Annotated in this window: 51 protein-coding genes, 2 tRNA genes and 1 pseudogene (1 of these 54 running past the window's edge); 32 read left to right on the top strand and 22 right to left on the bottom strand. The window is 59.2% G+C overall.

What is annotated here, in order from left to right:
* The 6 genes from BUB69_RS23320 to BUB69_RS23295 form a co-directional block, all read left to right on the top strand.
* Window positions 1-2,208: the 3' portion of an ABC transporter permease gene (locus tag BUB69_RS23320; RefSeq protein ID WP_073171179.1), read on the top strand. 261 nt of this gene lie to the left of the window's left edge; the window shows 2,208 of its 2,469 coding nt (coding positions 262-2,469); its start codon lies off the left edge, out of view; it ends in the stop codon at window positions 2,206-2,208.
* Complete coding sequence (locus tag BUB69_RS23315; RefSeq protein WP_073171175.1) at window positions 2,198-3,274, top strand: lipocalin-like domain-containing protein; 1,077 nt, start codon at window positions 2,198-2,200, stop codon at window positions 3,272-3,274. Before BUB69_RS23320 ends, BUB69_RS23315 begins: the two co-directional genes overlap by 11 nt.
* Before the next feature lie 166 nt (window positions 3,275-3,440).
* A complete protein-coding gene (locus BUB69_RS23310; protein ID WP_073171172.1) occupies window positions 3,441-5,213 on the top strand; it encodes an N-acetylglutaminylglutamine amidotransferase in 1,773 nt (590 codons plus the stop codon).
* Window positions 5,214-5,217: 4 nt separating this feature from the next.
* Window positions 5,218-6,966 (top strand): N-acetylglutaminylglutamine synthetase, encoded by a 1,749-nt coding sequence (gene ngg, locus BUB69_RS23305; protein ID WP_073171169.1) that lies wholly within the window; start codon window positions 5,218-5,220, stop codon window positions 6,964-6,966.
* Window positions 6,967-7,049: 83 nt separating this feature from the next.
* Window positions 7,050-8,243 (top strand): osmoprotectant NAGGN system M42 family peptidase, encoded by a 1,194-nt coding sequence (locus BUB69_RS23300; RefSeq protein WP_073171165.1) that lies wholly within the window; start codon window positions 7,050-7,052, stop codon window positions 8,241-8,243.
* A 504-nt stretch (window positions 8,244-8,747) separates the two neighbouring features.
* A complete protein-coding gene (locus BUB69_RS23295; RefSeq protein WP_004879420.1) occupies window positions 8,748-8,975 on the top strand; it encodes a YheU family protein in 228 nt (75 codons plus the stop codon).
* A 3-nt stretch (window positions 8,976-8,978) separates the two neighbouring features.
* Here the strand turns inward: BUB69_RS23295 and csrA are convergent, their stop codons facing one another.
* The 3 genes from csrA to BUB69_RS23280 form a co-directional block, all read right to left on the bottom strand.
* Window positions 8,979-9,176, bottom strand: coding sequence for a carbon storage regulator CsrA (gene csrA / locus BUB69_RS23290; protein ID WP_073171161.1), 198 nt, complete (start codon window positions 9,174-9,176; stop codon window positions 8,979-8,981).
* A gap of 178 nt (window positions 9,177-9,354) precedes the next feature.
* A complete protein-coding gene (locus BUB69_RS23285) occupies window positions 9,355-10,167 on the bottom strand; it encodes an SDR family oxidoreductase (protein ID WP_073171157.1) in 813 nt (270 codons plus the stop codon).
* Between the two features lie 103 nt (window positions 10,168-10,270).
* On the bottom strand, window positions 10,271-10,648 hold the full coding sequence (locus BUB69_RS23280; protein WP_073171154.1) for a DUF2784 domain-containing protein: 378 nt from the start codon (window positions 10,646-10,648) through the stop codon (window positions 10,271-10,273).
* Window positions 10,649-10,935: 287 nt separating this feature from the next.
* Between BUB69_RS23280 and BUB69_RS23275 the strand changes: the two genes are divergently transcribed.
* The gene (locus BUB69_RS23275; RefSeq protein WP_073171148.1) at window positions 10,936-11,094 is read left to right on the top strand and encodes a DUF3309 family protein; all 159 of its coding nucleotides are present in this window, start codon (window positions 10,936-10,938) and stop codon (window positions 11,092-11,094) included.
* A gap of 92 nt (window positions 11,095-11,186) precedes the next feature.
* Here the strand turns inward: BUB69_RS23275 and BUB69_RS23270 are convergent, their stop codons facing one another.
* The 3 genes from BUB69_RS23270 to BUB69_RS23260 form a co-directional block, all read right to left on the bottom strand.
* On the bottom strand, window positions 11,187-12,845 hold the full coding sequence (locus tag BUB69_RS23270; protein WP_073171145.1) for a cation acetate symporter: 1,659 nt from the start codon (window positions 12,843-12,845) through the stop codon (window positions 11,187-11,189).
* Window positions 12,842-13,153, bottom strand: coding sequence for a DUF485 domain-containing protein (locus tag BUB69_RS23265; RefSeq protein ID WP_004879410.1), 312 nt, complete (start codon window positions 13,151-13,153; stop codon window positions 12,842-12,844). Before BUB69_RS23265 ends, BUB69_RS23270 begins: the two co-directional genes overlap by 4 nt.
* Before the next feature lie 236 nt (window positions 13,154-13,389).
* On the bottom strand, window positions 13,390-14,244 hold the full coding sequence (locus BUB69_RS23260) for a glycine betaine ABC transporter substrate-binding protein (protein WP_073171142.1): 855 nt from the start codon (window positions 14,242-14,244) through the stop codon (window positions 13,390-13,392).
* A gap of 1,174 nt (window positions 14,245-15,418) precedes the next feature.
* Here BUB69_RS23260 and BUB69_RS23250 point away from each other — a divergent pair.
* The 3 genes from BUB69_RS23250 (at window position 15,419) to BUB69_RS23240 (ending at window position 18,599) form a co-directional block, all read left to right on the top strand.
* A complete protein-coding gene (locus tag BUB69_RS23250) occupies window positions 15,419-16,717 on the top strand; it encodes a serine/threonine protein kinase (RefSeq protein ID WP_024685500.1) in 1,299 nt (432 codons plus the stop codon).
* Window positions 16,710-17,522 (top strand): MlaA family lipoprotein, encoded by an 813-nt coding sequence (locus tag BUB69_RS23245; protein ID WP_073171136.1) that lies wholly within the window; start codon window positions 16,710-16,712, stop codon window positions 17,520-17,522. The genes BUB69_RS23250 and BUB69_RS23245 overlap by 8 nt, the downstream gene beginning before the upstream one ends.
* A 222-nt stretch (window positions 17,523-17,744) precedes the next feature.
* Window positions 17,745-18,599: a pirin family protein gene (locus BUB69_RS23240; RefSeq protein WP_073171370.1), complete on the top strand. Its 855-nt coding sequence runs from the start codon at window positions 17,745-17,747 to the stop codon at window positions 18,597-18,599.
* Window positions 18,600-18,750: 151 nt separating this feature from the next.
* Here BUB69_RS23240 and BUB69_RS23235 read toward each other — a convergent pair whose 3' ends face one another.
* Window positions 18,751-19,935, bottom strand: coding sequence for a patatin-like phospholipase family protein (locus BUB69_RS23235; protein ID WP_073171132.1), 1,185 nt, complete (start codon window positions 19,933-19,935; stop codon window positions 18,751-18,753).
* Window positions 19,936-19,985: 50 nt separating this feature from the next.
* Entirely contained in the window at window positions 19,986-20,918 is a 933-nt protein-coding gene (locus tag BUB69_RS23230; protein ID WP_073171129.1) for a lipid A biosynthesis lauroyl acyltransferase, read from the bottom strand.
* Between the two features lie 120 nt (window positions 20,919-21,038).
* On the opposite strand from BUB69_RS23230, the gene minC reads away from it, so the two are divergent.
* The 5 genes from minC to BUB69_RS23205 all read left to right on the top strand — a co-directional run bounded on the left by minC (window position 21,039) and on the right by BUB69_RS23205 (window position 25,342).
* Complete coding sequence (minC, locus tag BUB69_RS23225) at window positions 21,039-21,779, top strand: septum site-determining protein MinC (RefSeq protein WP_073171367.1); 741 nt, start codon at window positions 21,039-21,041, stop codon at window positions 21,777-21,779.
* Window positions 21,780-22,010: 231 nt separating this feature from the next.
* Window positions 22,011-22,823, top strand: a complete 813-nt coding sequence (minD, locus tag BUB69_RS23220) for a septum site-determining protein MinD (RefSeq protein WP_073171126.1) — start codon at window positions 22,011-22,013, stop codon at window positions 22,821-22,823.
* A complete protein-coding gene (gene minE, locus BUB69_RS23215) occupies window positions 22,823-23,077 on the top strand; it encodes a cell division topological specificity factor MinE (protein WP_004879390.1) in 255 nt (84 codons plus the stop codon). Before minD ends, minE begins: the two co-directional genes overlap by 1 nt.
* 90 nt (window positions 23,078-23,167) lie before the next feature.
* Complete coding sequence (locus BUB69_RS23210) at window positions 23,168-23,803, top strand: RluA family pseudouridine synthase (protein ID WP_073171121.1); 636 nt, start codon at window positions 23,168-23,170, stop codon at window positions 23,801-23,803.
* A gap of 249 nt (window positions 23,804-24,052) precedes the next feature.
* Window positions 24,053-25,342, top strand: coding sequence for a M18 family aminopeptidase (locus BUB69_RS23205; protein ID WP_073171118.1), 1,290 nt, complete (start codon window positions 24,053-24,055; stop codon window positions 25,340-25,342).
* Between the two features lie 59 nt (window positions 25,343-25,401).
* Here BUB69_RS23205 and BUB69_RS23200 read toward each other — a convergent pair whose 3' ends face one another.
* The gene (locus tag BUB69_RS23200; RefSeq protein WP_073171114.1) at window positions 25,402-26,121 is read right to left on the bottom strand and encodes a UTRA domain-containing protein; all 720 of its coding nucleotides are present in this window, start codon (window positions 26,119-26,121) and stop codon (window positions 25,402-25,404) included.
* A 356-nt stretch (window positions 26,122-26,477) separates the two neighbouring features.
* On the opposite strand from BUB69_RS23200, the gene BUB69_RS23195 reads away from it, so the two are divergent.
* From BUB69_RS23195 to BUB69_RS23170, 6 genes are all read left to right on the top strand, one after another.
* The gene (locus tag BUB69_RS23195) at window positions 26,478-27,545 is read left to right on the top strand and encodes an ABC transporter substrate-binding protein (protein WP_073171111.1); all 1,068 of its coding nucleotides are present in this window, start codon (window positions 26,478-26,480) and stop codon (window positions 27,543-27,545) included.
* A gap of 98 nt (window positions 27,546-27,643) precedes the next feature.
* Window positions 27,644-28,450, top strand: a complete 807-nt coding sequence (locus BUB69_RS23190; protein ID WP_073171109.1) for an alkaline phosphatase family protein — start codon at window positions 27,644-27,646, stop codon at window positions 28,448-28,450.
* Window positions 28,447-29,289 carry an ABC transporter permease gene (locus tag BUB69_RS23185; RefSeq protein ID WP_073171106.1) on the top strand — a complete coding sequence of 281 codons (843 nt, stop codon included), beginning with the start codon at window positions 28,447-28,449 and terminating at the stop codon, window positions 29,287-29,289. Before BUB69_RS23190 ends, BUB69_RS23185 begins: the two co-directional genes overlap by 4 nt.
* Complete coding sequence (locus BUB69_RS23180; RefSeq protein WP_073171103.1) at window positions 29,276-30,073, top strand: ABC transporter permease; 798 nt, start codon at window positions 29,276-29,278, stop codon at window positions 30,071-30,073. The genes BUB69_RS23185 and BUB69_RS23180 overlap by 14 nt, the downstream gene beginning before the upstream one ends.
* Window position 30,074: 1 nt before the next feature.
* A complete protein-coding gene (locus BUB69_RS23175) occupies window positions 30,075-31,064 on the top strand; it encodes an ABC transporter ATP-binding protein (RefSeq protein WP_073171100.1) in 990 nt (329 codons plus the stop codon).
* A 27-nt stretch (window positions 31,065-31,091) separates the two neighbouring features.
* A complete protein-coding gene (locus BUB69_RS23170) occupies window positions 31,092-31,745 on the top strand; it encodes an HAD family hydrolase (RefSeq protein ID WP_073171097.1) in 654 nt (217 codons plus the stop codon).
* An 88-nt stretch (window positions 31,746-31,833) separates the two neighbouring features.
* On the opposite strand, the gene BUB69_RS23165 is transcribed toward BUB69_RS23170, so the two are convergent.
* Window positions 31,834-32,796: an NAD(P)H-quinone oxidoreductase gene (locus tag BUB69_RS23165; RefSeq protein WP_073171094.1), complete on the bottom strand. Its 963-nt coding sequence runs from the start codon at window positions 32,794-32,796 to the stop codon at window positions 31,834-31,836.
* A gap of 137 nt (window positions 32,797-32,933) precedes the next feature.
* On the opposite strand from BUB69_RS23165, the gene BUB69_RS23160 reads away from it, so the two are divergent.
* Complete coding sequence (locus BUB69_RS23160; RefSeq protein WP_175561837.1) at window positions 32,934-35,015, top strand: carboxy terminal-processing peptidase; 2,082 nt, start codon at window positions 32,934-32,936, stop codon at window positions 35,013-35,015.
* A gap of 121 nt (window positions 35,016-35,136) precedes the next feature.
* On the top strand, window positions 35,137-36,909 hold the full coding sequence (locus tag BUB69_RS23155) for a bifunctional diguanylate cyclase/phosphodiesterase (protein WP_073171365.1): 1,773 nt from the start codon (window positions 35,137-35,139) through the stop codon (window positions 36,907-36,909).
* A gap of 75 nt (window positions 36,910-36,984) precedes the next feature.
* Here the strand turns inward: BUB69_RS23155 and BUB69_RS23150 are convergent, their stop codons facing one another.
* From BUB69_RS23150 to bamJ, 4 genes are all read right to left on the bottom strand, one after another.
* The gene (locus BUB69_RS23150; RefSeq protein WP_163032184.1) at window positions 36,985-37,368 is read right to left on the bottom strand and encodes a hypothetical protein; all 384 of its coding nucleotides are present in this window, start codon (window positions 37,366-37,368) and stop codon (window positions 36,985-36,987) included.
* Window positions 37,365-37,700: a helix-turn-helix domain-containing protein gene (locus BUB69_RS23145; protein ID WP_073171088.1), complete on the bottom strand. Its 336-nt coding sequence runs from the start codon at window positions 37,698-37,700 to the stop codon at window positions 37,365-37,367. Before BUB69_RS23145 ends, BUB69_RS23150 begins: the two co-directional genes overlap by 4 nt.
* A 98-nt stretch (window positions 37,701-37,798) precedes the next feature.
* Window positions 37,799-38,251: a YkvA family protein gene (locus BUB69_RS23140; protein WP_073171085.1), complete on the bottom strand. Its 453-nt coding sequence runs from the start codon at window positions 38,249-38,251 to the stop codon at window positions 37,799-37,801.
* A gap of 363 nt (window positions 38,252-38,614) precedes the next feature.
* Window positions 38,615-39,379 (bottom strand): BamJ family beta-barrel-assembly machinery protein, encoded by a 765-nt coding sequence (gene bamJ / locus BUB69_RS23135; RefSeq protein ID WP_024686310.1) that lies wholly within the window; start codon window positions 39,377-39,379, stop codon window positions 38,615-38,617.
* 440 nt (window positions 39,380-39,819) lie between these two features.
* On the opposite strand from bamJ, the gene BUB69_RS23130 reads away from it, so the two are divergent.
* Window positions 39,820-40,359, top strand: coding sequence for a cupin domain-containing protein (locus tag BUB69_RS23130; RefSeq protein WP_073171082.1), 540 nt, complete (start codon window positions 39,820-39,822; stop codon window positions 40,357-40,359).
* A gap of 31 nt (window positions 40,360-40,390) precedes the next feature.
* Here BUB69_RS23130 and BUB69_RS28655 read toward each other — a convergent pair.
* From BUB69_RS28655 to BUB69_RS23110, 5 genes and pseudogenes are all read right to left on the bottom strand, one after another.
* Window positions 40,391-40,519: pseudogene (locus BUB69_RS28655) on the bottom strand (VOC family protein); the annotation flags it as partial.
* A gap of 18 nt (window positions 40,520-40,537) precedes the next feature.
* Window positions 40,538-41,728: a CaiB/BaiF CoA transferase family protein gene (locus tag BUB69_RS23125; RefSeq protein WP_073171079.1), complete on the bottom strand. Its 1,191-nt coding sequence runs from the start codon at window positions 41,726-41,728 to the stop codon at window positions 40,538-40,540.
* Between the two features lie 123 nt (window positions 41,729-41,851).
* Window positions 41,852-42,247, bottom strand: coding sequence for a hypothetical protein (locus tag BUB69_RS23120; RefSeq protein ID WP_073171076.1), 396 nt, complete (start codon window positions 42,245-42,247; stop codon window positions 41,852-41,854).
* Window positions 42,248-42,734: 487 nt separating this feature from the next.
* Window positions 42,735-42,811, bottom strand: a tRNA-Asp gene (locus tag BUB69_RS23115).
* Window positions 42,812-42,832: 21 nt separating this feature from the next.
* A tRNA-Val gene (locus BUB69_RS23110) sits at window positions 42,833-42,908 on the bottom strand.
* Between the two features lie 171 nt (window positions 42,909-43,079).
* On the opposite strand from BUB69_RS23110, the gene rdgC reads away from it, so the two are divergent.
* Window positions 43,080-44,000 (top strand): recombination-associated protein RdgC, encoded by a 921-nt coding sequence (gene rdgC, locus BUB69_RS23105; RefSeq protein WP_073171073.1) that lies wholly within the window; start codon window positions 43,080-43,082, stop codon window positions 43,998-44,000.
* A gap of 84 nt (window positions 44,001-44,084) precedes the next feature.
* Window positions 44,085-45,050, top strand: a complete 966-nt coding sequence (locus tag BUB69_RS23100) for a bile acid:sodium symporter family protein (protein ID WP_073171070.1) — start codon at window positions 44,085-44,087, stop codon at window positions 45,048-45,050.
* 94 nt (window positions 45,051-45,144) lie between these two features.
* Here the strand turns inward: BUB69_RS23100 and BUB69_RS23095 are convergent, their stop codons facing one another.
* Window positions 45,145-47,019 carry an MFS transporter gene (locus tag BUB69_RS23095; protein WP_073171067.1) on the bottom strand — a complete coding sequence of 625 codons (1,875 nt, stop codon included), beginning with the start codon at window positions 47,017-47,019 and terminating at the stop codon, window positions 45,145-45,147.
* A 222-nt stretch (window positions 47,020-47,241) separates the two neighbouring features.
* On the opposite strand from BUB69_RS23095, the gene BUB69_RS23090 reads away from it, so the two are divergent.
* The gene (locus tag BUB69_RS23090) at window positions 47,242-50,715 is read left to right on the top strand and encodes a hybrid sensor histidine kinase/response regulator (RefSeq protein ID WP_073171064.1); all 3,474 of its coding nucleotides are present in this window, start codon (window positions 47,242-47,244) and stop codon (window positions 50,713-50,715) included.
* A gap of 151 nt (window positions 50,716-50,866) precedes the next feature.
* Here BUB69_RS23090 and BUB69_RS23085 read toward each other — a convergent pair whose 3' ends face one another.
* A complete protein-coding gene (locus BUB69_RS23085) occupies window positions 50,867-51,805 on the bottom strand; it encodes an aspartyl/asparaginyl beta-hydroxylase domain-containing protein (protein WP_073171060.1) in 939 nt (312 codons plus the stop codon).
* A gap of 166 nt (window positions 51,806-51,971) precedes the next feature.
* The gene (cysK, locus tag BUB69_RS23080) at window positions 51,972-52,946 is read right to left on the bottom strand and encodes a cysteine synthase A (RefSeq protein ID WP_073171056.1); all 975 of its coding nucleotides are present in this window, start codon (window positions 52,944-52,946) and stop codon (window positions 51,972-51,974) included.
* A 123-nt stretch (window positions 52,947-53,069) separates the two neighbouring features.
* On the opposite strand from cysK, the gene BUB69_RS23075 reads away from it, so the two are divergent.
* The 5 genes from BUB69_RS23075 to BUB69_RS23055 all read left to right on the top strand — a co-directional run.
* Window positions 53,070-54,140, top strand: a complete 1,071-nt coding sequence (locus tag BUB69_RS23075; protein WP_073171052.1) for an AsmA family protein — start codon at window positions 53,070-53,072, stop codon at window positions 54,138-54,140.
* A gap of 161 nt (window positions 54,141-54,301) precedes the next feature.
* Complete coding sequence (locus BUB69_RS23070; RefSeq protein WP_024686296.1) at window positions 54,302-55,147, top strand: AAA family ATPase; 846 nt, start codon at window positions 54,302-54,304, stop codon at window positions 55,145-55,147.
* A 39-nt stretch (window positions 55,148-55,186) separates the two neighbouring features.
* The gene (locus BUB69_RS23065; protein ID WP_073171049.1) at window positions 55,187-56,365 is read left to right on the top strand and encodes a vWA domain-containing protein; all 1,179 of its coding nucleotides are present in this window, start codon (window positions 55,187-55,189) and stop codon (window positions 56,363-56,365) included.
* Window positions 56,366-56,560: 195 nt separating this feature from the next.
* Window positions 56,561-57,283 (top strand): WbqC family protein, encoded by a 723-nt coding sequence (locus tag BUB69_RS23060; protein WP_073171046.1) that lies wholly within the window; start codon window positions 56,561-56,563, stop codon window positions 57,281-57,283.
* A 106-nt stretch (window positions 57,284-57,389) separates the two neighbouring features.
* A partial coding sequence (locus BUB69_RS23055) for a transposase (protein ID WP_141121894.1) occupies window positions 57,390-57,671 on the top strand: 282 nt, incomplete at its 3' end.

The following is a 57,671-nucleotide window of genomic DNA, read 5'->3' as shown; positions in this document are numbered from 1 at the left end:
GTGTCACCCGTGGTGCAGGGTAGGATCACCCTTGAAGGGCTTGAAGGCCGAACGCTGCAACTGATGGGCATCGAGCCGGTGACATTGCCGAGAGGGACTGCACTGGCGGGCCAGACACTGAACTCGGAACAGGTCGAGGACTTTCTCAAGCCGCCGGGCGCGACCTGGATCGCGCCCCAGACTTTGCAAGAGTTGAACCTCAAGGAAGGCCAGCAGCCGAGGACAGAAAACGGCGTACCGCTGCCGCCCCTTCGCGCGACACCGGACATGGCGCCCGGTCTGCTGCTCACCGATATCGGCTTCGCCCAGCCGCTGCTGGGGGCGAACGCTCAATTGTCCCGCCTACTGCTACCCGAAGGGTTCACGGCGTCGATGCCGGCTTCGCTGGCCGACCAACTGGTGATCAGAAAGGCAGGCGAAGAAAACAACCTTGAGCGCCTGACCGAAAGTTTCCACCTGAACCTCAATGCACTGGGAGTGCTGTCGTTCATCGTCGGGCTGTTCATCGTGCACGCGGCCATTGGTCTGGCGCTTGAGCAACGCCGCAGCCTGCTGCGTAACCTGCGGGCCTCGGGCGTCACGGCCCGGCTGCTGATTACAACGCTGGGCGTGGAACTCGGTGTTCTGGCCCTGTTCGGCGGGATATTGGGGGTGATCAGCGGCTACCTGCTGGCCAGTCTGCTGCTGCCTGATGTGGTCGCCAGTCTGCGGGGGCTTTATGGCGCAGAGGTCGCCGGACAACTGAATTTGAGCCTGTGGTGGTGGGTCAGCGGCATCGGCCTCAGCCTGCTCGGGGCATTGCTGGCAGGGGCCAACAGTTTACTGCGCGCCGCGCGCCTGCCGTTGCTGGCGCTGGCCGATGCGCAGGCCTGGCAGCAGGCTCATGCTCGCTGGCTGCGGCGGCAAGGTTGGGTCGCGATAACCTGCGCAGTGATTGCTGCTGTGGCTTTGTGGCTGGGTGATTCGTTGCTTATGGGATTCGTCCTGATCAGCGCCATACTGCTCGGCGCTGCCCTCGGTCTGCCGGTATTACTGGACAAACTGCTAAGCGCTTTACTCACCCGCAGCCGCTCGGTCACAGGCCAGTGGTTCCTGGCTGATTGCAGACAGCAGTTGCCTGCGTTGAGCCTGGCATTGATGGCTTTGCTACTGGCGATGGCAGCCAATATCGGCGCAGGCAGCATGACATCGGGCTTTCGTGAAACCTTCAACAGCTGGCTGGAGCAACGCCTGACCGCCGAGCTGTACGTGAGCCCGCAAAACCCTGCGCAAGCCGCACCGTTGCAGGACTGGCTGAGCCAGCAACCGGAGATCAACGCGGTGCTGCCGAACTGGCAAGTGCCGGTGCAACTGCAAGGCTGGCCCGCCGACCTGTTTGGCGTGATTGATCACAGCACCTATCGCCAGCATTGGGAGTTGCTCGACGCGTCGTCGGACGCCTGGGGTCAGTTGGTCAATCAGGACACTGTCATGCTCAGCGAACAACTGGCTCGCCGACTGAATCTCAGGCTGGGTGACACGCTGAGCCTTCCCGTCCCTGCAGGACAATGGCCAGTGCGGATCGTGGGCATCTACGCCGATTACGGCAATCCCAAAGGCCATTTACTGGTCAACGCCAGGCACCTGCTTACCCACTGGCCGCACTTGACGCCCATCCGCTTCAATCTCCGAATCGCCCAACCGGCTATCGAACCGCTGGTCAACGCCCTGCGGGAGCGATTTGCGCTGGACGAGAATCACATCATCGATCAGAGCCAACTCAAGCGCTGGTCCAGTCAGGTATTTGAACGCACATTCGCAGCCACCGCGGCACTCAATAGCCTGACCCTGGGTATCGCGGGTGTCGCGCTGTTCATCAGCCTGCTGACCCAGAGCCAGAGCCGGTTGGGGCAACTCGCGCCGCTATGGGCGATGGGTGTGACACGGCGTAGATTGATGCTGCTCAATCTGGGACAGACCTGGATGCTCGCTGCGCTGACCGTGTTACTGGCGTTGCCATTGGGTCTGGCGATGGCCTGGTGCCTGAATGCGGTGATTAACGTGCAGGCGTTCGGCTGGCGATTACCCCTTCGGGTTTTCCCGCTGCAACTGTTGCACTTAATGCTTCTCGCCATGCTGGCGACCCTTTTGGCCTCCGCCTGGCCGTTGTTCAAGCTGCACAGAAGTCGTCCGAGCGACCTGCTGAGGACCTTTGCCCATGAACGTTAAATGGCTGCTTTTGAGCGCGGCACTGCTCTTGGGCGCCTGCGACGACAAGCCGCTGCCTGACGGCGATTTCGCAGGGCTGAGCAACAATGCGGACGCTTATAGCCAGGTCAGGCCGGGGCGCATATTTTCCTTCCCGCAGGACCACGGGCAGCACCCCGGTTTCCGGATCGAATGGTGGTACATCACCGCGACGCTCAAGGACGATAAGGGTCAATCGTTCGGCGTGCAGTGGACCCTGTTTCGCAATGCCATTCGGCCCGGAACCGGGATCGGCAGTGGCTGGAACGACGGCACGATCTGGCTGGGACACGCTGCTGCCACCTCGGCCACCGGGCATTACGTGGCAGAGCGTTACGCGCGTGGCGGCGTCGGTCAGGCCAACGTCACGGCCACGCCCTTCTCCGCCTGGATCGACGACTGGTCAATGAGCAGTGCCACAACGGCTGACGATCCTCTGGCCAATCTGAACCTGACCGCCAGCGGCAAGGATTTCCGCTATCGCCTGAACCTCACCACCACCCGCCCCGTGGTGCTGCAAGGCGATCAGGGCTACAGCCAGAAGTCCGATGCCGGACAGGCGTCGTACTACTACAGCCAACCGTTTTTCGATGCCAAGGGCAGCATTGAACTTGAGGGCAAAACCTATCAGGTCACGGGCGACGCCTGGCTGGACCGGGAATGGAGCAGCCAGCCACTGGCCGCCACTCAGACCGGCTGGGACTGGTTTTCCCTGCAACTTGCGGGTGGTGACCGGTTGATGCTTTATAGAATTCGCCACAAAAACGCTGCGCCCTATGTGACCGGTAACTGGATAGGCGCCGATGGCACTACCCGGTTATTGGGCGCTGATGAACTCAGCCTTGAACCGCTCAAGACCACAATCATCGGCGACCGTCAGGTGCCGACCAGCTGGTCAATCAAGATCCCCGGCAAGCAACTGAACATCACCACCGAAGCGCTCAATCCCAAGGCCTGGATGGGTACGAGCATTCCCTATTGGGAGGGTCCGGTGAGGTTCAGTGGTAGCCAGAACGGCGTAGGTTATCTGGAAATGACCGGGTATTGATCGCGCGCTCCACACTGTCAGCATGGGTTTCAAAATCCTGAACCGCGTCCAGCGAGAACTGTTATTTATAACTTTTTGATCTAAAACTACCGCGATTCGCTCGGGTCAGTTTCAGGGTGGCTGGACTTTCTCAGCCACCTCCCCAACGGAAACCCGGTAAGGACTTATGTGCGGACTAGCAGGTGAACTACGTTTCGACCATCAACCAGCGGATCTTGCCGCTGTTGAACGCATTACCCATGAGCTGGCGCCTCGCGGCCCGGATGCGTGGGGTTTTCATAGCCAGGGGCCGATTGCCCTTGGTCATCGCCGACTGAAAATCATGGACCTGTCTGATGGATCGGCGCAGCCGATGATCGACAGCACGCTGGGTCTGTCCATGGCCTTCAACGGCGCGATCTACAACTTTCCTGAGCTGCGCGCCGAGCTTGAAGCATTGGGCTATCAGTTCCATTCCGGTGGTGACACCGAAGTGCTGCTCAAGGGCTACCATGCCTGGGGCGCAGACATGCTGCCCAAGCTCAATGGCATGTTCGCATTCGCCATCTGGGAGCGGGACAGCAAGCGCCTGTTCATCGCCCGAGATCGCCTGGGTGTCAAGCCGCTGTACCTGTCGAAGACCGACAAGCGTCTGCGCTTCGCCTCGTCGCTGCCTGCGCTGCTTAAAGGCGGCGATATCAGCCCTATGCTCGACCCGGTTGCCCTGAATCACTACCTGAATTTCCACGCCGTGGTGCCTGCACCGCGCACATTGCTGGCGGGCGTTGAAAAACTGCCGCCGGCCAGCTGGATGCGTATCGACGCCAGTGGCCAGGTGGAACAGAAAGTCTGGTGGACGCTGCCGTACGGTCCGCATGAGGACGAGAAAAACCTCACCCTGGAAGACTGGCGCGACCGCGTACTCGACAGCACACGCGAAGCCGTGGCGATTCGTCAACGCGCTGCGGTAGACGTCGGTGTACTGCTGTCGGGTGGTGTCGACTCCAGCATGCTGGTCGGTCTGTTGCGTGAAGTGGGCGTTGAAGACCTGTCCACCTTCTCGATCGGTTTCCAGGATGCGGGCGGCGAGCGCGGCGACGAGTTCCAGTACTCGGATCTGATCGCCAAACACTACGGCACGCGCCATCACCAGTTGCGCATTCAGGAAAACGAAATCATCGAGCAACTGCCTGCCGCGTTCCGCGCGATGAGCGAGCCGATGGTCAGCCACGACTGCATCGCGTTCTATCTGCTGTCGCGTGAAGTGGCCAAGCATTGCAAGGTGGTTCAGAGCGGCCAGGGTGCAGACGAACTCTTTGCCGGTTATCACTGGTACCCGCAGGTGGATGGTGCAAGCGACCCGGTTGCAGCCTATCGCGACGCCTTTGTGGACCGCAGTTACGCCGAATACGCTGAAACGGTGCAACCCAAATGGCTGACCGCCAACGATGCAGCTAGTGATTTCGTTCGCGACCACTTTGCGCAGCCCGGCGCCAGCGCAGCCGTCGACAAGGCTCTGCGTCTGGACAGCACCGTGATGCTGGTGGACGACCCGGTCAAACGTGTCGATAACATGACCATGGCCTGGGGTCTGGAAGCGCGCACGCCGTTTCTGGACTACCGACTGGTAGAGCTGTCCGCCCGGATTCCCGGCAAGTTCAAGCTGCCGGATGGCGGCAAGCACGTGCTCAAAGAAGCTGCGCGCATGGTGATTCCATCCGAAGTGATCGACCGCAAAAAAGGTTACTTCCCGGTGCCGGGCCTCAAGCATTTGCAGGGCGATACCCTGAACTGGGTGCGTGAGCTGCTGACGGACTCTAGTCAGGACCGCGGCCTGTTCAACCCGGCCATGATCGACAAGCTACTGACCAATCCGGAAGGTCAACTCACCCCGCTGCGTGGCTCGAAGCTGTGGCAGTTGGCAGCGCTGAACCTGTGGCTCAGCGAACAAGGACTGTGATCCCATGAAACAGAATGCGACGACTTACAGCCAACGCCTGTTGCGCCGACAGTCGCCCTCGTACGAACGTCTGCAGGCGCGTTTCGCCGAAGACGGCAGCCCGCTGGAGGCCGAGCCTCTGGCGTTGCACTGTGGCTGGGGCCGACTGCTGATCGGCCACACCTATCCGGATCCGGCCGCGCTGGCTCAGGACCTGCTGCACGAGAAACCGGGCGAACGAGACATCGCGCTGTATGTGGCCGCGCCTCAACAGGTGCTGGCGCAGGCTCCGCAACAGCTGTTCCTGGATCCTTCGGACACTCTGCGCCTTTGGTTCAGCGACTATCGCCCTGCACAGCGGGTATTTCGCGGCTATCGCATTCGTCGCGCACAGAGCGACGCGGACTGGCAGGCGATCAATAACCTGTACCTGGCGCGTGGCATGCTGCCGATCGACCACTCCTTGCTGACGCCACGTCATCAGGGTGGTCCGGTTTACTGGATCGCCGAAGATGAGAGCACTAACACGGTCATAGGCAGTGTGATGGGGCTCAATCACCAGAAAGCCTTCAACGACCCGGAAAAAGGCAGCAGCCTGTGGTGCCTGGCGGTCGACCCGCAGTGCACCCGCCCAGGCGTCGGTGAAGTGCTGGTTCGGCATCTGGTCGAACATTTCATGAGCCGTGGTCTGAGTTACCTGGACCTGTCAGTGCTGCATGATAACGAGCAAGCCAAGGCGCTGTACGCCAAGCTGAATTTCCGCAATCTGCAGACCTTTGCCATCAAGCGCAAGAATGGCATCAACGAGTCGCTGTTCCTCGGTCCTGGCCCGCAAGCGGAGTTCAATCCTTATGCGCGGATCATCGTCGAAGAGGCTCACCGGCGCGGTATTGACGTGCAGGTGGACGACGCGGATGCAGGACTGTTTACCCTCAGCTATGGCGGACGGCGTATTCGCTGCCGCGAGTCGCTGAGCGATCTGACCAGCGCCGTGAGCATGACCCTGTGTCAGGACAAGAGCCTGACCCATCGGGCACTCAAGGCCGCAGGGCTACGCTTGCCTGCCCAGCAGCGGGCTGGCAGCGAGGACGACAATCGTGCGTTCCTCGAGGAACACCGGCAGGTGGTGGTCAAGCCGCTGGACGGTGAGCAAGGTCAGGGGGTTGCCGTAGATTTGCGCACGTTCGAGGATGTACAGAATGCCATCGAACGTGCGCGCCAGTTCGACACCCGCGTGATCCTCGAGAGCTTCCACGAAGGCCTCGACCTGCGCATCGTGGTGATCGGTTTCGAGGTGGTAGCCGCCGCGATCCGTCGTCCGGCGGAGATCAACGGCGATGGCCGCCATACCATCAAGCAATTGATCGAAGCCCAGAGCCGCCGCCGCGAAGCCGCCACCGATGGCGAAAGCCGCATCCCGATGGACGAAGAGACCGAGCGCACTGTGCGCGAAGCCGGCCATGACTACTCCACGGTGCTGCCGATGGATGAGCGGCTGGCCGTACGCCGCACGGCGAACCTGCACACCGGCGGGTGCCTAGAAGACGTCACAGCAATTCTGCACCCGGTGCTGGTCGATGCAGCAGTACGTGCCGCGCGTGCACTGGATATTCCGGTGGTCGGCCTGGACCTGATGGTCCCGGCCGCCGATCAACCCGAGTACGTGTTCATTGAAGCCAATGAACGTGTCGGGCTGGCCAATCACGAACCTCAACCCACTGCCGAACGCTTCGTCGATCTGCTGTTTCCGCACAGCCTGCCTGCGCATACCTAGACAGCTCCAAGCCTTGGGCTGAAGCGGCGATCCCATTGCCGCTTCAGCTCGTTGTTTGCCGCTTTACCCAAGAGGAGCCTTCCATGACCCCTGCAAATATCCCCGATCCGGATCTGAAGTACCTGCAGAAAGTTCTGTTGGAAATGCTCGCGATCCCAAGCCCGACCGGCTTTACCGACACCATCGTGCGTTACGTCGCCGAACGCCTGGAAGAAATAGGCATTCCCTTCGAACTGACACGCCGGGGCACCATTCGCGCGACGCTCAAGGGCAAACAAAACTCGCCCGACCGCGCCGTCTCCGCGCACCTGGATACCATTGGTGCCAGCGTGCGCGAGGTCAAGGACAACGGCCGCCTGGCGCTGGCCGCTGTCGGCTGCTGGTCGAGCCGGTTTGCCGAAGGCAGCCGGGTCAGCGTGTTCACCGATACCGGCATCATTCGCGGCAGCGTCTTGCCGCTGATGGCGTCCGGGCACGCCTTCAATACAGCGGTCGATGAGATGCCGATCAGCTGGGACCACGTCGAACTGCGCCTTGACGCCTACTGCACCACCCGCGCCGACTGCGAGTCGCTGGGTATCGGTATCGGCGACTTCGTGGCCTTCGACCCGCTGCCGGAGTTCACTGAAAGCGGTCACATCAGCGCCCGCCACCTGGACGACAAGGCTGGCGTCGCCGCCTTGCTGGCTGCGCTGAAATCGATTGTCGACAGCGGTGCCGAACCGTTGATCGACTGCCACCCGCTGTTCACCATTACCGAAGAAACCGGTACGGGTGCTGCGGGCGTATTGCCATGGGACGTGAGTGAGTTTGTCGGGATCGACATCGCACCCGTTGCACCTGGCCAGCATTCCAGCGAGCACGCGGTCAGCGTGGCGATGCAGGACTCGGGCGGGCCTTACGACTATCACCTGTCGCGCCATCTGCTGCGCCTGGGTGTGGAGAACGAGCTGCCGGTGCGCCGTGACCTGTTCCGCTACTACTACAGTGACGCGCACTCGGCGGTGACCTCGGGCCACGACATCCGCACTGCGCTGCTGGCGTTCGGCTGTGACGCGACGCATGGCTATGAGCGCACGCATATCGACAGCCTGGCGGCCCTGAGCAAATTGCTCGGTGCCTACATGCTCAGCCCGCCCGTGTTCGCCAGCGACGCCAAACCGGCTCAGGCTTCGCTTGATCAGTTCAGCCATCAGATCGAGCACGATGCGCAGATGGAATCGGACACTCGAGTACCGCCGGTGGACAGTCTGATCGGGCAGAATCGGGAAGAGTAAAGGCTTCCGATTGTCGATCGTGCTATGCGCTCGTGGTTACAGCCAAGTCATTTGGCTCACTGAATAAGCCAGCAGCACTGACGCGCTTTTTTAACGCGGTAGTGAGAACACCACCGATCGCGACGCGGGTGAAGGCTGAGTTCTGGCGCTGATTCGGGGGGCAATCGGCATGGATGCCGATTGAGCCGCATTGGGCCATGGATGGCCCGTTGCGGCGACCCCCGAATCAGTGTCAGGACGAAGGAACCCCGGCGAAGCCGGGGCCGGAACCGGAGCTAAGGGGTTTGCCTACTTTGCCCCGTCAAAGTAGGTCGCCGAGGGGCGAAAAGGTGACGTGAGTCGAGCGCTGGGCTCACTGAATCCACAGCCTGTGCCATGGCTGCATGCCAACGCGCGGCGATGGGTACGATCACGTTATGTGGGCATCCCCCACTGATGGCCTTATAAATTGCGACATCCGCCATCACCGCACTATCATCGCTGGCTATCGACACGAGAACCACCATGCTCATCCCCTACGACCAGCTGGAACCCGACACCCTCACCCGCCTGATCGAGGACTTCGTCACGCGCGAAGGCACCGACAATGGTGACGAGACCCCGCTACAGACCCGTGTGCTGCGCGTTCGCCATGCGTTGACCAAAGGCCAGGCCGTGATCTTTTTCGACCTGGAAAGTCAGCAGTGCCAGTTGATGCTCAAGCACGACGTGCCCAAGGAATTCTTCGACTGATTATCAGGCAGCAGGCGATCCGGGCTGCTGCTGTGCCAGCTTGTTGGCAATGCGTCGAAAGACCTCGGCGCGATGGATCTTGATGTCCTTGGGCGCATCGATCCCCAGCCGGACCTGATTGCCGTTCACACCCAGAATCTGCACGGTGATGTCGTCACCGATCGAAAAGGTCTCGCCAATTTCCCGCGTCAGTACCAGCATTTGTCGACTCTCTTGTTGTTACAAAAGAGTCAGGGTGCAGCGCAGGACGGGGGGCTTCAATACGGGAATGGCAAATCAGTAACGTCCTTCAAGTGCGCAGGAGCGCACTGACGGAAACGTCCTACCTGCTAGCCAAAAAGGTAGGAAATTTCACTCCGAACGCGCATGGCACGCGCCATCAATGCGCTTGTCGCGCCTTGGCACGCATCTTCGCGCACATGACGGTCATCTCGTCATACATGGCCTCGGGCTGCTTACGCTTCAAGTCCCATGCCATGCGCCCTTCTTCATGAGGCAGGATCATGAATTCGCCTTTGCCGACCTGCTGGAAAATGTGATCGGCGATGTCGCTCGCCGTGATCGGTGATTTTTCCAGCAACCGACCGATCTGTGCCTTCATCGCAGGCGTAGGCCCACGAAACGAGTCCAGCAGGTTGGTCTGGAAGAATGACGGGCAGACGACATGCACGCCCACTTCCTGGTCACGCAGTTCCACCAACAGGCTTTCAGACAAAGCGACCACACCGGCCTTGGCCACGTTGTAGTTACTCATGGCCGGAGCCTGCATCAGCGCGGCCATCGAGGCAATATTGATGATCTTGCCCTTGCTGGCCTGCAACATCGGCAGGAACGCCTTGCAGCCCTTGACCACGCCCATCAGGTTGATCGCGATCTGCCAGTCCCAGTCTTCCAGCGACAGCTCATTGAAGAATCCGCCCGAGGCGACGCCTGCGTTATTGACAATGATGTCGATGCCGCCGAAACGCTCTTCGCAGGCCTGAGCGAACGCGGTCAACTGGCTGTAATCACGCACGTCGCAACGCTGCACAAACCCGTCGCCACCGGCTTCGCGAACCAGGCCCAGGGTTTCCTGCAATCCGGCGTCGTTGACGTCCGACAGCGCCAGACGCCAGCCTTCGCGCGCCCAGCGCAGTGCAATTTCACGGCCCAACCCCGAACCGGCGCCAGTAATCATGATGCGGTTTTGCATAGCGGAATGCCTTGTGATGTACAGGAGTGATCCCAGTGTAATCACAGCCGGTGCCGGGCAACCCCAACATCAGAACGCTGAATACCCAGAGCTAACCCGCGTCTCATACGCGCCTGAGCCTGTGCGCGCCTCGTACCAACAACACGCCGTAGACCGATGCGTTAACCAACACAACGATGCCTCCCAGCCAGAGCTGGATCTGTGGCGTCAGCGCTGCGGGGTAAATCAGCGGGATGAGGTAGTGCTCGACGAAACCTCCGTCATAACCCTGCACGCCCGCCCTGCTGCGCAACGCGTTTTCCAGCGGCGTCAGCGGACAATACAGATGCAGGAACTCGACAGCCGCGCCCCATACCATCGCGGGAACGTGCAGCACTGCTGCCCAAGGCCAGCGCAGCACGAGTAAACCGCCGAACAGGACAAACAGAATAAATGCCAGATGAAAAAACACCACAGCATCGGCAGCAACGCGGTAGATCATCGAGACGTCCTTAATCGGTCAGCAGGCGGGAGCGGATGTTTAGAGGCGGCATTAGTTCAATCTTTTATCAGCGTTTCTTGATATATACGACACTGGGAAATCCTCAAAAATATCTGTAAGCCACTGATAGTAAAGAATTTTAAAAATTGTAAGTTTTTATTCTTCATCAGCCGAACCTTTCACGATTTGCCGGAGTCGGATGTTTCAAGCAGGTAAAATCCAAAGCCTTAGAGCTGAAAGATTTTAACTGCAGGAACTCTAACCGGAATTACAAGAAGGAACTCATCATGGGCATCGGCACTATTCTTATCATTGTTCTGATTCTGCTGCTGGTCGGCGGCCTGCCGGTCTTCCCGCACTCGCGCAGCTGGGGCTACGGTCCGTCGGGCGTGATCGGTACGATCCTGATCATTCTGCTGATTCTGGTATTGCTCGGCAGAATATAACGTTCTGCTCAAAGCCCCGCTCTTGCAAGCGGGGCTTTTTATTGGACAAAAAAAAGCAGCCCGCGGGCTGCTTTTTTCATGTCGCGTATCGCTTAGTGTGACACCGCACCGCTGGCACCCAGGCCAGTCTGCGAGCGCACGAACTGCGGGTAGAACAAGGCGCGCTCGCCCTCTGCCGCTTTCGACTTGTCGGTGATGGAGAAGAACCAGATACCCACGAAGGCAATGGCGATGGAGAACAGCGCCGGGTATTCGTAAGGGAAGATGGCTTTCGGGTTGTGCAGGATCTGCACCCAGATGGTAGGACCGAGCACCATCAGCACAACTGCGCTGATCAACCCCATCCAGCCGCCGATCATGGCGCCACGGGTCGTCAGGTTTTTCCAGTACATGGAAAGCAGCAGGATCGGGAAGTTGCAGCTCGCCGCTACCGAGAACGCCAGGCCAACCATGAACGCGATGTTCTGGCTTTCGAAGGCGATGCCCAGCAGGATGGCCACGACCGCCAGAGCGATGGTGGTGATCTTCGAGATGCGAATCTCATCCTTCTCGTTGGCCTTGCCTGCCTTGATCACGCTGGCGTACAGGTCGTGAGACACCGCCGATGCACCGGCGAGGGTCAGACCGGCTACAACGGCCAGAATGGTCGCGAACGCAACCGCCGAGATGAAGCCCAGGAACAGACTGCCACCCACTGCGTCTGCCAGGTGAACCGCCGCCATGTTGTTACCGCCCAACAGCGCACCGGCCGCGTCCTTGAACATCGGATTGGTGCTGACCAGCAGGATCGCGCCGAAACCGATGATGAAGGTCAGGATGTAGAAGTAACCGATGAAGCCGGTGGCATACAGCACAGACTTGCGGGCTTCCTTGGCATCGCTCACGGTGAAGAAGCGCATCAGGATGTGAGGCAGACCTGCAGTACCGAACATCAGGGCCAGGCCCAGCGAGAACGCCGAGATCGGGTCTTTCACCAGCCCGCCAGGGCTCATGATCGCTTCACCTTTAGGGTGAACCTTGATTGCCTCGGAAAACAGTACGTTGAAGTCGAAGTTGACGTGCTTCATCACCATCAGCGCCATGAACGAGGCACCGGACAGCAACATCACGGCCTTGATGATCTGTACCCAGGTGTTCGCCAGCATGCCGCCGAACAGCACGTACAGGCACATCAGGATACCAACCAGTACCACCGCGACGGTGTAATCCAGCCCGAACAACAGCTGGATCAGCTTGCCGGCACCGACCATCTGGGCAATCAGGTAGAACGCAACCACGACCAGCGAACCGCAGGCTGACAGGGTGCGAATCTCTTTTTGCTTGAGACGATAGGAGGCCACGTCGGCAAAGGTGTACTTGCCCAGGTTACGCAGGCGCTCGGCGATCAGGAACAGAATGATCGGCCAGCCCACCAGAAAGCCGATCGAGTAGATCAGGCCGTCGTAGCCGGAGGTGTACACCAGCGCGGAAATACCCAGGAAGGACGCCGCCGACATGTAGTCGCCCGCGATAGCCAGACCGTTCTGAAAACCCGTGATCTTGCCGCCTGCCGAATAATAGTCCGACGCTGTCTTGTTTTTCTTCGAGGCCCAGTAGGTGATGTAGAGCGTAAAGCCGACGAACGCCAGGAACATCACGATCGCCGAAACGTTCAGGGGTTGTTTTTGTACCGCCCCGGTCAGGGCATCTGCCGCCATGAGGGCCGGCGCACAGACAGAAAGGCCAATGGCCAGAGATAGACGACGGATCATTGCTGAGCCTCCTTGAGAATCGCATTGTTCAGGTCGTCGAACTCGCCATTGGCGCGGCGTACGTAAATGGCCGTCAGGACGAATGCCGAAACAATCAGGCCCACCCCGATCGGCATTCCCCAGGTAATAGAAGAGGTCGCGCTCAGTTTGGCACCCAGGATATGTGGCCCGTACGCAATCATCAGGATGAATGCAGCGTAAAGTCCAAGCATGATCGCCGAGAGAATCCAGGCGAAACGCTCTCTCTTGGAAACCAGCTCCTTGAAACGCGGGCTGTTTTGAATCGAGAGGTAAATGCTGTCGTTCATTGTTTTTGTCCTCGCAGCACAGATGAGATGTCACGTATTCCACTTTAGTCAGGTCCGGCGCGCACTCCAGACGACCTTAGTATTAGAACGACATTAGCCGTGGATTCGTGATGCTGCACAGGATCGTGAATCTTCCACCTCACTGGCGCTTGAAAACAGGGGCACCTGACACGCAAAAGGCCGTCGGGCAATGACGCCCGACGGCCTTGTAAGCATTGAAGCAGACGCTTGGGGCGTTATTTGGCGGTCCACTCCGCAACGCGGTCAGGGTGCTTGGCCACCCATTCCTTTGCAGCAGCTTCAGGCTTGGCGCCGTCCTGGATGGCCAGCATGACCTCGCCAATTTCGTCCTTCGACGCCCACTGGAACTTCTTCAGGAACGCCACAACGTCAGGCGCTTTCTTCTCAAGGCCCAGGCTTGCAACGTTGTCGACTGTTTCAGCCGCGCCATAGACACCCTTTGGATCTTCCAGGAAGCGCAGTTTCCACTTCGCGAACATCCAGTGCGGCACCCAGCCGGTCACGGCAATGGATTCGTTACGTTTTTCGGCCCGGGTCAGTTCGGCAATCATGCCAGCGCCAGAACTGGCCTGCAGCTTGTAGCCGTCCAGTCCGTAGTCCTTGATGGCCTGATCGGTCTTGATCATGACGCCTGAGCCTGCATCGATGCCGGTGATCTTCTTCTTGAAGGAATCATCGGTCTTGAGGTCTTCGATGGATTTGGCTTTCACGTATTCCGGCACGATGAGACCGATCTTGGCGTCCTTGAAGTTGGGTCCGTAGTTGACGACCTGATCCTTGTATTTGGCGTAGTACTCACCGTGAGTACCCGGCAGCCAGGCGGACAACATCATGTCCAGCTTGTCGGTGGCCACGGCCTGCCACATGATCCCGGCCGCCACGGATTGCAACTTGACGTCATAACCCAGCTTTTGTTTGAGCACTTCGGATGCCACGAAGGTGGTGGCCACGCTGTCGGACCAGCCTTCTACATAGCCAATGGTCAGCGTCTTGGTTTCAGCAAGGGCCAGCGTGGAGCTGACAGCAAGTACCAGAGCGGCACCCGCCCCCAGGATTTTTCGCATCTTCATCGTCACTTCCCCGGAAGTCCTGCACCGACGGTTGTCGGGCATGGTTAACGTTGTTTTTCAAGACCGCCTGCGTGCCCGGCTTTGGGGCACGCGGCGACCTTCACGCTTTGATCGGTCCTGCGCGCAATGTCACGCACCGCAACGCCACCTTGATGATCAACCTGCACAGGGTTGCGACATGCTCTGTCTGCGACACCTGAACAACGGGAAACGACATCACCAAGCCATCAGCGACATGGGTGGCAAAAAAAACCCGAAATTCCGTCTGGATCTTGCATGTCGGCAAAAAAACCAACGCTTGACCGGGGACGTCAACCAACGACGACGTGTCATGTTGAGCCGGGCTGAGCCGGAAACAGGATGTGTTACCGCGCCTTGCTGGAGCACGGCTGTTTCGGGTAACACGGAAACAATCTGACACGCGCCAAGCCCGCCTCGCACGTCGCATTTTTTATAAACCATTGATTTATATAGATTTATAAAAGTTGGCACAGCTTCTGCTATCTCTCCTGCACAACAAAAACAAGAAATGCGCAGCAAACCAATAAGAACAAGACGTAACGGCTCTGACATAACAAGAACAACACGGACAGAGACGCAGCTAACAGATTTTTTTGGAGTGGATCAGCTTTACAGGGACTTCTCCTACTGAGGCCCCGCGATCGGACAGAGAACAATAAAACTACCCCGAGGTAGTGCCAGAACCGGTTGGACCATGATGTTGTGCAGACAGGTGGTTAAAGTGAATCAGCGCTCAAAAAAATACGTTTGCTCTTGACCCCGGATGGGGGTCGCACAAAAACGCTGTAAAGGGTCAGGTACCAAAAACAACAACAGCCACCCTATAACAATAAAAAGAGCCTGCAAAACACACTAGAAGGAGAGCCCCGGCTCTCCTTTGTGCTGTCTGCCTGTCAGGCCTGCGCTCTGTCTCCAGTAACACCCTGCCCCTCTGACACTGCCTGCTCTGCGGATCGCGCCGCTGCCACCTCGCTTAGACGCTAAAAACCGGTCTGGCGTAAAAAAACGCACAGATGTGCATTGCAAAATCCACAGACCGTGTATTGTTCCGTCAGGTTTACAAAGGTTCTTCCGGCAATGCGGCACTTTGGCACTATCCCGGTGGTCATAGCCTGCGTACCTCATCAGCACTTCTTTCCCAAGGGATTTAGTCATGCTCCGTTTTCTGCGCTTCGCTACCGTTCTTGGTGGCCTGTGTTTAAGTGCGTCCGCTCTGGCGACCAATGTCGACCCCGCTACCTATGGCTACCCGCTGACTAACCCGTTTGAAGCAACCATTGCTACAACGCCGCCCGACTTGCGTCCCGACCTGCCTGATGATGAAGACATCGATCAGGATGTCTACACGCTTAACTTGCACCCTGAGCGTGAATTCACGCTGCCCGACAACTTCTGGGCCGTGAAGAAACTGCACTACCGCCTGGCCAAACAGGATCACGCCGCGCCGCTGATCTTCCTGATTGCAGGCACGGGCGCGCCTTACAACAGCACCATCAATGAATTCCTGAAAAAGCTGTATTACGGCGCGGGCTACCATGTTGTGCAGTTGTCGTCGCCCACCAGCTACGACTTCATGAGCTCGGCTTCACGCTTCGCCACGCCCGGCATTTCCAAGGATGACGCAGAAGACCTTTATCGGGTGATGCAGGCCATCCGTGCCCAGCAGGCCCAGTTGCCTGTTACCGACTATTACCTGACCGGTTACAGCCTTGGCGCACTCAATGCTGCATTCGTCAGCCAACTGGACGAAACCCGACGCAGCTTCAACTTCAAGAAAGTGCTGTTGCTCAACCCGCCAGTCAATCTGTACACCTCGATCAGCAACCTCGACAAACTGGTGCAGACCAACGTCAAGGGCATCAACAACACCACAACCTTCTACGAACTGGTGTTGGCCAAGCTGACGCGCTACTTCCGGCAAAAGGGTTACATCGACCTTAACGACGCCCTGCTGTTCGACTTTCAACAGTCCAAGCAGCACCTGACCAATGAACAGATGGCGATGCTGATCGGCACCTCGTTCCGCTTCTCGTCGGCCGACATCGCGTTCACCTCAGACCTGATCAACCGTCGTGGCCTGATTACGCCGCCCAAGTTTCCGATCACTGAAGGCACCAGCCTGACCCCCTTCCTCAAGCGCGCCCTACAGTGCGACTTCGACTGCTACCTGACCGAGCAAGTAATCCCGATGTGGCGTGCCCGCACCGACGGTGGCAGCCTGCTGCAACTGGTGGATCAGGTCAGCCTGTATGCACTCAAGGATTACCTGCACAGCAACACCAAAATTGCAGTCATGCACAACGCAGACGACGTGATTCTGGGCTCCGGTGACCTGGGCTTCCTGCGCAAGACTTTCGGCGATCGCCTGACCGTTTACCCTTACGGCGGCCATTGCGGCAACATCAATTACCGCGTCAACAGCGACGCCATGCTGGAGTTCTTCCGTGGCTAAACGTCTTTTACTCCTTGCCGCCCTGCTCAGCGCCGGCACGGCCCAGGCCGCTGACGCGGACACCAGCAACAAAGCCCAGCACCCTGCGACCGTCACACGTCAGGTGGACGCTGACGGTTTCACCCAGCCGTTGAAGTCGCTGCAGTTCAACCCGGGCCTGGACCAGCGTGAGTTCGAGCGTGCGTCCATCAATGCCCTGGAAGTCTACGACCCGCTGGAGTCCTGGAACCGCCGGGTCTATCACTTCAACTACCGCTTCGACGAGTGGGTGTTCCTGCCGGTCGTGAACGGCTATCGCTACGTGACTCCTGGCTTTGTGCGCAGCGGTGTCAGCAACTTTTTCAGTAACCTGGGCGACATTCCCAACCTGCTGAACAGTCTGCTGCAGTTCAAGGGCGAACGCTCGATGGAAACCACCGGCCGCTTGCTGCTCAACACCACCATCGGCATTGCCGGTCTGTGGGATCCGGCGACCATGATGGGGCTGCCGCGCCAGAGCGAAGACTTCGGTCAAACGATGGGTTTCTATGGCGTGCCTGCAGGTCCTTACCTGGTGCTGCCGCTGTTCGGTCCATCCAACCTGCGTGACACCGGCGGGCTGCTGGTCGACTACACCGCAGAAACGCAGATCAACTTCCTGAACGTGGCTGAAGTCAGCAACGATCACCCGGAAATCACCGTGCTGCGGGCCGTCGACAAACGCTATGTGACCAGCTTCCGCTATGGCCAGTTGAACTCGCCTTTCGAGTATGAAAAGGTGCGCTACGTCTACACCGAGTCACGCAAGTTGCAGATCGCCGAATAAGCGAAACGCGCTGAAAAACGGCCAGCCCGATCACTCGGGCTGGCCGTTTTTGTTTGGGAGCTGGCTACGCGTCTCTTCAGAAAGCGGACGTGGGCATCCATAAGCTTCAAAACACGACACATCTATCGATCAATCCGATCAAGCCGCCCCACTATTCAAACCCATCTATCGATCCAACAGGCATACCATAGGTCCATTACCCCCTATGAGGAGTGCATGTTCATGACTCAATTTCGTAAAGTCCTGTCGATCCAGGCCGGCCAGCCGACTTCCGATGGTGCCGGCGTGCGCCTGACGCGGGTGTTTGGCGGCCAGGGCGTCGAGCAGTTCGACCCTTTCCTGATGCTCGACGAGTTCGGCTCCGACAAACCCGACGATTACATCGCAGGCTTTCCGCCACACCCGCATCGCGGCTTCGAGACCGTGACCTACATGCTCGAAGGCCGCATGCGCCACGAAGACCACATGGGCAACGTCGGTCTGCTGCAAGGCGGTGGCGTGCAGTGGATGACCGCAGCACGCGGCATCATCCACAGCGAAATGCCTGAGCAGGAAGAAGGTGTGATGCGCGGCTTCCAGCTGTGGCTGAACCTGCCGGGCAAGAACAAGCTGGCCGATGCCAGTTATCAGGACATCCAACCGGAAAACATTCCTCGTCTGACCACACAGGCAGGCGTCGACGTGGTGGTGATCGCCGGTCAGTTCGATGACGGTCAGGTTCAACAGACCGGCGCCGTGCAGCGCCCCGACACCGAGCCCCTGTATTTCGATTTACACCTGCCGGCAGGCAGCGGCATCAGCCCACGCATCCCGCAAGGTCACCGTGCATTGCTCTACGTGTATGAAGGCAACATTGAGGTGCAAGGCTGCGCACAAGCGATCGGCACTCGCCGCATGGCGCGTCTGGGCGATGAAGGCGAACTGCACATCACTAGCGAAAACGGTGCGCGCGCCCTGCTGATCGCAGGCAAACCGCTGCGAGAGCCGATCGTGCAGTATGGGCCGTTGGTGATGAACACCCGTGAGGAGATCGAACAGGCACTGCGCGATTTCCGGGATGATCGTTTGACGGCGTGATGTCAATTGTCCTGGCCGGAAGCAACGTATGAAAAACAGGCAACCTGCTGAATAAAGGCGTTTTTTTTGTATGAGCGAGCTTGCTCGGGAAAGGGCCAGCGCTGATCAACACATGATGTGTTCGCGCTGGCCTTGCCCATCGGCACACGCCTCAAGGCAGCCGCAAAAACCGCTTCAACTCCGCCCCTTGAGCCATCGCGTCGTGCCGCCCCAGCTCGATCAATTCGCTGCAGTACCCCGATTCGAACAGCAGATAACTCAATACGCTGGCACCACTGGTCTTGGTCGCGCCCGGACCGCGCAGAAAGGTGCGCAATGCAGGTGGCAGCTCGCGACGATGGCGGGCAGCGATCTCGTCCAGCGGCTGGCTCGGGGAGATGACCAGTACCTCTACCGGCGCCAGGCCTGGCTGACAGCGGGCCTGCTCATCCGGCAGTAGCGCACTGGCCATGTTCAACCGCTCGAGCAGTTCGATGTCGCTTTCCAGATTATCGATGAACGTACTGTTGAGCATGTGACCACTGATCTGCGCCAGGCTGGGTTGTGCCCCACTGGTGGGTCGCGTGGCCTGCTTCCCGGCCTGCAGACCGCGCGGGTTGCCGCTTACGCCGACGACCAGCACGCGGTTGGCACCCAGGTGCAGCGCCGGACTGATGGGGGCCGACTGGCGTACTGCGCCGTCGCCAAAATACTCGTCCTCCAGCTTGATCGGCGCAAACAGCAGAGGTATGGCCGAGCTGGCGAGCAAGTGGTCGACCGTCAATTGAGTCGGCTTGCCGATGCGCCGGTGACGCAGCCAGGGTTCGATGGTGCCACGTCCCTGATAGAAAGTGACCGCTTGCCCGGACTCGTAACCGAATGCTGTCACCGCCACGGCACGCAGGTGGTGAGCCTCGATGGCGGCATTGATCCCGCCGAGGTCCAGTCGTTCGGTCAGCAGGTCACGCAAGGGCGAGCTGTTGAGCAAGGCCACCGGAATGTTTCGGCCAAGTCCGGTCATGCTACGGCCGAAGAACCGCGCGGCCTGACGAATCACGCCGGGCCAGTCGCTGCGCAGCACCTGATGGCTGCGGAATGACTGCCAGAACTCGGTCAATTGATGGATGGCAATACGAAAATGCAATGCGCCGCTGGCCAGCTTCACGGCATTGATCGCACCGGCGGATGTGCCGACGATGACGGGAAAGGGATTGGGAGAACCGGGTGGCAACAGGTCGGCAATGCCTGCCAGTACTCCGACCTGATACGCAGCACGTGCACCGCCGCCTGAAAGAATGAGCCCGGTGACAGGCTCGACATCGTGTGCAACAGGGGTCGCTACGGCGGATTCTGGCATCTACAACTGACCTCGATGATCAACGACGCTTTTTATTGTGTTTCTGCTTTTTATTTATGCTTCTTGTATAGCTTCGGTTCGCTGGCAGGTCGACTCTTGAAGCGTCGATGCGCCCAAAGATATTGCGACGGGCACTCGGTGATAGCACTTTCTACCCATTGATTGATGCGCAGGCAATCGGCTTCGTCGCTCTCGCCGGGAAAATCCTGCAGCGGCGGATGAATCACCAGTCGGTAACCGCTGCCGTCCGCCAGACGCTGCTGAGTGAACGGTACGACCTGAGCGCGGCCCAGCTTGGCAAACTTGCTGGTCGCCGTCACAGTCGCCGCCTGAATGCCGAACAGCGGCACGAACACGCTCTGTTTGGCGCCGTAGTCCTGATCCGGCGCATACCAGATCGCACGGCCCGCGCGCAGCAGCTTGAGCATGCCGCGCACGTCTTCACGTTCCACAGCCAGCGAATCGAGGTTGTGACGCTCGCGACCACGCCGCTGGACGAAGTCGAACAGCGCATTGCGGTGTTCGCGGTACATGCCATCGATGGTGTGCTGCTGACCAAGCAAGGCCGCGCCGATTTCCAGCGTTGTGAAATGCAAGGCCATCAAAATGACGCCTTCACCCTTGTCCCGTGCGTTCTGCAGATGCTCCAGCCCTTCCACGTGCGCCAGCTTCGCCAGCCGCTCTTTGGACCACCACCAGCTCATGGCCATTTCAAAGAAGGCGATACCGGTGGAGGCGAAGTTTTCCTTGAGCAAGCGCTTGCGCTCGGCAGAGGACAATTGAGGAAAACACAGCTCCAGATTGCGTGAGGCGATATATTTTCGATCAGTGGCGACCCGGTACATCACCGCGCCCAGCAGCCGACCAATGACTAGCAGCACACGAAACGGCAACTGCACGATCAGCCACAGAAGCCCCAGCCCCAGCCATAGCGGCCAGAAACGGGGGTGAAGGAAACGGGCGTTAAAGCGCGGGCGATCCATTTGGGCTTCCGTCAGAACAAAGGCCGCGCATTCTACATCGGTTCGACCGGCTTGCGGCCTGCGGGCGTTCTCGTTATAAGTCTCGGCACTTTTAGCGACAAGCTGTTGTGTAAGCCGACCATGAGCCAGACTGAATCGCAAAACCCGGAACCTGTATTTCAGCTCAAGGGCAGCATGCTTGCCATCACCGTGATGGAGCTGGCCCGAACCAATCTTGAAGCGCTTGACCGGCAACTGGCGGCCAAGGTCGCGCAGGCGCCCAACTTCTTCAGCAATACACCGCTGATCCTGGCTCTGGACAAGCTCGCGCCCAACGAAGGCTCGGTGGACCTGCCGGGCCTGGTGCGCATCTGCCGCCAGCACGGGCTGCGCACCCTGGCGATCCGCGCCAACCGCATCGAAGACATCGCGGCCGCCATCGCCGTCGACCTGCCCGTGTTGCCGCCATCCGGCGCCCGCGAGCGGGTACTGGACCCGGTTGAAGTCGAGGCACCGAAAAAGATTCCGGAAAAACCACCCGAGCCCACCATCAAGCCAACCCGCGTGATCACCGCGCCGGTGCGCGGTGGTCAGCAGATTTATGCCCAGGGTGGCGATCTGGTCGTGGTTGCTCCCGTCAGTCCCGGTGCGGAACTTCTGGCCGATGGAAACATCCATGTGTACGGCCCAATGCGCGGAAGAGCGCTGGCAGGCATCAAGGGCGATACCAAGGCACGGATTTTCTGCCAGCAACTGAGCGCCGAGCTGATTTCGATCGCCGGGCAGTACAAGGTGTCCGAAGACCTGCGCAGGGACCCGCTGTGGGGCTCGCCGGTACAAGTCAGCCTGTCCGGTGACGTGTTGAACATCATTCGGCTTTAACGGATACTGCCGCCATTTTCAAAGCATCCCTGATTCGTCGCGAAAACGTAGTAAAGGTTGTAGGAAATCCTGAGGAGCATTGCTTCTCAGCCGGCATTTGAGTCGAAAGTTGCAGCGTGGAGCTCTCTTTCCAGTATCAGGCCACAAGATTTCCATAATTCTTCGACTAACGCCGCGTCAAGGGATGCTCATCAGGGACCAAAAGTCCTTTTCCTCTAGGGGTGATTCACCTTGGCCAAGATTCTCGTTGTTACATCCGGCAAGGGTGGTGTGGGCAAGACCACCACCAGCGCCGCTATCGGTACAGGCCTCGCACTGCGCGGCCACAAGACTGTCATCGTCGACTTCGACGTCGGCCTGCGTAACCTCGACCTGATCATGGGTTGCGAACGTCGCGTCGTGTATGACTTCGTCAACGTGGTCAATGGCGAGGCCAATCTGCAGCAGGCCCTGATCAAGGACAAGAAGATCGAAGGCCTGTTCGTACTTGCAGCCAGCCAGACCCGTGACAAGGAAGCATTGACCAAGGAAGGCGTCGAAAAAGTCCTGATGGAGCTCAAGGAGTCGTTCGAATTCATCGTCTGCGACTCTCCGGCAGGTATTGAGACCGGCGCGCACCTGGCGATGTACTTCGCCGACGAAGCCATCGTCGTGACCAACCCGGAAGTCTCGTCGGTACGTGACTCGGACCGTATGCTGGGCCTGCTGGCCAGCAAGTCCCGTCGCGCCGAAAACGGCGAAGACCCGATCAAGGAACACCTGCTGTTGACGCGCTACAACCCTGAGCGTGTCAGCAAAGGCGAAATGCTGGGCGTTGAAGACGTCAAGGAAATCCTGGCTGTCGCCCTGCTGGGCGTGATTCCGGAGTCCCAGGCTGTACTCAAGGCGTCCAACCAGGGCGTGCCCGTGATTCTGGACGAACAGAGCGACGCAGGTCAGGCCTACAGCGATGCCGTTGATCGCCTGCTGGGCAAGACTGTGGACCACCGGTTCCTGGATCAGAAAAAGAAAGGATTGTTTGAACGCCTGTTCGGGAGCAATTAATGAATATTTTTGACTTCTTTCGTGACCGCAAAAAAGAAAGCACGGCTTCGGTCGCGAAAGAGCGTCTACAGATCATCGTTGCGCACGAGCGTGGCCAGCGCAGTACACCGGACTACCTTCCTGCCCTGCAGAAAGAGCTGGTGGAAGTGATCCGTAAATACGTCAATATCGAGTCCGACCAGGTACAGGTCGCTCTGGAAAATCAGGGCAGCTGTTCGATTCTGGAACTCAATATCACTCTGCCTGATCGCTGATCAGGCAGTCGCCCACGGCGGTATCGGTGCCCTCCCCAAGAGGTAGCACCTTTACCGCCGTTGGCGTTTCTCGCGTTTCGAGGCCGTTGCATGCCGTTGTCGAACATCCGCATCATTCATCAGGACGCTGCCGTTCTGGTGATCGATAAGCCTACCCTGCTGCTTTCCGTCCCCGGTCGTGCCGACGACAACAAGGATTGCCTGATTACCCGCCTGCAGGAAAACGGCTACCCAGAAGCCCGTATCGTCCATCGTCTGGATTGGGAAACCTCGGGTATCATCCTGCTGGCGCGCGATGCCGACACCCATCGCGAACTGTCACGCCAGTTTCATGACCGTGAAACCGAAAAAGCCTACACCGCACTGTGCTGCGGCCAGCCTGCGCTGGACAGCGGCAGCATCGATTTACCCCTGCGTTACGATCCACCGACCAAGCCGCGCCACGTGGTGGACCACGAAGCGGGCAAGCATGCGCTGACCTTCTGGAAGATCATCGAGCGCTACGACACGCATTGCCGGGTCGAGCTGACGCCAATCACCGGTCGCTCTCACCAGTTGCGGGTGCATATGCTGTCCATCGGGCATCCGTTGCTGGGCGACGGTCTTTATGCACATCCCGAAGCACTGGCGGCGTACCCGCGCCTGTGCCTGCACGCCAGCATGCTGAGCTTCACGCACCCGGTGACCAGCGAGCGATTGACGTTTGAGTGCCCTGCGCCGTTTTGATCGCAGCTTTCATCGCCACGTCCAATACCTTTCAACACCACGTAACCGGCTGAAAAGACGCTATCCCTTGCGGGCGGCGGCTTGCCGGCGATGGTGTCGGTTCAGTCGCTGACAGGGCGCTTGCGGCACCGCATCGCTTGCACGTCACCTCCCACGATCTCGTATGACGATGAAACACAGGGATGTATCCCACGTACAGAGTTCATGGCCAATGCGGTAAACTCGCGCCATTGCTGTCTGGAGCTAGTTATGCGCGAAGAGTTGAATAAAGGCCTCATCGATTTCCTCAAGGCCTCTCCTACACCGTTCCACGCCACCGCCACCCTCGTTCAACACCTTGAAGCTTCAGGTTTCCAGCGTCTGGACGAGCGCGACACCTGGTCTATCGAAACCGGCGGGCGCTATTACGTCACCCGCAATGACTCCTCCATTGTCGCCTTCCGCATGGGTCGCCAGTCGCCACTGACCGGTGGCATTCGCATGGTCGGCGCACACACCGACAGCCCGTGCCTGCGGGTAAAGCCACAGCCCGAGCTGCAGCGTCAGGGCTTCTGGCAACTGGGCGTCGAAGTGTACGGCGGCGCATTGCTGGCACCCTGGTTCGACCGCGACCTGTCACTGGCGGGCCGCGTCACCTTCCGTCGTGACGGCAAGGTCGAAAGCCAGTTGATCGACTTCAAGCTGCCGATCGCAATCATTCCCAACCTGGCCATCCACCTCAACCGGACCGCCAATGAAGGCTGGGCGATCAATCCACAAAACGAACTGCCGCCGATTCTGGCTCAGGTCGCCGGTGACGAGCGGGCCGACTTCCGCGCCCTGCTGACCGATCAACTGGCGCGCGAACACGGCCTGAACGCCGACGTGGTACTCGATTACGAGCTGAGCTTCTACGATACGCAGAGCGCTGCAGTAGTCGGCCTGAACGGCGACTTCCTCGCCGGTGCACGGCTGGACAATCTGCTGTCCTGCTTCGCCGGGCTGCAAGCATTGCTCAACAGCGATACCGATGAAACCGCCCTGTTGGTGTGCACCGATCACGAAGAAGTCGGTTCGTCCTCGGCCTGTGGTGCAGATGGCGCGATGCTGGAACAGATCGTCCAGCGCCTGCTGCCAAGCAGCGAAGACTACGTTCGCACCATACAGAAATCGCTGCTGATCTCAGCAGACAATGCCCACGGCATTCATCCCAACTACGCCGAAAAGCACGACGCCAACCACGGGCCGAAGCTCAACGCAGGGCCGGTGATCAAGGTCAACAGCAACCAGCGTTACGCCACCAACAGCGAAACCGCCGGTTTCTTCCGTCACCTGTGCATGGCCGAAGAAGTACCTGTACAGAGTTTTGTAGTGCGCAGCGACATGGCCTGCGGTTCGACCATCGGGCCGATCACGGCCAGCCATCTGGGCATCCGCACGGTCGACATCGGTTTGCCCACCTTCGCCATGCACTCGATTCGCGAGCTGGCCGGCAGCCATGACCTTGCGCACCTGGTCAAAGTGCTCACTGCGTTCTACGCCAGCCACGAGCTGCCGTAACGCCGAGCGCTGAAGCATCCCGTTCGCAGGTGCCAGCCTGCGGACGTGGTGCATTGCCTTCAGATATCCCGCACCATTGCGCTCACGTGAATGGCGTCATGACGCCAGTACTCCAGGTCGCAGTCGATCAGGCGACCCTGCTGGTCGTAATTGACCCGCGCGATGCGCAGGCCCGGACTGCCCAGCGAGACTTTCAAGGCAGACGCGGCTTCGGCATGCAACGCAGTGGGCACCATCTCGAAACGCACCTGGCCGTAGCGCAGGTCGTATTGACGGGCATACAGCTCGGTCAGCGACTGCTCCATATCGAAATCCAGAATCCCCGGAAAGAATTCCGGATTGAGGTAGTGCTCGACGTACAGCACCAGACGCTGGTCGATACGTCGCGCCCGGCAGATCTGGATCACGCTGGATAACGCGGGCAGCTCCAGCATGGCGCAGATTGCCGCCGACGCCGGTTGCAGGCGCGCGGATAGAACCTGAGTCTGCGCCAGTCGTCCCTGCGCCGTGACCATGGCATGAAAGTGACTGCGACGAATCAGGTCGTAGGCCAGGCGCGGCGGCGAAATAAACCAGCCACGTCGCTCTTCGCGATACACCAGCCCTTGCGCCTCAAGCTGAACGAGCGCCTCGCGCAACGTGATGCGCGTCGTGTCGAACACTTCGCTCAACTTGCGCTCGGCAGGCAGCTTACTGCCAGGCGGCAAAAGGCCGTGCTCGATCTGCTCCTGTAGGGCACTGCAAATGGTTGTTACCGCTCGTGGCACATCTTCGCGCATTCCGCTACCTGTCTGGACTAGACCAGCCCCGTCATGGAGCACGCTTGTGCCCCTGTCTTCGTCATCAACCCTGCTGCCGCAAGCCTAGGCCGGGTTTATGACCGCCCGGTGACAGCGTGCTTCATGATCCATGCCAAGCGCTGCGTGAACAGCCCTCAAGCCCTTGAAGGGCAAGCACTTCAGCGTGGTCTACGCTTAGCGCCAGGCACTGCCCGAATGCAGGCAATGTGGAATCAGCCACGCTGCCCGACACGAAAATGTCATGCAAAAGGCCTAACTTGGCTCAGGTATTGCTGATCTAGACCAAACCATCCGCAACGAACACTTCCGGTAAAGAAGTGCACTAGGAGCTTCGAATGAAACATCTTTTGTTGGCATCACTCCTCGGTTCAGCCATCGCCCTGAGCACGGCGGCCATGGCTGCGGACACAGACCTCAAGACCCTGGAAGCAGCCGCCAAGACCGAAGGCGCGATCAATAGCGTCGGCATGCCCGATGACTGGGCGAACTGGAAAGGCACCTGGACTGATCTGGAAGCCAAGTACGGTCTCAAGCACATGGACACCGACATGAGTTCGGCGCAGGAAGTGGCCAAGTTCGATGCGGAAAAAGACAACGCCAGCGCTGACATCGGCGACGTGGGTGCCGCCTTCGGACCTATCGCCGTCGCCAAGGGCGTTACCCAGCCTTACAAGCCAAGCACCTGGAGCCAGGTTCCGGACTGGGCCAAAGACAAGGAAGGCCACTGGGCTCTGGCCTACACCGGCACCATCGCGTTTATCGTCAACAAGAACCTGCTGCACGGATCGGAGATCCCGAAAACCTGGGCCGACCTGAAAACCGGCAAGTACAAGGTGTCCATCGGTGACGTGAGCACCGCAGCACAGGCCGCCAACGGCGTTCTGGCCGCGTCCTTCGCCATGAAGGGCGACGAGACCAACATTGAGCCAGGCCTGCAACTGTTCACCGAACTTGCCAAACAGAAACGTCTGTCGCTGGCCAACCCGACCATCCAGACCATCGAAAAAGGTGAAGTCGAAGTGGGCGTGGTCTGGGATTTCAACGGCCTGAGCTACAAGGCCAAGATGGCCAAGCCTGATGATTACGTGGTGCTGATCCCATCCGACGGCTCGGTGATTTCCGGTTACACCACCATCATCAACAAGTACGCCAAACACCCGAACGCCGCCAAGCTGACCCGCGAATACATCTTCAGCGACGCAGGCCAGATCAATCTGGCCAAGGGCAACGCACGTCCGATTCGTGCCGAGCATATCAAGCTGCCTGAAGAGGTACAGGCCAAGCTGCTGCCCAACGAGCAGTACAAAAACGTGACACCGATCAAGAACCCTGAAGCCTGGGAAAAAACCTCCAAATCGCTGCCTCAGAAGTGGAACGAGCAAGTCATCATCGAGATGAACTGATCCGTTGCGCGACTCAACACTGAGGTCGCACCTCACGCACGGGCGAGTCTGCAAGCCCGTGCGTGATCCTGTCTTATCTGCGTGCAAGCGAGTCGCTCATGAAACACAACGTCATTCTCGTCGTGCTCGACGGCCTCAACTACGACGTGGCCCGGCATGCGATGGGCCACCTTCAGGCCTGGCATGCCGCCGGACGCGCAGCGCTGTACAAGCTGGAATGCGAGCTGCCCGCGCTGTCACGCCCGCTGTACGAATGCATCCTGACCGGTGTCGCGCCCATCGAAAGCGGCATCGTTCATAACAACGTTTCGCGCCTGTCCCGTGAGCGCAGCGTGTTCCACTATGCCCGCGATGCCGGACTGAGCACGGCAGCCGCCGCTTACCACTGGGTCAGCGAGTTGTACAACCGCACGCCGTTCAACGCAGCGCGCGACCGTCACACCGATGCACCGCAGTTGCCGATCCAGCATGGGCTGTTCTATTGGGTCGATCACTATCCCGATTCGCACCTGTTCGCCGACGCCGAGAGCCTGCGCCTGAAACATGAACCGGACTTTCTGTTGATCCACCCGATGAACATTGACGACGCCGGGCACAAGCACGGCCTCGATACACCGCAGTACCGCAACAGTGCACGCAGCGCCGACATCATCCTGGCCGATTACCTGCAAGGCTGGCTGGATGGGGGCTATCAGGTGCTGATCACTGCCGATCACGGCATGAACAACGACCGCTCGCACAATGGCCTGCTCCCGGAGGAGCGTGAAGTGCCGCTGTTCGTGCTGGGTGAAGCCTTCAGCCTGGACCCGGACGCCAAGCCGCGCCAGACCGACTTGTGCGGCACGATCTGCGAACTGCTCGGCGTGCCACACGACAAACCCGTCTGCCGGGAGATGCTCAATTGACCACCTTTACCCGAGGCAAGTGGCTGGCGCTGTTGTGCCTGGTGCCGTTTGCGCTGTTTTTCATCGTATTTCAGATCGCCCCGCTGTTCTGGGTGGCGATCCACAGCGTGCAAAGCGACAGTGGCTGGGGCCTGGAAAACTTCAGCAAGGCCTTCAATTCGCGCTTCTATCGGCAGGCTATACAGTTCAGCCTGGAGATCAGTTTCTGGTCGAGCCTGTTCGGCATTCTGATTTCGATCCTGGGCGCCTATTCATTGCGCAAGGTGAATTCGCGACTGCGCGACTTTGTGAATTCGTTCGCCAACATGACCAGCAACTTCGCCGGCGTTCCGCTGGCGTTCGCGTTCATCATCCTGCTGGGTTTCAACGGCGCGCTGACCTTGATCCTGAAAGACGCCGGGATCATCGATGACTTCAACCTCTACTCCAAGACCGGCCTGATCATTCTCTACACCTACTTCCAGATTCCGCTCGGCGTTCTGCTGTTGTACCCGGCGTTCGATGCCGTGCGCGAAGACTGGAACGAATCGGCTGCCCTGTTGGGTGCCAGCAGCTTCCAGTTCTGGCGCTACATCGGTCTGCCCGTACTGACACCTGCGCTGCTCGGCACGTTCGTCATTCTGCTGGCCAATGCCCTGGGGGCGTACGCCACGGTCTATGCGCTGACGACGGGTAACTTCAACGTACTGCCGATTCGCATCGCTGCCATGGTGGCGGGCGACATCACGCTCGATCCGAACATGGCCAGTGCGCTGGCGATGATTCTGGTAGGACTCATGACCCTGGTGACGTTGATCCATCAGTGGCTGTTGAAAAGGAGCTACCATGTCTCGCGTTGAAAAGGGGCCCGCCGGGATCTACCACAAGACCGTGGTTTATCTGCTGTTTCTGATCCTTCTGCTGCCGCTGGCCGGCACGTTCCTGTACTCGATTGCCACCAGCTGGTCGGCGACCATTCTGCCCAGCGGCCTCACCTTCAAATGGTACGTGGCGCTGTGGAGCGACCCGCGCTTTTTGGCGGCCTTCGGGCAATCGCTGCTGGTCTGTGTCGGTGCGCTGGTCCTCTCCGTGGTGCTGATTCTGCCGTTGCTGTTCGTGGTGCATTACCACTTCCCGCGGCTCGACGGCCTGATGAACATCCTGATCCTGCTGCCCTTTGCGGTGCCACCCGTGGTGTCGTCGGTGGGTCTGCTGCAGCTGTATGGCTCAGGCCCGATGGCGATGGTCGGCACGCCGTGGATCCTGATCGGCTGTTACTTCACCGTTGCTCTGCCCTTCATGTACCGCGCCATCACCAACAACCTGCAGGCGATCAACCTGACCGACCTGATGGACAGTGCCCAGCTATTGGGTGCCAGCACCTGGCAGGCGGCGTTTCTGGTGGTGCTGCCGAACCTGCGCAAGGGCCTGATGATTGCCCTGCTGCTGTCGTTCTCTTTTCTGTTCGGCGAATTCGTGTTCGCCAACCTGCTCGTCGGTACACGCTACGAAACCCTGCAGGTCTACCTGAACAACATGCGCAACAGCAGTGGCCACTTCAACAGCGCACTGGTGATTTCCTACTTCCTCTTCGTGCTGGTGCTGACCTGGGCCGCCAATCGACTGAACAAGGACAAAGACTGAAATGAGTTTTGTCAGCATTGAAAACCTGCAGAAAAGCTACGCCAGCACGGCGGTGTTCAGCGACATCAATTGCGGCATCGAGAAAGGCGAATTCGTCACCCTGCTCGGCCCGTCCGGCTGTGGCAAGTCCACGTTGCTTCGCTGCATCGCGGGCCTGACGTCGGTCAACAGCGGCCGCATCCTGCTGGACGGCCAGGACCTTGTTCCGCTGACCCCACAGAAGCGCAACATCGGTATGGTGTTCCAGAGCTACGCGCTGTTTCCCAACATGACGGTGGAGCAAAACGTCGCCTTCGGCCTGCGCATGCAGAAGGTCAGTGCCGACGACAGCCAGAAGCGGGTCGCTGAGATTCTCAAGCTGGTGGAACTGCAGGACTTCGCCAAGCGCTATCCGCATCAGATGTCCGGTGGCCAGTGCCAGCGCGTGGCTCTGGCCCGCTCGCTGGTGACCCGCCCACGCCTGTTGTTGCTGGATGAGCCGCTGTCGGCACTGGATGCGCGGATTCGCAAACACCTGCGTGAACAGATTCGTGCGATCCAGCGCGAGCTGGGCCTGACCACTATTTTCGTGACCCACGATCAGGAAGAGGCGCTGACCATGTCGGATCGCATCTTCCTGATGAATCAGGGCCGTATCGTACAGAGCGGTGATGCCGAAACCTTGTACACCGCGCCAGTGGACGCGTTCGCCGCAGGCTTCATCGGCAACTACAACCTGCTGGAAGCCGACGACGCCAGCCGTCTGATGCAGCGCCCGATCAACAGCCGCATTGCAATTCGCCCGGAATCCATCCAACTGAGCCTGACCGGCGAACTGGAAGGTGAAGTGCGCAGTCACAGCCTGCTGGGCAACGTCATTCGTTACCGCGTGCAGGCGCGCGGTGTGGAATTGGTGGTCGACGTACTCAACCGCAGCGCGGATGATCTGCACCCCGACGGCCGCAGGGTGACGTTGAATATCGAGCCCTCGGCGCTGTGCCCGGTGGCTTGACCGACAACTGATTTAAGGATGTACGCAATGGCTTTAGCAATTTTCGACCTGGATGAAACCCTGATCGGCGGCGACTGCGCCACCCTGTGGAGCGAGCAGATGGGCCGCCTAGGCTGGGTCGATCCGGTGTCGTTCATGCAGCGCAACGACGAGCTGATGGCCGCCTACAGCGCCGGGAAACTGGCAATGGAAGATTACATGGCGTTCAGCCTGGAACCAATGGCCGGCCGCACCCCGGAGGAAATCGATCACCTGGTGGGCCCTTGGGTAGAGGACGTGATCGAGCCGATCATCTACAGCGATGCCTGCAAATGCATCGCCCGGCATCGCGCCAATGGCGACCGGATTCTGGTGATCTCCGCCTCGGGCGTGCACCTGGTCAAACCGATCGCCGAGCGTCTGGGCATCGACGAAGTGCTGGGCATCGAACTGGATGTGCAACACGGCGTTTACAGCGGCGCCACAGTCGGCGTGCTGACGTACCGCGAAGGCAAGATCACCCGACTGATGGACTGGCTGGATGCCGAAGGGGAAAACCTGGAGGGGGCGAGTTTCTATTCAGATTCGCGCAACGACCTGCCGCTGCTGCTCAAGGTCGACCATCCCAATGTGGTCAATCCTGACCCTACGCTGCTCGAACATGCGCAGAAAGCAGGATGGCCGGTGCATAGCTGGACCTGAGGCGGTTCATCCAGGAAACACCGCCTCCCACAGACGAGTGGTTACCAAGACTCTTTCTGAAATGCGCGGCCCATAAGGGCCGCGCTCATCACTTCAGACTTTCGTCGATCACCAGCACGATCTTGCCGGACACCTGATTGGTCGCCAGCTCTTCGAACGCGGCCTCTGCGTCGTTGATCGCAAAGGTTTTGGCCAGTTGCGGCTTCAAGCGGCCTTCGGTGAACAGCGGCCAGACGAATTGCCCCAGATCACGCAGCAGATCGGCCTTGAACGTTTCATCACGACTGCGCAGCGTCGAGCCCATCAGTTGAATCCGTTTGCCCAGCACATGAGCCAGATCCACCTGTGCCTCACGCCCGCCCATCGTGCCGATCAGCACCCAGCGACTGTCCAGGCCGAGCAGCTTGACGTTCAGTTCGGCGTAATTGCCGCCGACCGGATCGAGAATGACGTCGAACGGTGCAAAATCGCTCAAGCCTTCCAGACTCTCGCTGCGCACCACGCCGCCCTGCGCGCCCAATTCGACGCAATAAGCCAGCCGCTCGGTCGAACCGACGCTGACCCAGACCGGGCTGCCGAACGCCTTGCAAAGCTGAATACCGGCTGAACCAACACCACTTGCGCCCGCGTGCAGCAAGACCTTTTCACCGGGCTTCACACCGGCGAGCTGAAACAGGTTCAGCCAGGCAGTGGCGTAAACTTCGGGGATCGCGGCGGCTTCATGCAGCGACAGGCCTTCTGGCACCGGCAGCACATGACGTGCATCGACCACCACTTCTTCGGCCATCGCCCCGCCCGCCAACAGCGCGCAGACGCGGTCTCCGACCAGCCAGGACGTGCCCGGACCGACTTCAGCAATGACTCCTGAGCACTCCAGCCCCAGAACCGAGGTGACACCCGGCGGCGGCGGATATTTCCCGGCACGTTGCAACAGATCGGCCCGATTCAAACCCGCCGCAGCGACTTTGATACGAACCTGCCCCACATCGAGAGCCGGACTTGGCTCTTCCACCCATTCCACATGTCCTTCCACGCCTTGCAATGCCTTCACAGTGCCTCCATAGTGAGTCCAGACTGAGCCCGTGGCTGTTTGCCCGGGCTTTTGCATTATGCGGCCGGGTCCAAAGGAACCGGCGACCTCAAAGACGGCCTAATATGCGTTATCAATTGTCCTCGCGTCGAATCAGCATGAAGCAACTATTCCCAAGCTCCGCCCTCGCCCTGTTTGTCGGCCTCAGCGTCTTGCCGATGTCAGCCAGCACTTTTGCCGCCAACAGCTGGGATAATCTTCAGCCGGACCGCGACGAAGTGGTTGCCAGCCTCAATGTAGTCGAGTTGCTCAAGCGCCATCACTACAGCAAGCCGCCTTTAGACGACAAGCGTTCGGCAATCATCTATCAGAGCTACATCAAGCAACTGGACCCGTCGCGCAGCTACTTCATGGCCAGCGACATTGCCGAGTTCGACAAGTGGCAGTTCCAGTTCGACGACTTCCTTAAGAGTGGCGACCTGAACCCAGGGTTCACTATTTACAAGCGCTACCTGGACCGCATCAAGGCGCGTCTGGACTTTGCGCTTGCAGAACTGGCCAAGGGCGTCGACAAGATCGACCTCAACACCAAGGAAACCCTGCTGGTGGACCGCAAGGACGCCGCATGGCCCAAGGACACCGCCGAGCTCGACGAACTGTGGCGCAAACGCGTCAAGGACGAAGTCCTGCGTCTGAAAATTGCAGGCAAGGACCCGGCGAAGATCCAGGAAACCCTTACCAAGCGCTACAAGAATCAACTGGCTCGTCTGGGCCAGACCCGCGCTGAAGATATCTTCCAGGCGTACATCAACACGTTCGCCATGTCCTACGATCCGCACACCAACTACCTGTCGCCCGACAGCGCGGAAAACTTCGACATCAACATGAGCCTCTCGCTGGAAGGCATCGGCGCCGTGTTGCAAAGCGACAACGACAACGTGAAGATCGTGCGCCTGGTGCCGGCAGGTCCTGCGGCCAAGACCAAGCAGGTCGCTCCAGCCGACAAGATCGTTGCGGTTGCCCAGGGCGACAAGGAAATGGTCGATGTCATCGGCTGGCGTCTGGATGAAGTGGTCAAGCTGATCCGCGGCCCGAAAGGCTCGGTGGTGCGTCTGGAAATCATCCCGGCCAGCAATGCGCCGAATGATCAGACCACCAAGATCGTGGCCATCACCCGTGAAGCGGTGAAGCTGGAAGAACAGGCTGCGAAGAAGTCGATCCTGCACTTGAATCAGGATGGCAAGGATTACAAGCTGGGCGTCATCGATATCCCCGCCTTCTACCTGGACTTCAAGGCCTATCGTGCCGGCGATCCCGAGTACAAGAGCACTACCCGTGACGTGAAGAAACTGCTGACCGAGCTGCAGGCCGAGAAGGTCGACGGCGTGGTGCTGGATCTGCGCAACAACGGCGGTGGTTCGCTGCAGGAAGCCACCGAGCTGACCAGTCTGTTCATTGACCGCGGCCCTACCGTGCTGGTGCGTAACGCGGACGGCAAGGTCGATGTTCTGGAAGACGAGGCCAAAGGCGCGTTCTACAAAGGCCCGATGGCGCTGCTGGTGAACCGCCTGTCTGCGTCGGCCTCCGAGATTTTCGCGGGCGCCATGCAGGATTACCACCGTGCACTGGTCATCGGCGGACAGACGTTCGGCAAGGGCACCGTACAGACCATTCAGCCGCTGAACCATGGCGAGCTGAAGCTGACCCTGGCCAAGTTCTACCGGGTTTCCGGACAGAGCACCCAGCATCAGGGCGTGGTGCCGGACATCACCTACCCGTCGCTGATCGACACCAAGGAAATCGGCGAGAGCGCCCTGCCCGAGGCCATGCCGTGGGACAGCATCAAACCGGCGATCAAGCCAGCCATCGACCCGTTCAAGCCATTCCTGGCCCAACTCCAGGCCCGTCATGAGGCGCGCTCCGCCAAGGATGCCGAGTTCGTGTTCATCGAGGATCGCCTGGCGCTGGCCAAGAAACTCATGAACGAGAAGACCGTCAGCCTCAATGAAGCTGATCGCCGCGCTGAACATGCGTCCATCGAAAGCAAGCAGCTGGCACTGGAAAACACCCGCCGCAAGGCCAAGGGTGAAGAACCGCTCAAGGAACTGAAGAAAGAGGACGAAGACGCTCTGCCGGTCGAAGACGAAAAGACCAAGCCGGAAGACGATGCGTACCTGTCCGAAACCGGTCGCATTCTGATCGACTATCTGGGCCTCAGTGCTTCCGTTGCAAAGAAATAGGCGGCGTATGGCGTTTGATGGCCAATTAGCAGCAACGGTCATCAAACAGTCATGAAGCTGTCGTGAAATAACGGGCTGAACGTGAAGGCGTTCAGCCCTTTTTATTGCCATCGAGATGATCATGACCGTGACCGAACAGCTGGGCGCATTGAGTTCCATTCTGGCTCGTAGCGAATTGCACAGCCTGTTTCAGCCCATCATCTCGCTGTCGCAACGCAGCATTCTGGGCTATGAGGCCTTGACCCGCGGCCCGTCCAACAGTCCGTTGCACTCCCCGCTGAATCTGTTCGCCATCGCGCGCCAGGCAGGTCGCCTGAGCGAGCTGGAACTGAGTTGCCGCGAAAGTGCGTGTCGTCGTTTCAGCCAGCAAAAGCTGCCCGGCAAGCTGTTCCTCAACGTGTCCCCGGAATCATTGCTCGAAACCTCTCACCCGCCCGGGCGTACCCTTGAGATGCTGCGTCGCTACGGCATTGCGCCCAAGGACGTGGTGATCGAGCTGACCGAGCAAATGCCGACCGACGACTTTGATCTGTTGTACAACGCGCTCCATCACTACCGGGACATGGGATTTTCCATTGCGCTGGACGATCTGGGCGCGGGTTATTCCAGCCTGCGCCTGTGGTCGGAGCTGCGGCCGGATTACGTGAAGATCGATCGACACTTCATCGACGGCATTCATCAGGATGCGGTGAAGCGTGAGTTCGTCGGCTCCATGCTGCAAATGGCCAAGGCCTCAAGAGCCATCGTGATTGCCGAGGGCATCGAGCTGCCCGAGGAGCTGTCGGCGCTGACTGACATGGGCGTGGACCTGGTACAGGGCTATCTGCTGGCTCGTCCGCAAGAGCGCCCGCCGCGCGATACCCGCGCCATGCTGCCCAAGGCCGACGCACCTGCGCAGACGTTGAACGAGGAAGCGTCCGACCTTTCCGCGCTGCTGAGCCCGCAGCCATCCGTCAGCCAGTCCACACCGACCGCCGACGTGCTGGAAGCGTTTCGCAAGCAAGCCAACCTCAACTCGCTGGCCGTGCTGGATGACGAAGGCCGGCCTTGCGGCATCGTCCATCGCCATTCGCTCTCGGAGGCGCTGCTCAAGCCGTTTGGCACCGAGCTGTTCGCCCGCAAGCCGATCAGCCGCCTGATGAGCGATGACTTTCTGGCCGTGGAGGTCAGCCAGTCGCTGCAACAGGTCAGCCGCCTGCTCACCAGCCGCGCCCGTCAACGGATCGAAGAAGACTTCATCATCACCTCCAATGGTGCCTATATCGGGCTGGGCCGGGTGATCGACGTGCTCAAGCTGATCACCGAAATGAAGATCCAGCAGGCGCGCTATGCCAATCCGCTGACCCTGCTGCCCGGCAATGTGCCGATTCAGCAATGCCTGACGCGCCTGATCCAGCAATCCCGCGAATCGATCATCTGTTACGTGGACATCGACAGCTTCAAGCCTTTCAACGACATCTACGGATACGCGCGCGGCGATGAAGTGCTGCTGTGCCTGGCGCAGTGCCTGAATGATCGCGTCGACCCGAGCCGGGACTTCGTCGGGCACATCGGCGGGGATGATTTTCTGATGGTGCTGGGCTTCGAAGACTGGGAGAAACGCCTGCACCACCTGCTGGAGGACTTCCAGAACCAGTGCCGTCGCTTCTACCGGGCCGAGCATCTGGAGTCCGGTTGCTTTGTAGCGCTTAATCGCCAAGGGCAGCGTCAGGAGTTTCCTTTGCTGTCACTGTCGATCGGCGTGGTGCATTTGCGCGAAGAGAACTGCGTACACGTCAACGCCAGCCAGTTGGCCGACCTTGCCTCACAAGCCAAACATTTCGCCAAGGATGTGGCGGGCGCCAGCATTCATGTCATCGACTCGTCGCGACTGGACTTGCTGGTGGAAGCGTAAGGGAGACAGCGCGAATCGTTGATGACGCGGGTGCGGGGCCTGGTCCCCGGGACGCAAAGCGTCCCGTTTGGCACATCACGCGCTGCCCGTCTGGGCTTCGACGTCTGGGTAGCTGTACTCGAACACGCGCACCACCTCGGCTGCGTGCCAGGACGCGGCCGCTACACCATCTGAAGGTCCGGAAAAGCGCCCAAGGCGTTCGACACATTCAAAGAAGCCGGGGCGTGGCAGACGACTTGCACCCTGGCTGATCACCAGCGAACTGCGCAGTGGCCGTTCGGCACGGGCATCCATTGCCGCCAGATGCTCAAGCGCTGCGGTCAGCGTCTGCATCGCCGGACTGGGGAGTTGCAGGCGCTCCAGCAAGGCGCGGTAGGTCACCAAATGACGCTGGCGACACGCATGATCGAGCTCGTTCAACAACCCGTCCCAATGCTGACGGCTGATGCGCACGCTCATGACTCACCCCGCCAGCCTGGAACACCCAGCTCCCATGCCAGGCTACGCTTGATGGCAGCATCGGGCTCACGGGTGCCGCTTTCGATCAATTCAAGGTAGGACGGACTGATCCCCACGGCGCGCGCCAGTGTCGAGACGTCCAGGCCCTTGGCATCGCGTAGAGCACCCAACTGGTCGAAAGCTGGATGGTCGGCAACTTCAAGTCTCGGCTGATCCACTGGCGAGCGAGGCTTTTCAGCCAGGCCGGCGGCTTTTAGCAGCGCTTGATACTGAGCCCAGGGAAGCACCGCATATTCCGGCTCGCCATCACGAGATATCACTTGAAGATCCATAGACTCCCCTTGCAGGAAAACGCCACATTTCGGACAGGTTTGCTCCTTAGGTGGCATCTTAACAGCGCAAGACCATCACTTGTGCTCAAACGCTTCACTCAATCAATGCGTTTCTCTTTCTCCAGTAATGCCTGGGTTTCAGGCAATCGCTCGACCACGATCAGTTTTTCGGGCGGCTGCTGATCACGCCAGGCGCGGAAAGCGTCGAGTTCGTCGGTCAGGTGTTTCATCACCCAGGCCAGCACCGCGATGTCATCGAACATGCCCAGGCCGGGAATCCAGTCCGGAATCGCGTCCAGCGGGCTCAGGAAGTACATCAGGCCTGCAACGATGGACAAGATGGCCTTGGGGCTGATGTCACGGTATTCGCCACGCCAGTACGCCAGGCATAACCCCTGGAGAAGACGCAGGTCGTCTTTGAGCTTGCCCAGACGACTGCCTTCGCTGTTGCCCTTGCGCGCCACAGCGAACAGAAGTCCCGGGAGGCGTCCCGCAGCAATGAGACGACGCGCTCCAGGCAAGTAACGAATCAGGTTCCACGGTGCTTTCATGTTCACTCCCGCTCAGAAAAGGTGGCGATACACATCAGTTTCAAGAACCCGTCGGGCCGTGCGCCAAGGTTATCCACATTTGTTGTGGATAACCTTGTGAACAGCCGTCCGTTTTTACCCTGAAGCCCCCGCTATCAGGGGCCCGGGGTTAAATCGGGCGTTTTTTACTCACATAAAAAAACCCATGAATTCGTTGACTTGGAAGCCTTGTTGAGGCTATCCGCCATCAATAAAGGACTGTCGGACAATACGACCGCCCTCCCCATGATAGTGGGACTGTGCACACCGCCAAGCGTTCGGGAAATACGCCGCATACAAAAACGCCCTGTCGAGACAGGGCGTTTTCAGTAGCCAGGTGTTGCGTTACTTCTTGGCCGGAGCCGATGCCGCTGGAGCCGCGTCATCTTCGTCAGCACCTGGTGCTGGCGCCGCTGCCGGATCCTTGATGCCGAGCAGTTCCAGATCGAAGACCAGAACCGAGTTGGCCGGGATCATCGGGCTCGGGCTCTGCGCGCCGTAAGCCAGGTCGCTCGGGATGAAGAGTTTGATCTTCTCACCCACGTGCATCAGTTGCAGACCTTCGACCCAACCTGGGATCACACCGCCAACCGGCAGGTCGATCGGGCTGCCGCGCTCGACGGAGCTGTCGAACACCTTGCCGTCAGTCAGTTTGCCTTCGTAGTGGACAGTGACCACATCCGTCGGCTTTGGCTGCGGACCATCGGCTTTCTTGATGATCTGGTACTGCAGGCCCGACGCGGTGGTTACAACGCCGTCCTTCTTGCCATTTTCTTCCAGGAACTTCTTGCCGGCCGCTGCCGACTCTTCGCTCATCTTGGCCATACGCTCTTCGGCACGCTTCTGCAGCGCGGCGAAAGCTTCAACCAGCTCTTCATCTTTGAGTTTCTGGTCTTTCTTGCCTACAGCGTCTTCAATACCCAGGGCCACAGCCTTGGAATCCAGATCGTCCATGCCTTCTTGAGCCAGGCTTTTGCCCATGTTCAGACCGATGCCGTAAGACGCTTTTTGTGCTGGAGTTTTCAGCTCGACAGTGCTGGCTTGTTTGTCACAACCTGCGAGTACCAGACCGACCAGGGCAATCGCCGCTGCCAACCGATGCTGTTTCATGCTAATTCCTTGTTCATGCGCCAAAAGGGCAAACGAGTAAAGCCGCGAGCTTATCAGGCCGCCGCGATCAATGGCTACCGGCATCAGAGAGTCAAAACAGCGATAAGTTCAGGTATCCAAAGGTTTTACCGCTTTGACACAGTGCTGTTCAGTTGCAGTTCAGTTGACGATTCTCTTGCATATCCGAGCGTGTCGATGCAGATGGCAACAGGCTCGACACGTGACGCGCACCTGCCCAATGCCCCATCGTGCCGCTGGACGTTGACCATCAGCCCGTCTGAAACAGGGTTTGTACGAGTATCGACATGAAATTAAAGATAATTTTTAACCGCCCTGCGATGTGGTTCTATTCTCGGCGCGGGCATTGCGGCCCGAAACCTGCCACGGCCATCGACTGAAGCCCGAGGCTGCACGCCGTTTCTCGATATCAGGTAAGCCTTATGCAACTGACCCCCTCTCACACGACCAAGGTCTCGCCTCGCTCAACGCGCAGACGCTCAGCTCCGTGGGCGCTGCTTGTTGCCACGGTCATGCTGCCTCTCGGCGGCGGAGCCTTCGCGGCAGCAGCTCCTGCGGCGGTATCGACCCAGGGCATCAAAGCCTTTCGCTTGTGCACCGGCGCGGACAACCTCACCCACGTAGTGCGGGGCACCCTCGATCAAACGGCAATGGTCGACACCCACGCCCTGCACTTCTCCGAAACCCCCGCTCACTCCACTTACAACTGGCACCCGGCACCTGAGGAGCAGTACGTGATCACCCTGTCGGGCACGCTGGAGTTCTCTACCACCGGCGGGGAAAATTTCGTGCTGCATCCAGGCGAAGTCTTGCTCGCCCAGGACACCACAGGACCTGGCCATCGCTGGAAGCTGATCGACGATCAGCCGTGGCGGCGCGCCTACATCCTCACCCCGCCGGGTGCCGCCAAGGCCTTCGTTCCCGAGCAAGGGAGTTATGACAAGGGTGGATGTCAGGCCTGAGCTGATCATTGCGAACCGGGGTGCGCACAGATCAGCGGCTGTTCGCACTCGACACGGGTTCGCTGATCTCGATCAGGTTCAGGTCGGGATCGCGCACGTAAACCGAGCGAATCGGCCCGGCCGCGCCAGTACGGCTGACCGGGCTTCCGCCATCGACTATCTGTACGTGAATGGCTGATTAGATGATCCCGAGTGTGCGCCACTGCGCCCGGGTGTCGGCATCAATGCCATGGGCTTGCAGCACCGCGTCTGTGTGCTCACCGAGTGTTGGCGCGGCCGAGCGCACTTGACCCGGCGTATCCTGCAATTTGGGCAGGATCCCCGGAAGCGTCACAGGCGTACCGTCGTCCAGTGTACTTTGCAGCAGCATGTCTCGCGCCAGATAGTGCGGATCGCTGGCGATATCGGCGGCATCGTAGATCTTGCCCGCCGGGATGCGCGCCTCGTTCAACGCATCGAGCACCTCATCCAGCGAGCGCTCGGCAGTCCAGGTCGAGATCGCTGCGTCGATGCGGGCCACGTGCCGGACCCGTCCGTCGTTGTGCGCAAGGTCGGGATCGTTGGCGAGGTCCATCCGGCCGATCTTTTCCATCAACCTTCTATAGATGCTGTCACCATTGCCTGCCACGAGCGCATATTTGCCGTCGTTGCACCGATAGGCATTCGTGGGTGCGATACCCGGCATGCTGCTGCCTGCGGGTTCGCGGACGACGTTGAAGACCGAATACTCGGGGATCAGGCTTTCCATTACGTTGAACACGGCTTCGTACAACGCGACGTCTACCTGCTGACCTGCCCCGCCATTCTGATCCCGATGACGCAAGGCGAGCAGAATGCCGACCACTCCTTGCATCGCCGCCAGCGAATCACCAATCGACACGCCGACCCGGACCGGCGTGCGCCCCGCCTCACCCGACAGGTGCCGCAAACCGCCCATGGCTTCGCCGATCACCCCGAAGCCAGGTCGATCGCGATAAGGGCCCGTCTGTCCGTAGCCAGAGATGCGCAGCATGATCAGACGCGGGTTGATTGCGTGCAACGCTTCCCATCCCAGCCCCCAACCTTCGAGGGTACCGGGGCGGAAGTTCTCGATCAGCACATCCGCATCGCGGATCAGGCGCCGAACCGCTTCCTGGGCTTGCGGCTGACGCAAATCGAGGGTGACCGACTTTTTGTTGCGCGACTGTACGGCCCACCACACCGATGTACCGTTATGCAGCAGACGCCATTTACGCAGCGGATCACCCGTCAGCGGCGGCTCGACCTTGATGACCTCGGCACCGAATTCGCCGAGGACTTTGGCTGCGAAGGGTCCGGCGATGAGTTGTCCGAGTTCTACGACCTTGATGCCTTGAAGAGGTAGGTTCATGACGCGCCCGCGTATGGTTCGAGATCACAGGATGATCCGCGCAAAAGCACAGGTTGAAAAGACGCCAGTGAAAGGCTGACAAAAAAGCCCCGCACTGGGCGGGGCTCGTTTCGCAGGTGACCGTCAGTGAATGCAGGCCAGTTGAAAGCTCATTGCCGAATCACCGGCAGGTTCGTTCTTGCCGACCATCAGGCCCAGCACATTGACTTTCTCGGTTGTCGCCGCGCCGCCCAGCTTGGCATGGCCATGAAGCAGGCGGTCATAGTCGGAAGTATCGATCGAGGAGACCGAGCAGAAACCCGGTGCCTGTTTGAACAGCCCTTCCACGAACCTTACTTCATAGTTTGCAAAGTAATCCTTCTGACGAGTCAGGTTGATTGCCTTGATCCATGGAGAAGACTGGGCGACGACAGCGCCATTCTGATCGACCGTTGCCGTGTGCAGCACAGGCGTGGCCAAGGTGCCAACAGAGACCGCCATGGCACACGAGGCCAGCAATCCTTTAATAACTTTTTTCATAAAAATCCCTTTAAATTCTAGAACGCATCAAGTCCTTTTGATGGAACGGGTACGCCAGATTAGACAGTTGATTCACGCTTGATGTCAGCCTGGGTAGTTCCAGCCAACGTCATGCAGCTAATACCACGCAACCGTCTTAATCAAGCCCGGAAAGACAGCTTCCAACCTGAAACTGGAGAATTACAAAACGCCAAGTCAATTCTTACAGCACGCAGAAATAACACTGACAAGGCGTCTGGATGTTTTCCGCGAGGGAGCACAACACAGCGATGACGTCGATCAGCACCGCCCCGGTGATCTGGCAGAAAGCGTCTGAGACTGACACGGCTTGTCTTTAGGCGGATGTGCATGCTGGAAACAGCATGCGTCGCGGACTCAACGCAGTGCTGACAAAGCGGAGAAATAGAGGAAAGACACAAAGCAGAAAGCCCGCACAAGGCGGGCTTTCTGTTTGCTTCAAGGAGTTCAAGGGCCTTGAAGCTGAATATGGCGCAGCGGACGGGACTCGAACCCGCGACCCCCGGCGTGACAGGCCGGTATTCTAACCGACTGAACTACCGCTGCGCGTAACACTAAGAGAGAGTTTGGTGGGTGATGACGGGATCGAACCGCCGACCCGCTGCTTGTAAGGCAGCTGCTCTCCCAGCTGAGCTAATCACCCTTCACTCTCGGTGTGGCGCGCATTCTACGGAGCGACCTGTACTCTGGCAAGCACTTTTTTAAATAATTTTTATAATCCTTCCAAAGGCTTACAAAGGCTCTGTGCAGGCTTGGCCCGGGAGGCTGAGCAGCGAATAATGCCCCCCTTTGTATAGAAGGAGAGATTCACCTCATGTGGTTCAAAAACCTGCTTGTCTATCGCCTGACCCAGGATCTGCCTTTTGACGCCGAGGCGCTGGAAACGGCACTGGCGACCAAACCGGCGCGCGCCTGTGCCAGCCAGGAGTTGACCACTTACGGTTTCGTCGCGCCCTTCGGCAAGGGTGAGGACGCTCCATTGGTGCACGTCAGCCAGGACTTCCTGCTGATCGCCGCCCGCAAGGAAGAACGCATTCTGCCGGGCAGCGTCGTACGTGACGCGCTCAAGGAAAAAGTCGAAGAGATCGAGGCCGAGCAAATGCGCAAGGTCTACAAGAAGGAACGCGATCAGCTCAAGGATGAAATCATCCAGGCCTTCCTGCCTCGCGCCTTCATCCGTCGTTCGGCAACCTTCGCCGCCATCGCGCCCAAGCAAGGCCTGATCCTGGTCAACGCTTCCAGCCCGAAACGCGCTGAAGACCTGCTGTCTACGTTGCGCGAAGTGATTGGCTCGCTGCCGGTTCGTCCGCTGACTGTCAAGGTCTCGCCAAGTGCGACCATGACTGACTGGGTCAAGACCCAGAAAGCCGCCGACCACTTCTTTGTTCTGGACGAGTGCGAACTGCGCGACACCCACGAAGACGGCGGCATTGTGCGCTGCAAGCGTCAGGACCTGACCGGCGATGAAATCCAGCTGCACCTGAGCACCGGCAAGGTCGTGACTCAACTGTCGCTGGCCTGGCAGGACAAACTGTCGTTCGTGCTGGACGACAAGATGGTCGTCAAGCGTCTGAAGTTCGAAGACCTGCTGCAGGATCAGGCTGAACAGGACGGCGGCGACGAGGCGTTGGGTCAGCTGGATGCCAGCTTCACCCTGATGATGCTGACCTTTGGCGAATTCCTGCCGCAGTTGTTCGAAGCACTGGGCGGCGAAGAAGTCCCTCAGGGCATCTAACGCAATAACGCTGTGGGTCCAAGCAAAGCGCCGTCTCTATAGACGGCGCGTTTATCTGGCACGTATAAAAAGAAGGAGCAGACCATGCGCGCCCTCGCCGCCTTGAGTCGTTTTGTCGGCAACACCTTTGCGTACTGGGTGCTGCTGTTCGCCATTCTGGCGTTCCTGTTTCCCCAGGTGTTCATCGGCCTCAAAGGCTGGATTGTGCCGCTGCTGGGGCTGGTCATGTTCGGCATGGGCCTGACCCTCAAACTCGAAGATTTCTCTGAAGTCGCACGTAACCCCTGGCGCGTCGCGCTGGGTGTGGTCGCGCACTTTGTCATCATGCCGGGCGTTGCCTGGTTGTTGTGCCAGGTGTTCCAGTTGCCGCCTGAAATTGCCGTCGGCGTGATTCTGGTGGGCTGCTGCCCGAGCGGGACATCGTCCAATGTCATGGCCTGGCTGGCCAAGGGTGATCTGGCGCTGGCTGTCGCTATTGCAGCCGTCACCACCCTGCTTGCACCGCTGCTGACCCCGACACTGATCTGGTTCCTGGCTTCGGCCTGGCTGCCGGTGTCCTTCATGGATATGTTCTGGTCGATCCTGCAACTGGTGATGCTGCCCATTGTGCTAGGCGTTGTGGCGCAACGCCTGCTGGGCGCGCGGGTCAGCTATGCGGTGGATGTGTTGCCACTGGTGTCGGTGGTGAGCATCGTGATGATCGTCTGCGCCGTGGTGGCGGCGAGTCAGGCGAAGATCGCTGAATCCGGGCTGTTGATCATGGCCGTGGTGATTCTGCACAACACCTTCGGCTTCCTGCTGGGCTACTTCACCGGCAAGGTCTTCAAGCTGCCATTGCCCCAGCGCAAGTCGCTCGCACTGGAAGTCGGCATGCAGAACTCAGGGCTGGGCGCCGCACTGGCCAGCGCCCATTTCTCGCCACTGGCGGCCGTGCCGAGTGCGCTGTTCAGCGTGTGGCACAACATTTCCGGTGCGTTGCTATCGACGTATTTCAGGAAAATGCCGGAGGAGGCAAGCGAGGCGGCGCCGCGTAAGTCGGCGGTGGATTGACCCTATGTATGGGCTGACCTGATCGCCCCTTGCGGGCATTGCTGCGATCAGGTCCAGATGTTTGGCAGTCGGCGCTACGCGCAGGCTGCCAATCCTAACGCCCCGCCCCTCTCAACCCCTTCACCTGCTCGCGCACCTCCACTGGCGCGGCGGCGTCTGCCGCAATGGGCGCACCCGCCACGAGTACAACCCGTGACCAGAAACGGCGAAACAGCCCCTTCTCGGGATCGCGACTGAAGAAGCTGCCCCACAACCCTTGCAGCGCCATCGGGATCACTGGCACGGCCGTTTCCTGAAGAATGCGCGTCATGCCGCTTTTGAACCCGCTGATCTCGCCATCCGTGGTGAGTTTGCCCTCTGGAAAGATGCACACCAGCTCGCCATCGGCCAGGTAACGGGCAATGCGTTTGAAGGATTGTTCGTAGATCTCCATGTCTTCGTTACGTCCGGCAATCGGGATGGTGCCGGCCGTGCGGAAGATGAAGTTGAGCACGGGCAACCGGTAGATCTTGTAGTACATGACGAAGCGGATCGGTCGCCGGACCGCACCGGCAATCAGCAGCGCATCGACAAAGGACACGTGGTTGCAGACCAGCAGTGCGGCGCCCTCTTCGGGAATCTGATCGAGGTTACGATGCTCGACCCGGTACATGGAATGGCCCAGCAGCCAGATCAGGAAGCGCATGGTGAATTCGGGCACGATCCTGAAGATGTAGACGTTGACCGCCACGTTGAGCAACGACACCACCAGAAACAGATGCGGAATCGTCAGCTCGGCAAAGCTGAGCAGCAGGATGGAGACAATCGCTGACAGCACCATGAACAATGCATTGAGGATGTTGTTGGCCGCGATCACCCGCGACCGTTCTTTCTCGGGCGTGCGTGACTGGATCAAGGCATACAGCGGCACAATGTAGAAACCGCCGAAGACGCCAATGCCCAGGATGTCGAACAGAATCCAGCGACCCTGCGCGTAGCCCAGCACCGCCAGCCAGTCGTTGGCCTGAACGTTCTGGGGAAAGCCGCCCGAATGCCACCACAACAGCAGACCGAACACGGTGATCCCCATGGAACCGAAGGGCACCAGACCGATTTCCACCTTGTGCCCGGACAGACGCTCGCAGAGCAGCGAACCCAGTGCGATACCCACAGAGAAAACCGTAAGGATCAGCGTGACCACGGTTTCGTCGCCAGACATCAACTGCTGGGCGTAGGCCGGAATCTGCGTGAGGTAGATAGCCCCGACAAACCAGAACCATGAATTACCCACGATGGAGCGCGACACGGCAGGCGTTTGCCCAAGCCCCATGCGCAACGTCGCCCAGGACTGGGTGAAGATGTTCCAGTTGAGCTTCATTTCAGGAGAGGCCGCAGCCGCACGCGGGATACCGAAGCTGGCCAGAAACCCGAGGCACGCAATCAACACGATCGCTGCCGAGACGATCCAGGCGTAGTGCGTGGCGGACATCATGACACCGGCACTGATGGTGCCCGCCAGAATCGCCAGAAAGGTGCCCATCTCGACCAGCGCGTTACCGCCCACCAGCTCGCTCTCGCGCAGGTGCTGCGGCAGGATCGAATATTTCACCGGCCCGAACAGCGCCGAATGCGTACCCATCGCGAACAGCGCAGCGAGCATCATCCACAGATGATTGAACAAAAAGCCTGCAGCCCCGACCGCCATGATGACGATCTCGCCGAACTTGATGATCCGGATCAGCGTGTCCTTGGGATACTTCTCGCCGAACTGTCCGGCCAGTGCAGAAAACAGAAAGAACGGCAGAATGAACAGCAAGGCGCACAGGTTGACGTAGATCGAGCGATCCCCGTCGATGGCAAGCTTGTACAGAATGGCGAGGATCAACGACTGTTTGAAGACGTTGTCATTGAATGCCCCGAGGGACTGCGTAACGAAAAACGGCAGGAAGCGCCGTTTTCCTAGAAGGCTGAATTGTGACTGCTGGCTCATCGTCCGTGGTCCTGAGAGGCTTGGGCACACTGGCGTCGCCGCCAATCCGAGGCACATTGAAGACGCAACGCAGCATAATGTCGATAGGATATTTCCGGTCGCCAGGTATGCCGAGCGTGTTGGGCAGTCTGCGACACCCCGCCACGCTCGACCTTGGTCGAGAAAGACGAAGTGCTGCGGTCGTGCGAGACTGCGTGCTGTCGATACGTTCTGGAATCCGATATGTCGCTGTCCAGCGGGCTGATCGCCGCCGTTGCCCTGTCCTATATGGCAATCATGTTTGCCATTGCCTTCTATGGCGACCGCTACAGCGCATCGCTGCGCCCGACCATGCGTGCCTGGGTGTACAGCCTGTCGCTGGCAGTCTATTGCACCAGCTGGACGTTCTTCGGCGCGGTGGGTCAGGCAGCCGAACAGCTGTGGTCGTTCCTGCCCATTTACCTGGGGCCGATCGTGCTGATGGTGCTGGCGCCCTGGGTGCTGCAGAAGATGGTGCTGATCAGCAAGCAGGAAAACATCACCTCAATTGCCGACTTCATTGCGGCGCGTTACGGCAAATCCCAATCACTGGCCGTCATGGTCGCGCTGATCTGCCTGATCGGCATGCTGCCGTACATTGCGTTGCAGCTCAAAGGCATCGTGTTGGGAGTCAATATCCTGATCGGTGCCGTGGCCGATTCCACCGGCACGCGCGCTCAGGACACCGCGCTGGTGGTGTCGCTGATTCTGGCGCTGTTCACCATCGTGTTCGGGGCGCGCAACCTGGATGTGACCGAGCACCATCGCGGCATGGTTCTGGCCATTGCCTTCGAGGCGCTGGTGAAGCTGTTCGCGTTCATGGCCGTCGGGGTGTTCGTGACCTTCGGCCTGTACGACGGTTTTGATGACCTGTTCAACCAGGCCAAGCTGGCGCCGCGCCTTGAGGAGTACTGGAAAGACACGATCAACTGGCCGTCGATGTTCGTCCAGACCGGCGTGGCGATGATGGCGATTGTCTGCCTGCCCCGACAGTTCCACGTCACGGTGGTGGAGAACATAGAGCCGCAGGACCTGAATCTGGCCAAGTGGGTGTTTCCTGCCTATCTGGCGCTGGCCGCACTGTTCGTCGTGCCGATCGCTCTGGCTGGGCAGATGCTACTGCCCGACTCGATGCTGCCGGACTCGTTCGTGATCAGTCTGCCATTGGCCCATGCACACCCGTCGCTGGCGCTGCTGGCATTTATCGGCGGCGCATCGGCTGCAACCGGCATGGTGATCGTGGCCTGCGTGGCACTGTCGACCATGATTTCCAACGACATGCTGCTGCCCTGGCTGTTGCGGCGCAAGAACACCGAGCGGCCGTTCGAGGCATTCCGCTACTGGATGCTGTCGGTGCGCCGCATCAGTATTGTGATGATTCTGCTGCTGGCCTACGTCAGCTACCGGATGCTGGGCTCGACCGCCAGTCTGGCAACGATTGGCCAGATCGCCTTTGCCGCAATCACTCAGTTGGCACCGGCCATGTTCGGCGCTCTGTACTGGAAGCAGGCCAACCGACGCGGTGTGTTCGCGGGGCTGGCGGCCGGGATTTTCATCTGGTTCTACACGCTGGTGCTGCCCGTCGCGGCCCACAGCATGGGCTGGCCGCTGGAGGCCTTTCCGCTGCTGGCATGGCTGCACAGCAACCCGTTCGACTTGCCGATCACGCCGATGACCCAAGGTGTGCTGCTGTCCATGGCGGGCAACTGCACGCTGTTCGCCTGGGTGTCGATGCTGTCGCGTACGCGCGTCACCGAACACTGGCAGGCGGGTCGCTTCATCGGCCAGGAAACCCAAGGGCGAGCCTACATGCGCCCGCTGCTGGCCGTGCAGATCGAAGACTTGCTCAGCCTTTCGGCGCGGTTCGTCGGCGAAGAGCGGGCGCGTCAGAGCTTTACCCGTTTCGCCTACCGTCAGGGCAAAAGCTTCAACCCCAACCAGAATGCCACGGGCGACTGGATCGCCCACACTGAACGACTGCTGGCCGGTGTGCTGGGCACGTCTTCGACCCGAGCGGTCGTGAAGGCGGCCATTGAAGGCCGGGACATGCAGCTCGAAGACGTGGTGCGTATCGCTGACGAAGCGTCGGAGGTGCTGCAATTCAACCGGGCACTGCTGCAAGGCGCCATCGAAAACATTACCCAAGGCATCAGCGTCGTCGATCAGTCGCTGCGGCTGGTGGCGTGGAATCATCGGTATCTGGAGCTGTTCAACTACCCCGAAGGCCTGATCGGCGTGGGGCGTCCGATTGCCGACATCATCCGTTACAACGCCGAGCGCGGGCTGTGCGGGCCCGGTGAAGCCGAGGTACACGTGGCAAGGCGACTGCACTGGATGCGTCAGGGCCGCGCTCATACATCCGAGCGGCTGTTCCCCAACGGCCGGGTCATCGAGCTGATCGGCAACCCGATGCCCGGTGGCGGTTTCGTCATGAGTTTCACCGACATCACCGCGTTCCGCGCTGCCGAGCAGGCCCTAAAAGGGGTCAATGAACGCCTTGAGCAGCGGGTAACAGAGCGCACCCACGAGCTGTCGCAACTGAACCAGGCCCTGACCGAGGCCAAGGGCACCGCCGAAGCAGCCAATGAATCCAAGACCCGTTTTCTGGCTGCGGTCAGCCACGACCTGATGCAACCCCTGAACGCCGCCCGGTTGTTTTCCGCCGCACTGTCGCATCAGGAGGAAGGTATCTCCAGCGACGCCCAGCAGCTGATCCAGCACCTGGACAGTTCGTTGCGCTCGGCCGAGGACCTGATCAGCGACCTGCTGGATATCTCGCGCATCGAGAACGGCAAGATCGCCCCGGATCGTCAGCCCTTCCCGCTCAATGCGCTGTTCGACACCCTCGGAGCGGAATTCAAGGTGCTGGCACAGGAACAGGGCCTGAAGTTTCGCGTCAGGGGCAGCGCGTTAAGGGTCGACAGCGACATCAAGCTGTTGCGCCGCGTGCTGCAAAACTTCCTGACCAATGCGATCCGCTATGCCAAAGGCCCGATTTTGCTGGGTGTCAGGCGTCGTGGTGACAACCTTAGCCTGGAGGTCTGGGACCGGGGTCCGGGCATTCCCGAAGACAAACGCCAAGTAATTTTCGAAGAGTTCAAACGTCTGGACAGTCACCAGACTCACGCGGCCAAAGGGTTGGGCCTGGGGTTGGCGATTGCCGACGGCCTGTGCCGAATTCTCGAACATCCCTTGCAGGTTCGCTCCTGGACCGGCAAAGGCAGCGTGTTCAGCGTGCAGGTTCCCCTCGCCTCGGCCCAGACGCCGTTGCCTGCCAAGCGGGTCGAGATCAGTCGGCCTGCGCTGAACGGCACGCAGGTGCTCTGCGTCGACAACGAAGACAGCATCCTGATTGGCATGAACAGCCTCCTGTCGCGCTGGGGCTGTCAGGTGTGGACCGCACGTAATCGTCAGGAATGCGAGGCGTTGCTGAACAATGGCGTCCACCCGCAGATCGCGCTGGTGGACTATCACCTGGACGAGGGTGAAACCGGCACCGAACTGATGGCCTGGCTCAGAACCCGTCTCGGGCAGCCCGTGCCGGGCGTCTTGATCAGCGCAGACGGTAGACCCGAACTGATTGCACAAGTGCATGCCGCGGGGCTCGATTACCTGCCCAAGCCGGTCAAGCCCGCGGCATTGCGTGCGTTATTGAGCCGGCACGTGAGTTTGAGTTGAGACGCAGGATGATCATCATCAAGCGGTAGGGAGAGCATCTTCGATTGGCGCTCTGCGATGTCGGCATGGGTTTGAAGCGTCGATGTGGACGAACCTCCACATGAGCATCAATCTGCAACCCGTACCGACACCGACCTGAACAGGCGGGTTTTCAACCAAACAACCAGTAGCCCAGCACAGTCAGGACCAGCACCGCCAGCACAGGGCGCAACACACGGTAGGCCTTGGGGTTGCTGCGCTTGAACTGCTTGACCTTGCCACTGAAACCGTCGCTGAAGCGCTTGCTGAATGCATACGCCTGGTTGATGCCGCCGACGCGTTCGTCGTCCAGGTTCTGCGGCGCGGTTGCACGGCCCAGAAACGCACTGACACTGCGGTTCACCCGAGTCATCAGGCGATTGGTCAATGGACGCTCGATGTCACAGAACAGAATCACGCGGGTCTGGGTGGTTTCGTTCTTGACCCAATGCACGTAGGTCTCGTCAAACATCACGTCTTCGCCATCGCGCCACGAGTATTCCTTGCCATCAACGAAGATCCGGCAGTCGTCGGAATTGGGCGTGGACAAGCCCAGGTGATAACGCAGGGAACCGGCAAAGGGGTCGCGATGCGGATTGAGGTGGCTGTCGCCCGGCAACAGGGCAAACATCGCGCCCTTGACGTTGGGAATGCTGTTGACCAGCGCAACGGTCTTCGGGCACAGCGCCTCGGCCGATGGCAGCGCCTTGTCGTACCACTTCAGGTAGAAACGCTTCCAGCCCTTCTTGAAAAACGAACCGAAACCGGCGTCGTTGTTCTTCTCGGCGGCGCGAATATAACCTTCGTCGAACAGGTGCATCGCCTCATCACGGATGGTTTCCCAGTTGTCCTTGAGCACATCCAGTTCAGGAAACTTGCTGCGGTCCAGGTACGGCTTGGACGGCACGCGGGAAAACAGGTACATCAGCGCGTTGTAGGGCGCGAACAGCGCCGAATGGTTCACGAACTGCCGCAATAACGGCAGTCGCGCCTGGCCGCGCAGGTGCACGTACAGTGTGCTGCCCAGAAAAAGCATCAGGATCAATGCCTTGGCAGCAAATGAAAGGGTCATGAAACTCTCCTTGGAGCGGGCAGACAACGCTGAACGTAACGCTGGTCGTGAGTCAGTGCAAAGCACCAGAAGCGCCGGACGACCCGTGAAGATCGCCCGGCGCTCGAAAGGTGGCCATCATAAACCCTTGAACCGCCCGCATGAAGCTCACACTGTCGAAGATGTGTTACTGCGCCAGCTCCTGATCGGTGAACAGGTCGCTGAACAGCATGGTCGACAGGTAGCGCTCGCCGGAGTCCGGCAGGACGACAACGATAGTCTTGCCCTGCATTTCCGGTTTCTCTGCCAGACGCACCGCCGCTGCCATCGCCGCGCCGCAGGAAATACCGCACAGGATGCCTTCTTCCTTCATCAGCCGACGGGCCATGGCTTTGGATTCCTCGTCCGTCACCCGCTCAACCCGGTCGATCAGCGAAAGATCGAGGTTTTTCGGGATGAAGCCCGCACCGATCCCCTGGATCTTGTGTGGATTGGGCTTGATCTCCTCACCGGCCATCGCCTGGGTGATGATCGGCGAGCCATCCGGCTCGACGGCGACCGACAGAATAGGCTTGCCGGCGGTATGCTTGATGTAGCGCGACACGCCAGTGATCGTACCGCCGGTGCCCACGCCCGCGACCAGTACGTCGATGGCACCGTCGGTATCGTTCCAGATTTCAGGGCCGGTGGTCTTTTCATGGATGGCCGGGTTGGCCGGATTCTCGAACTGACCCGGCATGAAGTAATGCTCGGGATTGCTAGCGAGCAGCGCCTCAGCTTCGGCGATAGCGCCTTTCATGCCCTTGGCAGGCTCGGTGAGCACCAATTCGGCACCTAATGCCTTGAGCACCTTGCGACGCTCTATGCTCATGGACGCGGGCATGGTCAGCGTCAATTTATAGCCTCGGGCTGCAGCGACGAAGGCCAGCCCGATACCGGTATTGCCCGAGGTAGGCTCGACGATGGTCATGCCCGGCTTGAGTTTGCCGCTGCTTTCAGCGTCCCAGATCATGTTGGCACCGATACGGCACTTCACGGAGTAACCCGGATTACGCCCTTCGATCTTGGCCAGAATGGTGACACCCCGGGGCGCGATACGATTGATCTGCACCAGCGGCGTGTTGCCGATGGAATGGGCGTTATCAGCGTAAATACGGCTCATGGATATGTCCTTGTGCACATCGGTAAATAAACAAAGCCTATGCCGCCAGCCGTTGGGCGTCCAGTATCACCGAACCGATGCTGCCGAACGCAGTCAACCCTTAACTGCAACCGGAGACTCGTCATGAAACGTCGCTACAGTTGGCCGCTATGGACGCTGGCCACGCTGGTAGTCCTGCTGATTGGCCTGCACATCGCCCTGCCCTACATGGTGCGCAACTACTTGAACGAAAAGCTCGCCGACATGGGCGACTATCGCGGTCAGGTCACTGATGTGGACCTGGCCCTGTGGCGTGGTGCGTACCGGATCAAGGGGCTGAACATCGTCAAGGTCGACGGCAAGGTGCCAGTGCCCTTCGTCAAGGCACCGATCATTGAGCTGGCCGTAAGCTGGCACTCGCTCTGGTTCGACCACGCCGTCGTCGCCGAGGTTTTATTTATCGACCCGGAAATCAACTTCGTCGATGGCGGCAACAATAAACAGGCGTCCCAGACCGGTCAGGGCACCGACTGGCGCACCCAGTTGAACAAGCTGTTGCCCATTACCCTGAACGAAGTGCGCATCGGCAACGGGCGTATCACGTTCAACAACTTCAGCTCGACGCCCAAGGTGACCATCGAGGCCGATCGGGTCAACGCCAGTTTCTATAACCTGACCAATGTGGTGGACGTCGAAGGCAACCGCGACGCCAGCTTCGAAGGCAAGGCGCGTCTGCTGGGCCACGCCAGCCTGGAAAGCTCTGCCCGCTTCGACCCGCTCAGCAACTTTCAGGATTTCGACTTTCGCCTGCGCGCCACCGGCATTCAGCTCAGGAAACTCAACGATTTCTCCTCGGCATACGGCAAGTTCGACTTCAACGCTGGCAACGGCGATCTCGTGATCGAAGCCCAGGCGGATAAAGGCCAGTTGAGTGGCTACATCAAACCGCTGCTGCGCAACGTCGATGTCTTCAACTGGCGTCAGGACGTGCAGGACAAAGACAAGAGCGTGTTTCGTTCCATCTGGGAAGCGCTGGTAGGCACCAGCGAAACCGTGCTCAAGAACCAGCGTCAAAACCAGTTCGCCACCCGTGTCGACCTCAGCGGCAGCGTCCGCCAGCAAGACATCAGCGGCTTCCAGGCGTTTTTGCAGATTCTGCGTAATGCGTTCGTCCAGGCGTTCAATGCGCGTTACGAGAGCAACAAGGACTCCTGATCCCTGTCTCACCCCGGTCAAACCGTGACGCCCCATTCAAGAACTGAATGGGGCGTCTGCGTTCACAGGCGTCCGGTGCGCACGTTATAGTCGAGGCATGTTTGGCCACCATTTCGGCGTGCGGGCTCTGCGCCGCGCATGTCCTGCGAGAGGATTGATTGATGAAGTTTGAAGGCACCCCGGCATACGTCGCCACTGACGATCTGAAGCTTGCGGTCAACGCGGCGATCACTCTGGAGCGTCCGCTGCTGGTCAAGGGTGAGCCGGGCACCGGCAAGACCATGCTCGCCGAGCAACTGGCCGAGTCCTTCGGTGCGCGGTTGATCACCTGGCACATCAAGTCGACCACCAAAGCGCATCAGGGTCTTTACGAATACGATGCCGTCAGTCGTCTGCGCGACTCGCAGCTGGGCGTGGACAAGGTTCACGATGTGCGCAACTACCTGAAGAAAGGCAAGCTCTGGGAGGCTTTCGAGTCCGAAGAGCGCGTGATCCTGCTGATCGACGAAATCGACAAGGCCGACATCGAGTTCCCCAACGACCTGTTGCAGGAACTCGACAAGATGGAGTTCTACGTTTACGAGATCGATGAAACCATCAAGGCGAAACAGCGCCCGATCATCATCATTACCTCCAACAACGAAAAAGAGCTGCCGGACGCGTTCCTGCGTCGCTGCTTCTTCCATTACATCGCCTTTCCGGACCGTGCGACGCTGCAGCGTATCGTTGACGTTCACTACCCGAACATCAAGAAGGACCTGGTCAGCGAAGCGCTGGATGTCTTCTTCGACGTGCGCAAGGTGCCGGGCCTGAAGAAGAAACCTTCAACGTCCGAGCTGGTGGACTGGCTCAAGCTGCTGATGGCCGACAACATCGGCGAAGCCGTGTTGCGCGAGCGCGACCCGACCAAGGCCATTCCGCCGCTGGCAGGCGCCTTGGTCAAGAACGAGCAGGACGTGCATTTGCTGGAGCGGCTGGCGTTCATGAGCCGTCGCGGCAATCGCTGATCCTCTTCATTCACCCTGCCACGAAAAAGGGCGACAGCCATGCTGCTCAACCTGTTCAACGAAATGCGTGCGGCCAAGGTGCCCGTGTCTCTGCGCGAGCTGCTGGACCTGATCAATGCGCTGAAACAGCGGGTCATTTTCGCCGACATTGACGAGTTCTACTTTCTGGCGCGCACGATTCTGGTCAAGGATGAACGCCATTTCGACAAGTTTGACCGGGCATTCGGCGCCTACTTCAATGGCCTGGAAAAGCTCGACGATCACCTGCAGGCGTTGATCCCGGAAGACTGGCTGCGCAAGGAGTTCGAGCGCTCGCTGAGCGATGAAGAGCGGGCGCAAATCCAGTCGCTGGGTGGCCTCGACAAGCTGATCGAAGAATTCAAGAAACGCCTGGAAGAACAGAAAGAACGCCATGCCGGTGGCAACAAATGGATCGGCACCGGGGGCACCAGCCCGTTCGGCTCGGGCGGTTATAACCCCGAAGGCATTCGGGTCGGTGACGCGGGCGAGCGCAAGGGCAAGGCCGTCAAGGTCTGGGACCAGCGCGAATACAAGAACCTGGACGATCAGGTGGAACTGGGCACGCGCAACATCAAGGTCGCCTTGCGGCGCTTGCGCAAGTTCGCTCGTCAGGGCGCGGCAGACGAGCTGGACATCGATGGCACCATCGACCACACCGCCCGCGATGCCGGGCTGCTGAACATCCAGATGCGCCCGGAGCGGCGCAACACCATCAAGCTACTGCTGTTGTTCGATATCGGCGGCTCGATGGACGCCCACGTCAAGGTCTGCGAAGAGCTGTTCTCGGCCTGCAAGACCGAGTTCAAGCACATGGAGTATTTCTACTTCCATAATTTCGTGTACGAATCGGTGTGGAAGAACAACCTGCGCCGCGGCTCAGAGCGAACCTCGACCCAGGACCTGCTACACAAATACGGTGCGGACTACAAAGTGATCTTCATCGGTGATGCTTCGATGGCACCTTATGAAATCACCCAGCCCGGCGGCAGTGTCGAGCACTGGAACGAAGAAGCAGGCTACGTATGGATGCAGCGTTTCATGGCCAAGTTCAAGAAGGTCATCTGGATCAATCCCTATCCGAAAGACACCTGGGGCTACACAACATCGACGCACATCGTGCGCGACCTGGTCGAAGACCAGATGTACCCACTGACCTTGCGCGGCCTGGAGGAAGGCATGCGTTATCTGGTCAAATAAACGCCCCCGCCTCTTTATCAAGCCAGTCATCGACTGGCTTTTTTCAAACCGACAAACAGCATGTTCACTTTGTAACTTCGAACTACGCTCTGGTTTCTGACAATCATTCAGACGGTCATGTGCTGACTGAGTAAGTCGTTTTGCTGTTACTCCATCGTTTTGCCTGAGCAACCGTCGCGACTTCGCGGGTTACTTATGATTGAAACGCTCGGGATCATGCAGCCTTACTTTTTCCCCTATATAGGTTATTTTCAACTCATCGCCGCGGTGGAACGCGGACTGATCTTCGATATCGTTAAATACAAACGCAAAAGCTGGATGAACCGCAACCGGGTGCTGGACGGCCACGGTGGCTGGCAGTACATCAAAGTCCCGGTCACCGCCAAAGACGGAACACTGATCAAGGACGCCACGATCATCGATTACACGGCCGCCCATACACGGATCAGGAACCAGCTGGAGCACTATCGCTGCAAGGCGCCGTACTTCAAGCCTGTGATGCAATTGATCGACCTCACGTTCGACTCGCCGGGCACCACGCACATCAGTGACTTGAATACCCGCTCACTTAGCGTTGTGTGTGATTACCTGGGCCTGCCGTTCAAGTGGAAGACCTGCTCGGAAATGAAGTTTGATTTGCCCGCTATTCAACATGCAGGGCAATGGGCACTGGAAATCAGCACCTTGATGGAAGCCCGTCAATACATCAATGCCACGGGAGGACGCGCGATCTATGTCGCCGAGGAATGGCAGGAACGCGGTATTGAACTGCGCTTCCTGACACCCTCTTCATTCAGTTATTGCACGGTTCCTGCTTCCCACTTTATCGAGCACCTTTCGATCGTGGACATCTTGATGTGGAACAGTCCTGATACGGTGCTGGCTTATATACACAATGAAACAAGGGCCGTTATATAAACGGCCCTTTATCAGGATTCATCACTCTGTTTCATGCCGTTAAGGAATCTCCGAACAAGTCCCAAGATGTGATGAAATACGCCTGACCACCTGATCCGAGCCGCCCATGAGCCAGATGAGCTTTTCCGATTTCGAATATGCCGGCAAGCGCAAGCAGACACGCCGCGAACGCTTCCTCGCCGAGATGGATCAGGTCGTGCCCTGGACAGGTCTACTGGGCCTGATCGAGCCGTTCTACCCCAAGGCCGGCGGTGGTAGAAAACCTTATCCTCTGGAAACCATGCTGCGCATTCATCTGCTGCAGAACTGGTTCTCCCTGAGCGACCCGGCCATGGAAGAAGCGCTCTACGAAATCACGCCCATGCGCCAGTTTGCACGCCTGACCTTG

The organism is Pseudomonas asturiensis (assembly GCF_900143095.1).
Lineage (GTDB): Bacteria > Pseudomonadota > Gammaproteobacteria > Pseudomonadales > Pseudomonadaceae > Aquipseudomonas > Aquipseudomonas asturiensis.
This window is presented reverse-complemented; position numbering and strand designations above follow the sequence as displayed.

Coding starts and splice junctions, on each gene's coding strand:
- BUB69_RS23275 (WP_073171148.1), top strand. CDS start 10,936: ATGGGCATCGGCACTATTCTTATCATTGTTCTGATTCTGCTGCTGGTC.
- BUB69_RS23235 (WP_073171132.1), bottom strand. CDS start 19,935: ATGCCAGAATCCGCCGTAGCGACCCCTGTTGCACACGATGTCGAGCCT.
- BUB69_RS23145 (WP_073171088.1), bottom strand. CDS start 37,700: ATGGATCTTCAAGTGATATCTCGTGATGGCGAGCCGGAATATGCGGTG.
- BUB69_RS23210 (WP_073171121.1), top strand. CDS start 23,168: ATGCCGTTGTCGAACATCCGCATCATTCATCAGGACGCTGCCGTTCTG.
- BUB69_RS23310 (WP_073171172.1), top strand. CDS start 3,441: ATGTGCGGACTAGCAGGTGAACTACGTTTCGACCATCAACCAGCGGAT.
- BUB69_RS23120 (WP_073171076.1), bottom strand. CDS start 42,247: ATGAAAAAAGTTATTAAAGGATTGCTGGCCTCGTGTGCCATGGCGGTC.
- BUB69_RS23260 (WP_073171142.1), bottom strand. CDS start 14,244: ATGAAGATGCGAAAAATCCTGGGGGCGGGTGCCGCTCTGGTACTTGCT.
- minC (WP_073171367.1), top strand. CDS start 21,039: ATGAGCCAGACTGAATCGCAAAACCCGGAACCTGTATTTCAGCTCAAG.
- BUB69_RS23075 (WP_073171052.1), top strand. CDS start 53,070: ATGAAACGTCGCTACAGTTGGCCGCTATGGACGCTGGCCACGCTGGTA.
- BUB69_RS23295 (WP_004879420.1), top strand. CDS start 8,748: ATGCTCATCCCCTACGACCAGCTGGAACCCGACACCCTCACCCGCCTG.
- BUB69_RS23175 (WP_073171100.1), top strand. CDS start 30,075: ATGAGTTTTGTCAGCATTGAAAACCTGCAGAAAAGCTACGCCAGCACG.
- cysK (WP_073171056.1), bottom strand. CDS start 52,946: ATGAGCCGTATTTACGCTGATAACGCCCATTCCATCGGCAACACGCCG.
- BUB69_RS23155 (WP_073171365.1), top strand. CDS start 35,137: ATGACCGTGACCGAACAGCTGGGCGCATTGAGTTCCATTCTGGCTCGT.
- BUB69_RS23160 (WP_175561837.1), top strand. CDS start 32,934: ATGAAGCAACTATTCCCAAGCTCCGCCCTCGCCCTGTTTGTCGGCCTC.
- BUB69_RS23095 (WP_073171067.1), bottom strand. CDS start 47,019: ATGAGCCAGCAGTCACAATTCAGCCTTCTAGGAAAACGGCGCTTCCTG.
- ngg (WP_073171169.1), top strand. CDS start 5,218: ATGAAACAGAATGCGACGACTTACAGCCAACGCCTGTTGCGCCGACAG.
- BUB69_RS23130 (WP_073171082.1), top strand. CDS start 39,820: ATGCAACTGACCCCCTCTCACACGACCAAGGTCTCGCCTCGCTCAACG.
- BUB69_RS23195 (WP_073171111.1), top strand. CDS start 26,478: ATGAAACATCTTTTGTTGGCATCACTCCTCGGTTCAGCCATCGCCCTG.
- BUB69_RS23190 (WP_073171109.1), top strand. CDS start 27,644: ATGAAACACAACGTCATTCTCGTCGTGCTCGACGGCCTCAACTACGAC.
- BUB69_RS23180 (WP_073171103.1), top strand. CDS start 29,276: ATGTCTCGCGTTGAAAAGGGGCCCGCCGGGATCTACCACAAGACCGTG.
- BUB69_RS23060 (WP_073171046.1), top strand. CDS start 56,561: ATGATTGAAACGCTCGGGATCATGCAGCCTTACTTTTTCCCCTATATA.
- BUB69_RS23065 (WP_073171049.1), top strand. CDS start 55,187: ATGCTGCTCAACCTGTTCAACGAAATGCGTGCGGCCAAGGTGCCCGTG.
- BUB69_RS23100 (WP_073171070.1), top strand. CDS start 44,085: ATGCGCGCCCTCGCCGCCTTGAGTCGTTTTGTCGGCAACACCTTTGCG.
- BUB69_RS23070 (WP_024686296.1), top strand. CDS start 54,302: ATGAAGTTTGAAGGCACCCCGGCATACGTCGCCACTGACGATCTGAAG.
- BUB69_RS23170 (WP_073171097.1), top strand. CDS start 31,092: ATGGCTTTAGCAATTTTCGACCTGGATGAAACCCTGATCGGCGGCGAC.
- BUB69_RS23140 (WP_073171085.1), bottom strand. CDS start 38,251: ATGAAAGCACCGTGGAACCTGATTCGTTACTTGCCTGGAGCGCGTCGT.
- BUB69_RS23150 (WP_163032184.1), bottom strand. CDS start 37,368: ATGAGCGTGCGCATCAGCCGTCAGCATTGGGACGGGTTGTTGAACGAG.
- BUB69_RS23270 (WP_073171145.1), bottom strand. CDS start 12,845: ATGATCCGTCGTCTATCTCTGGCCATTGGCCTTTCTGTCTGTGCGCCG.
- rdgC (WP_073171073.1), top strand. CDS start 43,080: ATGTGGTTCAAAAACCTGCTTGTCTATCGCCTGACCCAGGATCTGCCT.
- BUB69_RS23285 (WP_073171157.1), bottom strand. CDS start 10,167: ATGCAAAACCGCATCATGATTACTGGCGCCGGTTCGGGGTTGGGCCGT.
- BUB69_RS23315 (WP_073171175.1), top strand. CDS start 2,198: ATGAACGTTAAATGGCTGCTTTTGAGCGCGGCACTGCTCTTGGGCGCC.
- BUB69_RS23240 (WP_073171370.1), top strand. CDS start 17,745: ATGACTCAATTTCGTAAAGTCCTGTCGATCCAGGCCGGCCAGCCGACT.
- BUB69_RS23205 (WP_073171118.1), top strand. CDS start 24,053: ATGCGCGAAGAGTTGAATAAAGGCCTCATCGATTTCCTCAAGGCCTCT.
- BUB69_RS23230 (WP_073171129.1), bottom strand. CDS start 20,918: ATGGATCGCCCGCGCTTTAACGCCCGTTTCCTTCACCCCCGTTTCTGG.
- BUB69_RS23090 (WP_073171064.1), top strand. CDS start 47,242: ATGTCGCTGTCCAGCGGGCTGATCGCCGCCGTTGCCCTGTCCTATATG.
- BUB69_RS23085 (WP_073171060.1), bottom strand. CDS start 51,805: ATGACCCTTTCATTTGCTGCCAAGGCATTGATCCTGATGCTTTTTCTG.
- csrA (WP_073171161.1), bottom strand. CDS start 9,176: ATGCTGGTACTGACGCGGGAAATTGGCGAGACCTTTTCGATCGGTGAC.
- bamJ (WP_024686310.1), bottom strand. CDS start 39,379: ATGAAACAGCATCGGTTGGCAGCGGCGATTGCCCTGGTCGGTCTGGTA.
- BUB69_RS23125 (WP_073171079.1), bottom strand. CDS start 41,728: ATGAACCTACCTCTTCAAGGCATCAAGGTCGTAGAACTCGGACAACTC.
- BUB69_RS23280 (WP_073171154.1), bottom strand. CDS start 10,648: ATGATCTACCGCGTTGCTGCCGATGCTGTGGTGTTTTTTCATCTGGCA.
- minE (WP_004879390.1), top strand. CDS start 22,823: ATGAATATTTTTGACTTCTTTCGTGACCGCAAAAAAGAAAGCACGGCT.
- BUB69_RS23250 (WP_024685500.1), top strand. CDS start 15,419: ATGCTCCGTTTTCTGCGCTTCGCTACCGTTCTTGGTGGCCTGTGTTTA.
- BUB69_RS23200 (WP_073171114.1), bottom strand. CDS start 26,121: ATGCGCGAAGATGTGCCACGAGCGGTAACAACCATTTGCAGTGCCCTA.
- BUB69_RS23265 (WP_004879410.1), bottom strand. CDS start 13,153: ATGAACGACAGCATTTACCTCTCGATTCAAAACAGCCCGCGTTTCAAG.
- BUB69_RS23300 (WP_073171165.1), top strand. CDS start 7,050: ATGACCCCTGCAAATATCCCCGATCCGGATCTGAAGTACCTGCAGAAA.